The organism is Paenibacillus sp. ov031, assembly GCF_900143165.1.
Classification (GTDB): Bacteria; Bacillota; Bacilli; order Paenibacillales; family Paenibacillaceae; genus Paenibacillus; species Paenibacillus marchantiae.
This window is the reverse complement of record NZ_FRDO01000014.1, coordinates 1-51615: the sequence shown is the minus strand read 5'-3', so window position 1 is coordinate 51615 and position 51615 is coordinate 1. Positions and strand designations below refer to the sequence as shown.

The following is a 51615-nucleotide window of genomic DNA, read 5'->3' as shown; positions in this document are numbered from 1 at the left end:
GGACGTACCGCTGGTGTACCAGTTGTTCCGCCAGGAGCACCGCTGGGTAGCTATGTACGGAAGGGATAAGCGCTGAAAGCATCTAAGCGTGAAGCCCCCCTCAAGATGAGATTTCCCAGTATGTAAGACCCCTTGAAGACGACGAGGTAGATAGGCTGGGGGTGGAAGTGCAGCAATGCATGGAGCTGACCAGTACTAATCGGTCGAGGGCTTATCCAATATGCAAGTTATAAATCGCACATTTCGTTTCGGATCTAGTTTTCAGAGAATGATCTCTGAATGTAAGCTAAGCTATGCGTTTGGTGGCGATGGCGGAGGGGTTCCACACGTACCCATCCCGAACACGACCGTTAAGCCCTCTAGCGCCGATGGTACTTGGACCGCAGGGTCCTGGGAGAGTAGGACGCCGCCAAGCAAAGAACCACTGCCGATGTTATTCGGTGGTGGTTTTTATTTGTTTATAAGCAAAAATTAGCATTAACTATTAGTTTAAAAATGTACACTAAATGACTTAACATAGATAAACGCTACTCATAACGAGTGGCGTTTCATATATATAAAATGAACCTGTCCGTATGACAAATACAGTTGTATGCATCAGGCAATACACCTAATATAACCAGGGAGTTTCCCTTGACAGTCTAAATAACGCTTTGCTAAGATGGCAATAATAAATTTTTCAGAAAACGTATTTTCGGCATGAAATACAGCCTGAGATCTTCGGGTTTTGGACCGTAAAGCTGAGCAAACATAAGGAGGAACGCCCGCGTGTGGGAAGATAAATTTGGTAAGGAAGGTTTCACCTTCGACGATGTACTGCTGGTGCCCCGGAAATCCGAGACACTGCCTAAAGAAGTGGACGTATCTGTTCGTTTGAGTGACAGCGTTAAACTGAATATTCCTTTGATTAGTGCTGGTATGGATACTGTTACTGAAGCGACATTGGCTATTGCCATTGCCCGTGAAGGCGGTATTGGTATCATCCATAAAAATATGTCTGTTGAGCAGCAAGCGGAGGAAGTGGATCGGGTTAAGCGCTCGGAGAGTGGTGTTATTACCAACCCGTTCTCATTGACAGCGGAACATCTGGTTTCTGATGCAGAATCGGTTATGGCAAAATATCGCATTTCCGGTGTACCGATTGTTGAAGGAGATCAAAAGCTTGTTGGTATCCTGACAAACCGTGACTTGCGTTTCATCCACGACTTCTCCATTAAAATCAGCGAAGTCATGACTCGTGAGAATTTGGTTACTGCGCCTGTAGGTACTACACTGCAAGAAGCAGAAGGCATTCTCCAGAAGCATAAAATCGAGAAACTTCCATTAGTAGATGAGTCCAACACACTGAAAGGTCTCATTACTATTAAAGATATCGAAAAAGCAATTCAATTCCCTAACGCAGCTAAAGATGCACAAGGACGTTTGCTGGTTGGAGCAGCGATTGGGATTTCCAAAGACACCTTTGAACGTGCTGATGCATTGGTTCAAGCCGGTGTGGACCTGATTACGGTAGACTCGGCACATGGACATCACATAAACATCATTGATGCGGTTCGTCAGCTGCGCGAACGTTTCCCGAACCTGACCATTGTTGCAGGTAACGTTGCTACAGGCGATGCAACCCGTGAATTGATTGAAGCTGGGGCATCGGTTGTCAAAGTGGGAATTGGTCCAGGTTCCATCTGTACAACTCGTGTAATTGCTGGTATTGGTGTTCCTCAAGTTACAGCAGTATACGATTGTGCAAATGTAGCACGTGAATATGGCGTACCAATCATTGCTGACGGTGGTATCAAGTACTCTGGTGAGATTACTAAGGCTCTTGCTGCAGGTGCTCATGCAGTTATGCTGGGAAGCTTGTTTGCAGGTACGGCAGAAAGCCCGGGAGAAACGGAAATCTTCCAAGGACGTAGCTACAAAGTTTACCGCGGCATGGGTTCAATGGCTGCAATGAAACAAGGAAGTAAAGATCGTTACTTCCAAGATGATGACAAGAAACTGGTTCCGGAAGGAATTGAGGGACGTGTTGCTTACAAAGGTCCATTATCTGATACGATTCATCAGTTGATTGGTGGTCTACGCTCAGGTATGGGATACTGTGGTACAAGCAGTTTGGAACAGCTTCGTAACAACACTCAGTTTATTCGTATTACAGGTGCGGGGCTTCGTGAAAGCCATCCGCATGATGTACAGATTACGAAAGAAGCCCCTAACTACTCGTTGTAATCTGAATTGTGTTAATCATTTCCAGGACAGGCTTGGCGATTTTCGCCGGGCCTGTCTTTTTTTGCGGATACCCCTGTGATAGAATAGAACAAGCGGTAATGATCCTTTAATGGATTAGGGCATTGCGGCGGTTTTTTGACGTGAGTCTATGAAACTGCTTCTGACAATGAATTTTGAGTGATTGAAAAAGGTTGAAGGTAGCCCAGCGAAAAAAGAAGCGCGGACGTCCTTTTACATAAGCATTTCATTTAATGCTAACTAAGTGACAATCGATTCGAACTTTAGGAGCAATGACAATGCTCTTTCGATACAGCGCATATACGACACACCTCACACATCATCTCCACTTGTTAGGGAATAAGAAAATATTGCAGCTCAAGCTGTACTGAAGCACACAATAGAAAGCTTCGGACCGAAGGGAGTATTCATCATTGAAAACCAAACAAATGAATAAGAAAAAACGTCAAATGCTCAAAAAAAGCGTAGCCTCGGTTATGCTGATTAATATGCTCTGCATGTCTGCGGTAATGCCTGTTATGGCTGCTGCAAACGATTCAGGGCAGGTATTGACCGCGGCAGCTACAACAACGAAGACTGAAAAAGCCGTGGACATTCCTTCGGCAGACTCACTGGGACTCGATGTTAAATCAGCCATACTGATGGAGGCTTCAACGGGCCAGATTCTGCTCAATGTGAATGCGGATAAAGCTATGCCGCCAGCCAGCATGACCAAAATGATGACCGAGTACATTGTGGCTGAACAGGTTAAACAGGGAAAGTTTAGTTGGGATGATGTTGTTACAATCAAAAAGAACGCTGCAGAAAGTACTGGCTCACGCATTTTCCTCGCAGAAGGTGATCAGCATACTATTAAGGAACTATATATTGCCATGGCTGTGGGATCAGCCAACGATGCTACAGTGGCTTTGGCTGAACACATCGCTGGTTCCGAGCAAGCTTTTGTGAAAATGATGAATGATGAAGCGAAGCGTATGGGAATGAAAGATAGCTATTTCATCAACTCCACAGGACTGGATCGTGCAGATATGCCTGCGGACTTCCGCCCGACTGAGGATAAAGAAATCGTCATGTCGGCACGGGATGCGGCAATTCTGTGCAGATACATCATCATGGATCACCCGGACTACAAAGATTTTACAACCATTCAATCTTATAAATTCCGTCCTAATGACAAAGATCCAATTGTTAACTATAACTGGATGCTAGAAGCGAATAAAAATATAACCAACTTCAAAAGCTATGCCTATGAAGGTCTGGACGGGATGAAAACGGGCCATACCACAAACGCTGGGAATAACTTTACCGGTACAGCTGAACGTGATGGCATGCGTCTGATCAGTGTGGTTATGGGTACCGATTCGGAGCCAGCGCGTTTCAGAGAAACGAAGAAAGTATTGGACTTCGGATTCAACAATTTCGAAGTGAAACAGGCGGTTGCTGCCAAAACTAAAGTCACAGGCTGGGAAGCTGTACCTTTGAAGAAAGGGAAGGAAACAACAGTACCTGTTGTAACGGATAATGCAGTAAGCTTCGTTGTACCTAAAGGTACTCAAAACCTGGACGTGACATTTAAAGCGAATGTAACTGAAGCTGATAAGCTGGTTGCTCCAATTAAGGCTGGAACCAAGGTTGGGACGGTTACTTATACGTACAAAGCTGAAGGAATTGAGCCACAAGAGAAGACAGTTAACCTCATCACCGCAGAAGAAGCGGAAAAAGGCGGTTGGTTCCGTCTCTTCTTCCGTGCTGTGAAAGATTTCTTCGTTGATCTGTTTGATGGCATCAAAAACCTGTTCTAATAGATAAGGTGAAAGAAGAAGACGGGATAATATGACATTTTCAATATAGTGTCGTTAGACCATTGACAAAATACAAGTAATTCCGACCGGATGGATTGTATATTTACAATTTTTCCGGTAAAATATCAAGTTAGAATTCTACGTATAAATCAGTTTAAAAGTCTATTGTTCTTCTAACTGACAATGCATATTTCACATCCTGTTTATGGACAAGAACGACACATCCATTACGGTAGATTGGGGTATGGAAACGGGAATAGCACGCGTAAAAAGAGGTGCGAAAGCGCGGATCGGACATTATGTGGCGCCAAGGACTTGGGTGAAGCGTTGCGCCGGATTGGCGAAGGTGCTTCCATGATCGGTACCAATTCCAAACTTGCACCTTCCGAGCCCATGCAGGATCGCGGCTGGTAAGAGAAAGGTGGATTTTAAATGAAGATCGGCGTTTTAGCACTTCAAGGGGCAGTCACCGAGCACATTCGTAGTATTGAACGGGCCGGAGCAGAAGGATTGGCTATCAAACAGGTTCAACAACTTGATGAGCTGGATGGGTTGATTCTTCCTGGCGGTGAGAGTACCACGATTGGCAAACTGATGCGCAAATATGGTTTCATGGAGGCCATTCGGGCATTCGCTGCTGAGGGTAAACCGGTATTCGGCACCTGTGCTGGTTTGATTGTTATGGCCAAACATATTGAAGGACAAGAGGAAGCTCATCTGGAGCTAATGGATATGACCGTCTCCAGAAATGCATTTGGACGGCAGAGGGAAAGCTTCGAAACGGATCTTTCGGTAAAAGGCATTGAGGAGACGGTAAGGGCAGTGTTCATACGGGCACCCCTGATTGAGAGTGTAGGAGAAGAGGTAGAGGTTCTTTCCACTTACAAGGATGAGATTGTCACTGCTCGCCAGGGGCATCTGCTGGCTTGCTCCTATCACCCTGAGCTGACAGATGATTATCGACTGCATGCTTACTTTGTGGACATGGCTAGGTCGTATAAACAGCCTGTACAGAACCAATAGTGATTGATATACAACCTATGATCTGCCGGTGAACCCGATCAGTCCTTCAGAGGCTTTACACGGCTTGCTGGCAAGGAGCTGTCTGGTCAGATCCCTGATGTTGCCCGTATCTGCTTCCAAAGCGGGAATCGCAGCGTAGGGTAGCGCCGGATGTCATAGGTTGTTTTTTTACCATTGAGGAATGATGAAGCTATAAGGCTGCAAAGTTTTTACAGGAGTTAATAAGGAAGGTTTCTACTTTGTGGTGTTATTTAGGAGGGGTATTTAGTGCTTGATGTGAAAATATTGCGGAATGAGTACGCACGTGTTGAAGAAGCATTGACGAAACGTGGCAAATCGCTGGATCTAATCGCTGGGTTCACGGACATGGATGCCAAGCGTCGCGAGTTGCTGCAAGAGAGTGAAAACCTGAAAAGTCGCCGGAATACGGTATCTGGAGAAGTCGCCAAGCTTAAAAAGAGTGGCGAAAATGCGGACGAGTTGATCCTTGAGATGCGCGAAGTCTCCGATCGAATCAAAGCAATGGATGAAGAAGTGCGTGAGTTGGAAGTGAAGATCAACGATCTCACTATGGCGATTCCGAACATCCCTAACGAGAGTGTGCCTGTTGGTGCGTCCGAAGATGATAATGTGGAGATTCGTCGTTGGGAAGAGCCGAAGTCATTTTCATTTACACCAAAAGCACACTGGGAAATCGCACAGGACCTTGACATCCTTGATTTTGAAGCGGCTGCCAAAGTAACAGGCTCCCGTTTTACCTTTTATAAAGGGCTGGGTGCACGTCTGGAACGTGCTTTGATCAACTTTATGATGGATCTGCACAGCGATCAGCATGGCTATGAAGAGATTCTACCTCCATACATCGTTAACCGCGATAGCTTGTTTGGAACTGGCCAACTGCCGAAATTCGAGGAAGACCTGTTTAAGCTGAAAGATACCGAGTATTATTTGATCCCTACCGCTGAAGTTCCGGTAACGAACTATCATCGTGAAGAGATTTTGAATGCTGACCAGTTGCCTAAACACTTTGTAGCATACAGCTCATGTTTCCGATCCGAAGCAGGTTCTGCTGGACGGGATACACGTGGCTTGATTCGTCAGCATCAGTTCAATAAAGTTGAGTTGTTGAAACTGTCTTCTCCTGAGACCTCCTATGAGGAATTGGAGAACATGACTCAAAATGCGGAACGTGTGCTTCAATTATTGGGGCTGCCTTACCGTGTTCTGATGTTGTGTACAGCAGATATGGGCTTCACGTCTGCCAAAACATATGACATTGAGGTCTGGTTGCCGGAAAGCAATACGTATCGTGAAATCTCGTCTTGCTCCAACTGTGAAGACTTCCAAGCACGTCGAGCTAATATCCGTTTCCGTAGAGAACCAAAAGCGAAACCGGAATTTGTTCATACGTTAAATGGTTCAGGACTGGCAGTGGGGCGTACAGTAGCTGCTATTCTGGAGAACTACCAACAAGAAGATGGAACAGTGGTTATTCCTGAAGCACTGCGTCCTTACATGGGCGGAGTCAGCGTGATTGCCCGTCGTTCCTAAGATGTTCAACTAAATGAATGAAATAAAAAACCGTCTCCTGACAAATGGAAGTTTAGAACGATCCATTTTCACAAGGAGACGGTTTTTTGTAGTTTATTGTTTATAACGACTATAGATTAGCCATAATTATCACCTAAGCGAAAGCGTAATTTTAGTTCACATACTCAATGGAGCGCAGTGTACGCACCAAGATCATAAGTGCTTCGTCTGTGGTTACTGCTTTTTTCGGTTCGAAGGTGGTCCCGAATGTATCTTGAAGCAAATTGAGCGATGTCAGAGCCTGGACATGGGCTGTGGCCCAAGGAGAGATAGAGTCATGGTCCAGATAGGATATCACAGCTGAGCTATTAGCGACAGAAACTCCTCCTGCATACTGAATTGCCCGATAAACCATACTTGCTAGCTCTTCCCGCGTGACCTGGCGATCGGCACGGAATGTTCCATCAGCATAGCCTTTAACAAATCCAAGGTGTGCAGCGGTTGCCGCATACGATTGTTCCTCAGTCACATCCAGGAAAGAGGTATTCTTAGATGCGATTCCGTTTGCCCCTAAGGCAGAAACTAATAATTGGGCAACCTCTCCGCGTGTGATGGGTTCATCGGTCTTGAATTGGTTCAAAGCAAGCAATTGTTTATTCTGCATGTATTGGATGCTGTTTATCGACGAAGCATTGTCTGAAGTATCTATCTGTTCATTTGAAGCAATAACATAAGTGCTGTATTGCATGTCTCGTATTCTTACCTCCCATTGCCCTTTATTTTGGACGAAATAGGCTGGCACGTAGGAATATGTCCGCGTTTCTTCATTGAACCCGAGTACGGTTGCTGTTTGTGGGTCAAGATCTGTAGTACCAAGGTGGATCACCCGAGTCACATTTTTTAATTCTTCTTGATCCAGCTTGAGCGTTTGGTCGCCAGCCACCCATTGTACATTGAAACGTAAAGGCTGTACCAACATTTTTAGGCCAGCCGGTAGCGATTGTTTTAGGTCAGACAACTCATCGTTGGACAGGACATCAATGTTGATCTGGAGATCAAGCTGTTCGGTTGACACATGCAGTAGAGATGATGCGCGTTGAATATTTAATTTGTTCAAAGCTAACGTCATTTTAGACTGATTGCTGAACAGAGTGAATGAAGAAACTTTGTCCTTCGAGCGCAGGAAAGAAAGAACTCCTTTTTCATTCCCTCCGAAATCAACTCACTGATTCGCTCCTCAGGCAATGTGTTCAAAGGGTCATTTTTACGATACACACCTATAAACAAGCAACGACCCCATAATGAAAAAGTCTAAATTCGATTATACAGAGCAGGGCTGAACCGATTCTGAACAGGTAGCAATGTTTACCGGTAGTTAGTAGGTGGAATTTCCCTTTTTGATGTATCGAACAATAAATCTTATAAAAAGGTTGCTTTCTGTCATACAATTATGGTATGATCTATTTCGTGGCAAGTTTATAAAAGTTAATGTTCTGGAGAGGTACCGAAGCGGTCATAACGGGGCGGTCTTGAAAACCGTTAGGGGGCAACTCCACGTGGGTTCGAATCCCACCCTCTCCGCCATACTACAATTATGATAAGGGTTCGAGCGATAAGCTCGAGTCCTTTTTTGCATTTATTTGTACATTTAGCACAGCCGCATACCCGCTGTATTTACAGAGCATTTTTACGACAAGAAATCAGTTTGTTTCAATATCTGTGTGATGCATAAAAACATTCAAATCGCCGCACTTTATATAAGAGTGGAGGTGGTAAGATGAACCGCGAATTAAACATAGATCAGACGGAGCTCGTAGGTGCTTGGCAGGAAAGATTGCCTGAGGTCCTAAATGTCGGAGATCGGGCTCAAGTTATGGCTGACGAGGCTGATCAACAGGCTATTCGAATTCACATCGCAACAGCGGGACACCAGATGTACTCTTTTGATTTCAAGTGTGCCTATGTGGATTCTCGTGAAGTCAGTGTACAACTAATTGATGTGGAGCGCGATGGAAGTACGACGGATGAGCGTACAGAGCCTATTCAGGAATTGGCTCAGGATTACACGCGTCATATTCATGAATGTGCCCAGTCGTTGCAAACCAAAACCAGACATTAGGTAGACGTCAAAGGAGTGGTAATACGTGAGCAAAGCCAAAGCTGGAACAGATAAAAACCTGCAAAATGTAGTCGCAGATCTGGATCAGACACCTGTGAATATTCACCATGCCCAGCAAATTCAACAGGACTCGAATGACCGTCGGCATCAGGATTCCATAAATCATGATAAAACGGAAGATATGGACCCATCCCATTCCTAATCCAATGAAGAGGGGGGAACAACATGAGTAAACCCAAAACAACACCTGTGCCTGAAGCTCAGGCTAATGTGCAGCACCGAAAACCTGAAAAGCATTCTTCCATGCAGGAACCGTTGTCCGGCTCCAAAAAAGTGAAAAACCAGAATCATGTAGATCATCACAATCCTCAAGGCTAAGTTAAAGGAAGATTCATTCCTTTCTTTAGCACATATGAATGCATAACTATAACCTATAACTCCGGTTAACAAACCGGGGTTTTTGCGTGTTCATACATGATTTAGAGGAGCACACCATTGATATCTAAAGCTTACATAGGTCTTTGTAGCCAATTTAGAGAGTAAAGCTCACAAATTTCCCAAATCGTGTTTCCGTTTCAGAATAAATGGTATATCATTGATATTGAATTATTTTTTTTGGGGTTATCACGAGAGGAGAGAAACAAATGACTAAACGTATGGGGGCGCTTCTTCTTACGTTGCTGTTAACCGTATCCATGGCACTGACAGCATGTAGCAGCAAGCAAGAACCAAAAGAGGCATTGAAGACGGCGGCAGCCAATGCTTCCAAACTGACTTCGTATGAGATGAGTTCTAACTTCACTATTAATGAATTGAGCTATAAAGCTGCAGACGAGTCACAACAGGATCCAACGATGTCTCAGTTTATGAGCATGCTGAAGGATGCTCAGTTGAATGTAACTGGCGTATACCAAAGCGAGCCAATGCAGACCGAAATGACGGTAGGTATTGAGCTTAAAGGCGATATGGGTATGACATTTACCATTCCGATGGTTATGACCGCTGAGAAGTTATATGTTAAGGTACCAAGTATTCCGTTCTTCCCGATTCCGGAAACGGTTGTTGGTAAATTCCTGGAGCTGGATTTGAAAGAACTGGCTGAGCAAGAAGGAACGGAATGGAATCCGGATGCTATGGATGCAGCGAAAACACAAAAGCTGAGCAATGAAGTTATGGATGCGGTCCTGAGCGAGTACGATCAGGATAAATTCTTTAAAAACCTGGACGTGAAGGATGCGCAGCTTCCTGAAGGTTTGGATGCCAAGCAAGTTGTTCAATTTTCGGTCAACAATGACAATGTGAAAGAAGCTGTTACTGTCCTGGTAACCAAAGCATTGCCAAAAGTACTGGATATCATTTCTAAAGAAGAGTATCGTGACATGTTGCAAATGAGTCAGGAAGATATCGACAAAGCTAAAGAGGATCTGAAAATTACTGAAGCAGATCAAGCTGAAATGGCTAAAGATCTGGACCAGTTGAAAGATACACTGACCATTAACCAGTTCCACATTGATTTTGCTTTGGACAAAAAAGATTTCCCGGTATATCAAAAGTTGGTTGCTGATCTGTTGATTAAACAACCTGATACCAAGGATGAAGTTAAACTTGCTTTCACTGGTTCGAACACTTACACCAAAATTAACGAGAAGCCAGCATTCAAAATCAATATTCCAACTGGCGAAGACGTGATTACAATGGATCAGTTTGAAGAACTAATGAACGCATCTTACGGATACTAAGTTCTCAGTTTCATGTTAAAGCAAAGAGCCGCTCGACCTTAGGGTTGAGCGGCTCTTTGTATTTTGTTACATGGTATATTCAATTACTGTAAAGATTCACCCAAGTCCTCGGCCAGCACAGCGTAGATCTGATGATCCTGATACTCTCCGTTAATCTTGAGATATTTACGAGCAATGCCCTCAGCCTGAAAGCCGTTCTTCTCGAGAACACGTTTGGAACCTGTATTGGACAACAGAATGGCTGCCTGAACACGATTTAACTTCAGGGCACGGAAGGCGTAGGATACAGCTAGTTTCACGGCTGCGGTCATTCGTCCGCCGCCTTGGTAATCTGGATGGATGAAGTATCCCATGTCTGCATAATTGGCAACGCCCTGAACGACATTGTTCAAGCTAACCTGACCGATCAGAATACCATCGTCGATTGTAAAAATTCCGAATTGATAACCTGTTCCTTCTTCGGCCGCCTGTATTCTATCCTGAATGCGTCTGGTTTGCGCCTGCAGCGTATAGAATTCATCATCCCGGATAGGCTCTACAGCTTGGTAGGGATGACGTGTAATTTGAATAAGAGCAAGATACGCCTCTGTATCTTGTGGAGTAAGTAAACGGAGACTTATTCCTTTTGGTGTGTCGTATAGTGTAAGCGGCATGGAATGCACTTCCTTTCCAGATGGGTGTAAGATTCTATTTTTTGCGTAAACGCCGGAAAAATTGAGTCAGCATGGTGGAGCACTCTGGTTGCAGAATGTCAGCAACCACTTCGGTTCGATGATTAAAACGAGGTTCCTGCAGCAGATTCATCAGCGTTCCTGCGCATCCGGCCTTGGGGTCTGCGGTACCATATATGACTCGAGGCACTCTGGATTGCACAATGGCACCTGCACACATGGGGCATGGTTCCAGTGTGACGTACAGACTGCAATCCAGCAGTCGCCATGCACCGATGGCTTCACTGGCCTGCCGGATGGCTACCATCTCCGCATGTGCTGTGGAATCAAGTGTCGTCTCACGCAGGTTATATCCACGACCAATAATACGGTTATGTTGAACAATTACAGCCCCGATCGGCACTTCCCCGAGTGCTTCTGCTTTGTACGCTTCAGCAATGGCTTCACGCATCCAGTGCTCGTGCTGAGCCTCCTCGGAGAGATGCGTAAGATCAGGTTGGAGAACGTCATCCTTCATTAAAATGTAAAACTCCTTCCAAAGAGCATTTTGTGCGGCGAACAAACATTCGTTTGTTAACATGTTGTGTATAAGTCTGTGGATAACAGACGAGTTGCTCACATAGTTATGAACATACTATCCACATACCTGTGGATTTGTGTATAAGTTTTAGTGGTTATTCCCATTGTAGGCATGGAAAAGACAAATTACAATTGATTTCGCGTTTTTCAGCCAAGCGGTAACTTTTGGACAAGGGTCAATTATCCTTTTCAAATAGACATACAACAGTTATGATGGAGATAGGTTTTGCCATATATCGCCAGAGGGTACAAGCCGAGAGGTGAACGAAAAAGTTGTCTATTAAAACGAAATTATCCATGATTATGTCGTGCTCAGTGCTCGTCATTTTGGTTTTAAATATAGCACTGAGTTATTATACTACAGAAGAGAATTTAAGGCAGGACAGCGAAACCAAGATGGTGCTTACGGCCAAACAGATTGCAATCGCTGTCGAACAGAGTCAGTCCAGTTCAGAATATGTAAAACGACAAATTGGGAACAATCTATGGCTGGCCTCAGTAATGGCAGCGGGAGAACTGGACCCGAATATTAATAATATCACAAATGAAGACCTGGTTCGCATGAGCGAGAAAGTCGGTGTCTCCCACATTTCATTGATGGAGCAAACGGCTGATGATATTGTGGTTACCCGGTCTTCCGATCCAAAGGAGATTGGATTGTCTACCAAATCCATGACGTACTGGTATCAGGCATTTAAACAGCTATTCGAAAACCATCAGGTTACGATTTCACAGGGACAGAAATTAGACCATTTTTGGTCGGATGGATTCGAATATTCTACATCCAATCCGTCAGATGTTGATATCTGGGGTTACTATCATGATGGGAAGAGGAATTACATAATCAATCCCTTCTATAATAATGCCGCTGTTGACGACTATGTGAAGATCTCTGGTCCAGACGAGATTTTGAATAAGATTCGCGAAGTGAATTCATCGATTCTGGAGATTACAGGTATCAATCCATTGACCTTCGGTAGCTCGAACATGAGCAATGACGGAAGGGATACGAACCACAACAAGTTGAATAACAGGCCTATTCGTTTCGGTACATATCAATATGGTGCCGCAGAAGAGGATCACAAGGCGGTTGTACGGGCAATTCGTACTGGGCAGAATGTATCTTTTGTGAGTGAAACTCATGAACAGAAGGTGCTCAAAAGTTTCATTCCGATATTCACCCCCAATGAATCATCTTATGTAATTAGTATTGTCATGGACTATAAGCAAATATCCTCCATGGTATCGGAACAACTGGTTAGCCATGCCTCGATTTCGCTTGTGTTGCTGGAGATTGTGATCTTTGGTAGCTATTTGCTTGCGGGATACATTACGCGTCCAATTCAATCTATTCTGGGCAAAGTGAATGATGTGGCTGATGGCCATTTTGATTTCCGTCTAAAAGTGAGAAGGAAAGACGAACTGGGCCAATTAGCGAATCGCATTAATGCGATGATTCGTAATTTGGGCCATTATACGAATCGTCTGAAACAGATGTATGAAGAAAATCGTGCGGTAAAAGAGCATTTGGAATCGATCATTAACCAAACGGCAGATGCGATTCATATTACGGATCTGGATGGAAATGTACTGCGGGTAAACCGTGCCTTTGAGCAGTTGTATGGCTGGCGCAGTCGTGAAGTTGAAGGACGCAAATTGAAAATTATCCCTCCTGGTACTGAAGAGGAGATGGAAGAGCAGCATGCCCAGTTGATTGAGGGCATGTCAATTACGTCTAATGAAACGACATGGATGAAGAAGGATGGTAGCCGTGTTGAAGTCAGCGTGAGTACAGCACCAGTTCGGGATGAAGCAGGAGAGATTACAGCACTGATCAGCGTATCAAGAGATATTACCAGCCGTAATCGTATGGAGGAACTGCTCAGACGTTCCGAGAAACTGACGACGGTTGGTCAGCTGGCAGCCGGGGTTGCGCATGAGATTCGTAATCCGCTTACGACCTTGCGTGGGTTTCTTCAGCTCCAACAAGAGACGAACAAGCTCAATCATCGTCACCTGGATTTGATGCTGTCAGAGTTGGATCGAATTAATCTCATTGTGGGTGAGTTTCTGATACTGGCCAAACCACAAGCGGTTCATTTTCAAGAACGGGATATTCGCTTCATTCTGGGAGATGTTATATCATTGCTGGATAGTCAGGCGCATCTGCATGGTGTGGAATTTGTATTGAATGCTTCATCGGATTCAGCTATGGTACACTGTGAAGAGAACCAGTTGAAGCAGGTCTTCATTAACTTGCTGAAGAACGGCATGGAGGCCATGCCAGACGGAGGTAATATTCGAATTAAACTCAATCATGACGAAGAGAATGGTCGGGTTCGGATTGAAATTAAGGATGAAGGCACTGGAATTCCAGAAGAACTGATGCCTAAGCTGGGGGAACCATTCTTCACAAGCAAGGAATCGGGAACAGGGCTTGGCCTGATGGTCAGCCAGCGCATTATTCAATCACATAAGGGCATGATGGATATCAAAAGCGTCATGAACAAGGGAACGACCGTCATTATCGATCTGCCTGCCTCCCCACAGCAAACGGAGAGTATAGAGGAAGAGCATAAGACGGACAATGAACCTACAGACGAAGAGAACTAGATGAGGTGAGATTACCTTTTGCGTATTAATAAATTTATCAGTGAAACAGGTTTTTGTTCCCGTCGGGAAGCCGACAGATTGGTGGAAAGCGGGAAAGTAACGATTAATGGAGTGACGGCAGAGCTGGGCAGTCAAGCAGAAGATGGCGATGATGTAAGAATTAATGGTCAACCTATTAAGGAAAAACGGAAACACGTATATATTGCGCTTAATAAACCTATTGGAATAACGAGTACAACCGAACAGCACATTCAAGGGAATATCGTTGATTTTGTAGGACACAAAGAGCGCATCTTCCCAATTGGTCGCCTGGATAAGGATTCGGAAGGTTTGATTCTGATGACCAATGACGGTGATATTGTCAATCGAATTCTAAGGGCAGAAGGACGCCATGAGAAAGAATATATTGTCACCGTCGATCGTGCGGTAACACCGAGTTTCTTGAGAGGCATGAGCACAGGAGTCAAGATCCTTGGCGAAATGACGCTGCCTTGTACGGTGACTCGTATATCAGAGCGGGTGTTCCGCATTATTCTGACAGAGGGAAAAAACCGTCAAATTCGCCGGATGTGCAGTGCATTTGGCTATGAGGTTCGGAAGTTGAAGCGGATTCGTATTATGAACATTCATCTCGGTGAACAGGCCACAGGGACCTGGAGAGAACTGACACCCGCAGAGAAGTCGGAATTAAGCAGTTTGCTAGATTATAATATGGAATAAATGATGATTGTCCAAGGCGCTGCTTCCCCTCAAGGGAAGCAGCGCTTTTTCATATCAGTGGATAGAAAAAAGTCACTCCCCTGGTATAAAGGAGAGTGACATAAGCTTAGGCATTAGTTTGCTATAACGAACGATTCTTTAGTTACCTTGTCCGACTGCTTTCACGGCCGTGTTGTTACTCTGATATTTCCGGATAATCGAAACTTCTACCCGGCGGTTTTGAGCTCGTCCAGCATCCGTTTGGTTGCTAGCGACTGGGTGATACTCTCCATAACCGCTAGGTGTGAACTTCGAAGGGTCCAGCGCCTCATTCAATAACAGAATTTTGAGGAAATTCAGTGCTCGATCGGCACTCAAATCCCAGTTATCCTTATATTGGCTGTTCGAAATGGGAACATTATCAGTATGGCCAGACACAACGACTTCATATTCCGGGAACTCCTGCAGCATGCTCGAGATGGCTTTGGCCAGCGAGCGTGACTCGGGTTTAACATCAGCCCGGCCTGAGGAGAACAGGGCGTTATCACTGATCGTGATTTTGAGCTCAGACTGATTCAGCTTGGTATTCAGCTGATCGGAAAGCCCATTTTTCTGAATATATTGATCAAGCTGTTTCTTGAGTTTCTCCAGATCTTCCTGTTCTTTCTGAGCCATCTGCGCATCCGTAATCTGAGCCGCTGTCTTCTTGGTGATTTCTTCAGGCTGCTGTTTGTTCTTGCCCAAATCTGTAGTAGATTCTGTAGGGTTCATGGAGGTATGATCCAGTACACCCGAACCACCATTCAATGCGCTGCTCAGTGCGGAAGCCATCTGTTCAAACTTCGTTGCATCTATAGAGCTCATAGAGAATAATGTGATAAACAGAGCGAGCAGCAACGTCATTAAGTCGGAGTAGGGAAGCAACCAACTCTCGTCTATATGTTCTTCATGCGGTTCGTGTTTTTTAGCCTTTTTCACCTGATGAGCCCTCCTTCTCTTCCAACTGTCTACGTTCGGAAGGTGTCAGGAATACAGATAATTTTTGATTAATGGCAATGGTGGATACACCAGATTGTATGGATAACAAGCCTTCAACCATCATCAGCTTGATTTCCATCTCTTTTTTGGACATCCGCTTCAGTTTATTGGACATCGGATGCCACAACACGTAACCACTAAAGATACCGAGAAGTGTCGCGATAAACGCCGCTGCAATTGCATGCGAGAGCTTTTCCATATCACTGAGATCGGCAAGCGCTGCGATGAGGCCTACAACGGCCCCGAGTACCCCGAGTGTTGGTGCATACATCCCCGCTTGCGCGAAGATCAAGGCACCGCCACGATGGCGCTCTTCTGTAGCATGAATATCTTCCATGAGTACATCACTTACAAATTCCTGATCATTGCCGTCAATAATCATACGCATACCGCCGCGCAGGAACTGATCATCAATATCTTCGACTTTCGATTCAAGTGCAAGCAAACCTTCACGACGGGTGGTGGAAGCCCAGTCCATAAATGTGCCGATTAGAGAAACACGGTCAATCAGTTGTTGCTTTTTGAACAGTACCCCGAATAGCTTGGGGATTTTTTTAACTTCAGACATGGGAAATGCCATGAAAATAGTTGCTGCCGTACCAACAAAAATAATAACGTAGGCTGCTGGGTTGTTAACCAGGTTGATAAGGGGCGCACCCTTCAGGAACATACCCACTACAAGTGAAACCAGCCCTAAAACTAGTCCGATAATCGTTGAAATTTCCATCATACACCTCATCCATGAGATAAAATTGAATCCTTTCAAGCGGCTTTATTCGGGCTTCCGGACGAACGTTACACCGCAATCCGTTTAATGTTAGGCATCCTTTAGGGTTGCAGAAACAGTTAAAACGGTCATGTATAGTATTTATCGACCAGATGGCCTTTTTTTTTAAGGGTTATTTTCAGGTATAATAAGATCAAATCTGCTCCTTAGGGGCTAAATAGGAGTGAAAAGCCAATGGGCGTAAAGCATGGACGAGATTATGAAGGAATATTGACAGATTTGACAGAGGCTATAGGCCGAATACCGGACCGCTATGTTTTCTTTGAAATGGATGAGGAAGAATGGTCGCGCCTTGGTGTAACAGAGCAACTCGAAGTGGATGAGGCATTGGCGGAAGATCTGTTCTATGCACTGGGTGAGGAGTCGGTCATTCCGGTAGGAAGTGGAGTGGTCATTCATGACAAGGATCAGCACCGAATTCATATCTTAATTGGGGAAGAAGAACTGACTTTTGTACCGCTCATTTAGTATGCTCCTATAAGATATTTTGCATGGAAAACCGAGTTGGAGAATCTCCCTAAAGCCTTATGGTTAGTGGATCTAGCGCCATTTGTACTATTGGAATTTGAGGCTTGTCCGTGGTAAGATGATAGTCATGAAACGGGCGAACCGCAGGGCGGTGGACCTATGCGTTTGGGTTGCTATGGGTAGCACCAAAGGTTTCGGTGGCAGCATGGACAGTTGTCTGTGATAAGCCATCATATGGGGAGGAAGATAACGTATGGTTTTTTCGCAAGAGGAAGTCGAAGCTCATCTGGGAAGGCTGGAAGGCTGGGAACTGGAAGAGGGACGATGGATTGTCCGCAAGTTCGTATTTTCCAACTACATGAAAGGGATTGCATTTGTGGACGAGGTCGCAGCGATTTCGGAAGCGTTCAATCATCACCCTTTCATTACGATTGACTATACAACAGTCACACTGCGTCTCACATCATGGGATGAAGGTGGCATCACATCTGTAGATATTAAAGAAGCAGAGCAATATAATGAGGCTTTTGAGAAAATGAGGTCGGAATAACCTGGATCGGTTATATCGCACTACCGGAAATGAGTGAAGCATACATGTCAGACGATAATCAGAACAAACCTCTTATTGCTGTCGTAGGCAGCCTTAATATGGATCTGGTGGTGAAGACAGACATCATTCCTGAGGAAGGCGAGACGGTGAGTGGGGAGGAACTGCACTATTTGGCCGGGGGCAAAGGCGCCAATCAGGCGGTTGCTGCTGCACGACTGGGTGGACAGACTACGATGATTGGTGCCGTAGGTTCGGATGGTTTTGGTGAACGCCTGTTGCACAGTCTAACGGAAAGCGGGGCGGATGCCTCGCAAGTTCGCATTCTGGATGATACCGTTACAGGTACGGCCTCCATCTGGCTCTCCAAAGGAGATAACCGGATTATTGTTATTCCTGGAGCGAATGGGCAGGTTATGCCTGCGATGCTGGAAGAGGCGGATACGGTAAAAAGCCTGACTGCAGCCGCAGCGGTGCTGCTGCAGCTGGAGATCCCGCTGCCTGCGGTCACCCGCGCCGCCCAACTGGCGGCTGAAGGCAGCGCATTGGTGGTGCTCAACCCGGCGCCTGCGGTGCCGGGTCTGCCCCAGGAGCTCCTGCGGTGCGTCGACGTCGTCACGCCGAACCGCAGCGAGCTCGCCGTGCTCACCGGCCGGGATGATCTCCGGCCGGAAGACGTGGATGCGGCGGTCGCAGAGCTCGCCGCATCCCTCGGGGCCGCTGTCGTCACGACGCTCGGCCCCGAGGGGGCTGTGTACGCGGCAGCGCCTAGCGGCCGCGTTCAGGCAGAGCGTGCCGGCGCGTGCCGTGCGCCCGGCTACGCCGTAAGCGCCGTCGACACGACCGGCGCTGGCGATTGCTTCAACGGCGCGCTGGCAGTAGCCCTCGCGCGCGGAGAGACGCTGGACGCGGCGGTAAGCTTCGCCATGGGCGCAGCCGCGTTGTCGGTGACGAAGCTCGGCGCCCAGTCCGGGATGCCGTCCGCACGTGAAGTGCAGGCTTTCCTTGCCGAGCAGAAGGCAAAGACCCAGTAATATATGCATACTTTAGGTGAATCAGAGGCAGGCTGGAAGGATACGCTAATGCATCTATTTAGCCATAGCATGGTGGATGTTTTCATCGGAGCATCCCTGAAATGACCAAGAGGCTCTTACTTCCCAGTACGGGAGAGTAAGAGCCTCTTGTCTGTATGACCATTGATAAAACGAGTAACCCTGTATTACCAATAAGGGTTGACTACGTTGCGCGTCTAGCGCCAGCGTGGTTTAGAGCATGAGTAAAGAGCAGAGGATGATTGAAGCCATCACACTCTCTATACATGCCCCCTGCCACAAACTGATCGCCTTGAACATCTTGGATTACTTCTTCTCCGCCAGCCACATCGCAATATTCGCGATTTCTTCATCCTTCAGCTTGTCTTTGAACGAAGGCATACCGCCGCTTTTACCTTTGACGATGGTCGTATAAATCTTCTCCACATCGTCCTGGCTGCCAATCTTCTGCAGACTAGGGCCCATGCCCCCTTGAAGCTGATCACCGTGGCAGGTAATACAGTTTGCTTTGACCAGTGCCTCAGCCTGTCCTGCATCCATTGTAACTTGCGGCATCGTCGGTTTCGCTTCTTCTGCAACTTCCTCTTTCCCTGGAAGCGTAAACATTAGTACAATAGCTAAAGCGCACGCTGCAAAAAATACCCCGCTCATGATCCATTTGTGCATCCCTTATGTCCCCTCCAGAATGAAAGATCATCTAACTTGAAACTATCCATATCATTATAACGGAACCTGTAGTGACATCATAGCATTTTGTGGTAATTTTTTGAACTAATCACATAACCGGGGACTTTTTGGGGTGATTTCAAGCCCTAGTTATTAGCGTGGACCTTCATAGACCATACAGTAAAAAGGTTTCAAACCACCCGGTGTCTGTCGTTCGTATGTATCCTGCGTAACAAATCCGGCTTTGAGATAGACACGAATAGCCCGGTCATTCCAGGTCAGAACTTCCAGATCAATTTCGTTTGCAGGGTTCCGGCGAATGGCTTCCTGCACAATGGCCGAGACAAAAGCCGTTCCTTGACCATGACCACATCGATCGGGGTGCATGCCAAGTCCGATGCGGGTTACACCTTCAAGCGGGAAGTATTGAGCAAAACCGCAAATCTGCTGATCCTCTCCCAGCACCACCGCATATTGTTCTTTCCGTAGCTGGGGATCGCCGAATTCCACTTCAAGTGCTTTCATCTGCTCCCAGGGCAGCCAGCTATAAATATTATAAGGCGGGTCATACTGCCAATCGCAGATTAGTTCCGCGTGTTCTTCTTGCATGGGCACAACGTGAAACGTCACAGGGGCTTCATCCATACAACTGCACGCTCCTCTCATTGTGAACAAGCTATAATGATTTTGATTTGTCCATATACATATGTCATTCCATATCTAAGCTTGTTTCCACTCTACAAAAGAGGCGTTCATTTGGCAAGTCCTCGTTTTTCAAAAAAAGTGAAACAAAAGTTCCGGTAATTTCGTTTATATTATAGTGGGATGGGTAAAAACATTATAAGAGCACGGACGAAGCAATGAAAAATAACTTTAAAAAAAGTTAAAGTTAGGTTTGGTAGCTATCCCGAACGCATTAAAGGAAACGAAGCACAAAAAAACCGCCGGATACATTCCTGCGGAGAATGTACCAGACGGTTCTATTATGCTTCGTTACAGTAGTGTTATTGTTACAGCATGACGTTGCTCAGCTTGTCCCTAGTCGATGGCCAATGTCTCATATGCGTCCGTGCTCATAATGCGTTTAGCGCCAACATAGCGGTTAGCCCAGTAGCTTTCGCTTAATGCGCTGATTGTAACTCCTTTAGAAGAAGAGGAGTGTGCAAACTTTCCATCCCCTACAAAGATCCCTACGTGCGAGACCCCTTTGCCCGTTGTATTGAAGAATACCAGATCACCTGGTCTCATTTCCATCCGGGATACCGAATCACCCATGTCGAATTGTGAACTCGATTGGCGAGCCAGATCAATGCCCAGCTTGTCGAATACATAACTTGTGAATCCAGAGCAGTCAAAGCCGTTAAGCGTTGTTCCTCCGCTTTTGTATGTAGTCCCCATTGCTGAATCAATAACTTGGTCCATTTTCGAATCTGCGAATGCGCTGCCTGCTCCAAGCGATAATGCGAATGTGAGGCTGAGTACAGCTGCGGTTAATTTCTTCTTAAACAAGAGATATACCCCTTCCAATGCCTGCGAGGTTAGCTTAAGGATTCGGTTGAAGGTCCCCTATGATCCCTCTGTTGCAAGATCAATTCACCCATAACTGGTTCCCCCGCTTCCCAGGTGCTAGGAATTTGGCTATGCTAGTTATGCACCTGCGAAATCAAGAAATGACGATTAAATTTTAAGTAGTTACAAATATGAAGGTAAAGATTACAAAGTTGTTACTAAAAACTCACTGCGATTATTGTAACAGAGGTATATCACTTTGGCAACGTTTAACAACAAAATTAACAAAAAAAACCTCGACCTTTGACGGGGAAAGGTCGAGGTTTGCTTGTTTAACGGCATTTGAAGAATACAACTTTACATAGAGATGGTAACCGTTTTTAACCGTTTAATTTAATCTTTGACCGAGTTGGACTGCCATAGGCGGAAATGGGCACATATTTTCCACAGGCTCAGCAAGCACCGGGCAAGTGGATACGTTTGTTGTAGTATAAGACCAGTTAAGCCGGTTAGTAACCATGAAGCTGAAGTAAAGGCACCAAAGACCAACAGATGAAGGCCGCCCAGCAGGACAGCAATGCCGATTAGAGTGATGACTTGGCGTAGTGCAATCCATATAGCTTGAAACGTACCACGTGCTCCGCCTTCCCCATCGGGAGCTGAGATACCAAACTGCATGTACAGTAGGACATGATGGATAACCCACCCGTATACAATCCAACCAGCAACATAGGGAATACCAGGCAAGAGCAGATGGAGGGAATGAAAACCTTCCATAAAGATGGAATAGAGCCTTGGTGCGAGCCAATAAGCGGGTAGCAGCAGTAATATAGTCCGAATGGTGTGGAGCAACAGCATCGGTTTCCATAAATTTTTGATACCGCGAATGAATGGAATGCGCTCTTCCGAATGGTTATAATGCTGGAGCGAGTAGAGCAGCCCTGCCTGAATGAGTGGGCTAATCATCATCCGTATCAGCAGCATAGCCCCTAAAATCCATAAATAGCGGTGAACCTCCGGATTCGTTGTCAGACCGAGTTGGCTCTCCATTTTAAATAAAATCGTACTGAGTTCCCCTGTATCAGGGTCAGGATAACGCAGGAGCAGCGGAACCACAGCTGACTGCACCATTCGATAAAGAAAGTATCCCCATACTAATTGATAGAGAAATAAGAGTGCCGCAATGAACATATGCTGACGGACGAGAAACCAGCCTTCACGTATTTTCGCTTTCACTGTATCCACCTCACCATGACAGACTTCCGAATATGGCTTCTATAATTTTGGTTGCGCTCATGCTCCAGCGGGATTTAGTTGGCTCATCCAGTCCGGCATTCAGAAAATTGTTCATATGATGGTTCTCCAGCACAATCGTGTACAGCGGATCAGTCATAGCCCAGGAAACAGGGGAAGTATAGGTCAGTTTGTAGGTAATGCGCTCCTCGCTACCATCCCATTCTTTCGTCATGGTTTTCCCATCTTCGAACATAATTCGAACAGGCACCTTCTTATATTCACTGCCTTTTTTCTGCACTGTAATGGACGACTCGTACAACGTTTGACCGCCTTTCAGGATAGGATTGATTGCGATCTTCTCCACTGCAAAGTCAGCCATGCCGTCTCCGTATACATACTGATTAAAATAATCGGTCCAGGATGTACGCGTCACTTGCTCCACGACCTTTTGAAAATCAGACGAAGTAGGGTGTTTGAAGCGGTATTTATTCACATAGGTCGAGAGAATACGCTCCATCGTTTTAGCACCAACCTGTTGTTCTATTCCAAGTAATACAAGCTTGCCTCGTGTGTATACGTTTGCTGCATATTGATTCTGGGAATCAAACTTCCAGGAGTCCTGTGTCAGTGAAGCTGGAGAAGTAATGAGACCAGCTTGTACGGGCAGATTCGGGATAAGTCCGTATTCCTGTTCCATTACTTTGTCTTCTGCATAGGAGGTGAATCCTTCGTCCAGCCAAGCCTCTTCAAATTCATTACTCGCGACCATGCCGTAAAAATACTGATGCCCAATCTCGTGCACAACCGTGCGTTCCAGATCGTAACCAGGAGCAGAATCATCTGCACCGAAGGCGGTGACCAAGGTAGGGTATTCCATTCCCCCTGCGCCATTCCCTGATTTGGGCGGGACAACGATGGACAGTGTGGAATACGGATAAGGGCCAAACCACTTGCTATAATTGGATAGCGCTGCTTTGGCGGCGTAGAAATAACGTTCCTTCAGATCCTCATGAGCAGGGTCGAGATACAGCTTGATTCGAACGCCTGGCACATTGGGAGCAGAGAAGGGTTCTTCTGCATAAACAAAATCAGGAGAGGCTGACCAGGCAAAATCATGCACATCATCGGCATAGAACTGATATACTTTTTCGCCGTTCTTCACAACCGCTTGCTGGGTTGGGAATCCAGTAGCAGCTACTTTGTATGTTTCCGGTACCCGAATACGCACACTATAGATACCGAAATCGGCGTAAAACTCTGAATTACCGTGATACTGATGCAGATTCCAGCCTTCGGTCGTTTGACCTCGTGTGCCTACTGGCTCATATACGCTAAGTTTAGGGAACCACTGACCTGCCATAACGAAATTATCTGCTGTTCCCATGCGGGCAAAAATTTTGGGTAGCTTGACCTCAAATCGGGTGTGAAGCGTGATGCTTTCACCGCCTTTAACGGGTTTGGGCAGCCGTACCTTAATGAGGGTAGTATCTTTCATGTTTCCGTCATCCGGTTGCACATACTGCATCCGATGTAAGAGAGAAAGCCCGTCCTCTGTTTTCATTTCTGTAATATGCATGGAACCGTAACCGTTCGTGGGCATGACATCACCTCGAAGTTTCCCTCCGGATTCTTTCATAAAAGTGGTGTCAGCAGAAGAGAAGGCATTGGGATACATGTGAAAATAAAGCTCGCTGACGGTTTTCTTGCCTGGATGTGTCCAGGTGATCGTCTGAGTCCCTTGCAGTACATTCCCGTCTACCAGCTTCACATCCATGTGATATTCCACTACGCGGTTGCTGAACACTTCAGCAGTAGGTGTCTGTATACTTTCCGGAGATGTTTGGGTTTTGACGGGTGCCGTAGGCTTGCCCGATTCCGGGGCGAGCGCAGGCAAGTCAGATTGAATGGAGCGTGTGGAGCCCAGACCAAGCCATATCCCCCCGGCAACTACACACAGGGCTATAATTGCGGTGAGCCAGCTCTTGGCGCGTCGTGGAATCATCGTTAAATACCTCCCGTTGACAAGCATCTACAGCATGTATATGTTTGCATTGGGGCGATTATTAGTTAAAATATTTGTATCAACCCTTGGAGGCTATAAAACATGGACCAAAACGAGCAGAACGGCAAAAAACAGATTGCCTTGAATATCGTTAGTGCAAAGAGCAAACACAAAGGTTTCGGTGCAGGCTCCATTGATCTGAATAACCTTTCCCCCGTTATTATTGATAACGGTGAAGCAAAGATTGATGTGGGCGCGATGCATGCGAAGAGCAAAGTGGAGCGCAATATCAAGTTCTCGACTAATCGTGAGGATGTGCCCAATGGACGCCAAGTATGGCTAGTATGGGTAGCTGTGGACCGTAACGAACAGGGGCAGTTCTATGGTGGAGCAACTGCGTGTGAGATGTGGATTGATACAGAAGCGCGTCGTGGATGGAAACTGCTTGCCGATCATGTGAATCGCATGGATTATGCCATGAAGCGCCGGTTCATGCTGGATGATCTTGGACCTGAGGATCGCGCGGCACTCAAGACGTTGCTGACTACGCATAACGAAGAATGGTGGAACGCTTCTCCCGATGAATTGAAAGAAGCGCTTGCCTAATTAATGAATGTTTCAAGCTGTTCAAAAAGAAGAAGCAAAAGCCCCGTGACCGAGATGATCGGTTCGGGGCTTTTGCTTTTATGCTAAATTGAATTTTACGGGTGATGACGCAATTACGTCATTACGTATTTACGTCACTTTGGTCATTCCACCCACCAGCGTTTGAAATCCTTCCACCATGAATGCTTCTCTTCCTGTATTCCCTGCTGGTTTTGCACTTCTCGAGTGTCTTTATCATTCTCTGAACCCGAATCGTCTGAAGCGCTGCGGCAGACCTCGGTCGGTTCCGTGCCATCAATAAAAACTTCCAGCCGTTTCTCGGCGCAGCCATTGCCAGCCAGTTTGCCGGATTCGGGATCAATATATACACTGACGACGTTATCCGGTACAGTAAAAATCTTCGGTGGAATACTGGCGAGGGCCTGTTCCGTAAACTGGGCGAACATGGGTGCCGCACGACGCCCGTCGGATGTGGAAATGGCTTTGCCTTGATCGTAACCGACCCAGACAGCCGTTGAGAGCTCTGGGGTGAAGCCGACTAGCCAAGCATCCGTATTGGTCGTCCCCGTTTTGCCGGCGACAGGCCGTTTAATCGTTGCAGATACCCGATTACCCGTACCTCCATTTTCGAACACACTTTCCATCAAGCGTGTTAATACATAAGCGGCAGCGGGTTCAACGACCTTCTCGGCCTTGGTCTGAGGTGCTTCATAGATTACTCGTCCTGCGGCATCCGTCACTTGCAGAATGGCTACAGGAGGTGTCCGCTGTCCACTTGCGGCAATAGCGGAAAATGCTGAAGCCATCTCCAGTGGACTAACAGGCGAGGTGCCGAGTGCAAGGGAGGGTACCGGGCTCATGTTGCTCGTAATCCCTAGATTCTTGGCCATCTTCACCACTTGTTCAGGTCCAATCTGCATAATCGTATTTACCGCGTAGATGTTGTCCGAAGCGGCGATCGCCTGTCTTAAATCAATCTCACCTAAATACTTATCCCCGAAGTTGCCGGGTTTATAGGTTTTGCGATCATTGTCATAATGAAACAAAGTCGGCTCGCTTTTAAACATGGACGCACTGGTGAGCTGTTTCGATTCCAGGGCAGCCAGATACATAATCGGTTTAAAAGCAGATCCCGGCTGGCGTGTAGTCGCCAGTACATGGTTAATCTGATTGGTGCGGTAATTTTTGCCACCCACCATCGCTTTGATGTATCCGGTACGCGGATCGATCGATACCAGAGCCGTTTCGAGCTCGCTTTTGGCGTCCATGCCTTTGGCTACAGCGTCTTCCGCCGCTTTTTGTACACGCAGATCCAGCGTGGTGTATATATTCAATCCCCCATGATCCAGCATCGCTTCGCTGATTCCCAGCTCCTTGATGGCTAGATTCCGGATATAATCGCGGAAATAGGGTGCACTTTCTACGGTTTTGCGTTCACTTTCCGGCTTGAACGAAAGCATTTCCTCATAAGCCTTGTCTGCTTCCGCTTGCGTAATTTTGCCGATGTCAGCCATGGCATTCAATACAACCTTCTGCCGGTCCTTGGCGTTCTTCATATGATTATATGGAGAATAGTAGGTCGGACCCTTTGGAATCCCTGCAAGCATGGCACTTTCGGCAAGCGTCAACTGTTTGGCGGATTTGCCAAAATACATCCGTGAGGCTGCTTCGATCCCGTAGGCGCCGTGACCGTAATAAATTTCATTCAGGTACATCTGCAGGATTTCATCCTTGCTATATTTCATCTCCAATTGTGCCGTGTACATCGCTTCCTTGGCTTTGCGGGTCCATGTCTTTTCATGAGACAAATACAAGTTGCGCGCGAGCTGTTGCGTCAGTGTACTTGCGCCCTGAGACATCTGCATATGTTCCAGGTTGACGAGTACAGCCCGTCCCATTCCCCGGATGTCGAAGCCGACATGATCATAGAACTTGCGGTCCTCTACAGCAAGTGTAGCGTTAACCAAATCAGGTGAGATATCTCCCAACTGCACAGGTACCGAGTCTTTGCCGCCTGCCGAGAAAGTGGCAATGACTGCGCCCTGACTGTCCAGCAGCCTGGAATTGCGATCGGAGTCGGCTAGTGGCAGGCTGGTGGCGTATAGATAGACCAATGCTGCTGCTGTGGCGATTAGGCCTAGAATAGCGAGCAGAGTCAGGCTTTTGATGACTTTCCATATTCGGAACCCGCGTTTGCGGGTCTTTTGGCTTGATTGGGTCATGGAACGGGCTCCTTTCTTTTCTTTCCAGTATGGGAATTCAATGACACGGATATTCAATCCGGCCGTTTAACGGTTTAAAATATAGCTTTTTTGCAGAAAAAAACCGTTTTGCAGTATAAACGTCAATCGCGTATAATGCAAAAGGGTAATGAAAAGTAACAGTTCGACACAACATACAATAGGCAAGGAAGGTCGAACAGTTCCAATTGTCAGTGATTTGATTCTTTGATTAGTCAGACGCTATGTACGCTCTGGTCAATTTAATCTATATAAACTTTACGGAAAGAAGGTAGAGATTATGGAATTGTGGTTTACGGAGAAACAGACCCCCGCATTCGGAATCACCGCGAAGATTAAACAGACCTATGTAAGCGAAAAGACGGATTTTCAAGATCTGGCTATGGTAGAGACCGAAGAATTCGGCAATATGTTGTTGCTTGACGGCATGGTGATGACAACGGTGAAAGACGAGTTCGTTTATCACGAAATGGCGGCTCACCCTGCGCTGAACACACACCCGAACCCGAAAAAGGTGCTGGTTGTCGGTGGCGGTGACGGCGGAGTTATCCGTGAAGTCATTAAGCATGCTGCTGTAGAAAAAGCAGTTCTCGTCGAAATCGACGGGAAAGTGATTGAATATTCCAAAAAGTATCTGCCTGAAATCGCCGGTAAATTGGACGAGCCTAACGTTGAAGTGCTGGTGAACGACGGCTACATGCATATTATAGAGCATAAAAATGAATACGATGTAATCATCGTTGACTCCACAGAGCCTGTAGGTCCGGCTGCTCCGCTGTTTGAGCGCGGTTTCTACCAAGGTATCTATGAAGCGCTGAGAGAAGACGGGATCTTCGTTGCTCAAACGGACAACCCGTGGTTCAAAGCGGATCTGATCCAAAAGGTAAACAAAGACGTTAAAGAAATCTTCCCGATCGTACATGTGTACGGCTGTAATATCCCTACGTACCCAAGTGGTCTGTGGACTTTTACAATGGGTAGCAAAAAACATAATCCGCTTGAGGTGGACGAGACGCAGATTCCAGAGATGGATACGAAATATTACTCTCCACGTCTGCACAAAGCGGCGTTCGTTCTTCCTAAATTCGTGGAAGACCTTACGAAATAAGGAGGAATAATTAGATGAAATTGGATCAAGCTTATTCAGGTAACGTATTTATTTGCAGTTCAGAGGATTACGAGAACTCCAAAGCAGTCATTTATGGTATGCCGATGGATTACACCGTCAGCTTCCGTCCGGGGTCCCGTTTTGGTCCTTCCCATATCCGTCAGGCGTCGGTTGGACTTGAAGAGTACAGCCCTTACCTTGATAAAAGCATTGTGGATATGACTTACTTTGACGCTGGGGATCTGCTTTTGCCTTTCGGTAACGCAGGACGCAGTCTCGAAGTCATCGGAGAATATATCGGTGGCCTACTGGCTGACGACAAATTCCCGATTGGTCTCGGCGGGGAACACCTCGTTACTTGGCCTGTCATTCAGCAAATGTACAAAAAATATCCGGACCTTATCCTGATCCATATTGATGCACATGCCGACCTTCGTGAAAACTATGAAGGCGAGCCATTGTCTCACTCAACGCCAGTGCGTAAAGCAGCTGAACTGATGGGTGGCAAAAATATTTATCAGTTCGGAATTCGTTCCGGTTCCCGGGAAGAGTTCCAATTCGGACGGGAGAACATCAACTTCTATCCGTTTGAAGTGGCAGCTCCGATGAAGGAAGCTCTTCCGAAAATGGGTAACCGTCCGGTGTATGTTACAATCGATATCGATGTGCTTGATCCATCTGCAGCTCCGGGTACAGGAACAGCAGAAGCGGGCGGTATTACGTCCAAGGAATTGCTTGAAGCCATTCACATGATTGCAGGATCAGATGTAAATGTGGTCGGTTGTGACCTGGTTGAAGTGGCTCCTATTTACGATCATACAGAACAGACACAAATTGTGGCTGCGAAGATGATCCGTGAAATGCTGCTTGGATTCGTAAAGTAATCGCAAAATAACAGCGTCCTCTGTCTGCGTCAGGTTGAAGCCTGCGTAGGAGAGGGCGTTTTTTTATGATCTTCTCCTGAACTTATTGAACCTCATTTCTGTATTGTGTTATACTGACAACAACAGTAATCAGTAGTATATTAATTGATATATTGATTGATATATTACATTCGTGAAGTATATGGTGGTTGGTTCGACCATATACTAAAAAAAGAGCCTTCACCGCGCCAACGGTAAAGACTCTTAGGACCCGAAAGGCTGTGGACTGCCACGGCGCGCATGAACTAAATATTGCTATTCAAGCGAAACCCACCGTCAGGCGATCAACCTTATGAGGTGGGTTTTCGCTTGCTACGAAACTTTTTGCGCAACCAACGGTAAAGCTTTCGGATACTCAGCACTAAACTGAGGATCGCAGCAATCCATCGGATTACATCAAGCAACGCCACAAGTTTGATCATCGACGTCACCCCCTTTCCGGAAGCTGCGCCGTGATCAAGAAAACATCCACCTTTATTCAAAGTCCATAACATTGATTATAGCACGTACGTTCCCGTACCTCTACCATTTGTTGTATATATGATTCCGCCCGCACGTTAAGCGAAAACACGTATTTGGGATGACTCTATCTTAATATTTATGTATAATATGGAAATAGAGGAAAGGAGTTTTTGTTATGCATGCAATCCGGGCTCAATTGAGTATGTATCCCAAATGGTTCATAGCGGTACTTATGATATTTACCATCAATCTTATAATAACAATGACTTTGTTCATCAATTTAACGCTAATACTGGCTAATCTCGCCATGCTATATATTGCCTTTAGCATCAGAACACTCAAATACAATAAATTGCATTTTGCCCTTTGCCTTGTTTTAAGTATCACTTTTGTGATCATTGCTTTTAAGACATATCCCATTTAAATCAGCTCTTAGTAGAGATTAATGATCAACCACTCATGCCCATGAGATAAAAATTGTGGGCATGAGTGGTTTTTAATTGCAATAATGTTACGCGTGATAAACAAATTGTTACGTTAAATCCTGCAAAATAGGGTAAAAACATAGAAGGAGGTGTCACAATGACAACAAAGAGCAGAATGACATGGAAACGGATTGGCGCACTCGCATTATCAGTAACACTGGCTTGGGGACTGGGACCGGTACATACTCTACCCGGCGCTAACGCTGCATCCTCCCCAACGTGTGGAAGTGGAGATCACGGATTAACGGCTACGTTGAAAAAAGGCAGTGGTGTGGAAGACCAACGACTGCAATTTACGGATATCGATTTTCTGAACAATACAACCGGACGGGCTGGTGGTGAAGGCTTCCTTATTGGCACATCGAATTCTGGCTGCACTTGGCAGTCCATCTATACAGGCCAATGGCAGTTCACACAACTTGATTTCCCGAATAATGTGAATGGATTTGCTTTGGCACAGGTAAAGGATTCTCCAACGACATATCTCATCCGCTCAACGGATGGCGGTGCGCACTGGACACGGATGGATACTAAAGGTATACAGTTTAAACGAATTGATTTCCTCAATAAAAACGAAGGCTTTGGATATACCTATAATGGAGCTTATTTGACGAAGGATGGCGGTGCAACATGGAGCCCGATCTCCACACCAGCCAATACACGCGGAGCTGTGTTCACGACACAGAAGCAAGGTTATGCCATTGTAGTGGCTCATGGTTCGGGATACCGTATCATGCAGACAAGTAACGGCGGCAAGAACTGGATGCAATCGCTGAAGGTAGCCTCAGCAACTTGGAGCGGTGGAGATTTATACGCAAGTGGTAACCAGGTATGGGCCCTTCTGTATGGCGACGCAGGAATGTCTCAGCAGTCGTATTCTCTCTACGCGAGTGGAAATGAGGGCAAGAATTGGAGACAGGTCTTTGCTCAATCCACAGCAGGTGGTGGCCCGGCTCCAGGTGCAAACAGCACAGGGAATGGAAAAGGCCCCGCAGACCCAGGGGGTCACCCAGGGAACATGGCGTTGATCGGTAATCAGACGGCCTATCTCTCCGCAGGATCACCTGCGGCGGGCAAAGTGGGGATTGGACGTTCATATGATGCAGGGTCCACGTGGAAAAATATCGACCTGAAAGATCCAGGTTATAGCTCCCGCATTTCGTTTCCTTCTGCCAAAACAGGTTGGCTCGTCGTAACAAGCGACAATTCTCCTGCGATTTATGAGACGACAGATGGTGGAACAACATGGAAGCAAAAAATGTTATTGCCCGCTGTAAACGAGTAAATGACGTTATGCCATGGAATAATTTTAAGGCGATTTCAATCTAAAATGGTATAAATCTCAACTAATTTGGCCTGATGAGGCCAGCCCAAACAAACAAGTCTTTTCCGGACAAATGAAACCGGAAAGGGCTTGTTTTTGCTTGAATAAAAACGGTTGAATCCTGTTCGGAAACACGTTATTGTAAGCGGTAACAATACTTTTTAGGAGGTTGAAATAATGGTTGATGTTATTCTAAAGGCGGATTCAGAACAAGGATTAATAAATCGCAATATATACGGTCATTTCTCAGAGCATCTGGGACGCTGTATCTATGAAGGCATTTGGGTGGGAGAGGACTCTCCTATCCCCAATACGGAAGGCATCCGAAATGATGTGCTTACTGCACTGCAAAAACTCCATATTCCCGTACTTCGCTGGCCTGGAGGTTGTTTTGCCGACGAATATCACTGGAAAGATGGCATAGGTCCAAAAAGTGAGCGCGCCCGGATGATCAATACGCACTGGGGCGGGGTAGAAGAGAACAATCATTTCGGCACGCATGAATTCCTGAGACTATGTGAGTTACTTGATACGCAGCCATATATCAGCGGCAATATGGGCAGCGGTACGGTGCAGGAGATGCAGGAATGGGTGGAGTACATCACGTTTGATGGGGAATCACCGATGGCGAACTGGCGGAAGAGCAATGGCCGTGAAGAGCCATGGAAGCTGAAATACTTTGGTGTGGGGAACGAGAACTGGGGTTGTGGCGGTAATATGCGTCCGGAATACTACGCAGATGAGTACCGTCGTTATGCTACATATGTACGCAATTATTCCGGGAATGAAATTTATAAAATTGCCTGCGGTCCCAATGACAACAACTATCACTGGATGGAGGTGTTAATGCGGGAGGCCGGTCGTTTTATGGATGGAATCAGCCTGCATTATTACACCATTCCAACAGGTGAGTGGGCAGATAAAGGTCAGGCTACAGGTTTCGGAGAAGCTGAGTGGTTCACTACATTGAAAAAGACGCTATATATGGAAGAGTTACTTTTGAAGCACTCCGAGATTATGGATAAATATGATCCTGAGGGCAGAGTCGGTATTATCGTGGATGAGTGGGGAACGTGGTATAACGTTGAGCCGGGTACTAATCCTGGGTTCCTGTATCAACAAAATACGATGCGTGATGCTGTACTTGCAGGGATCAATCTGAATATTTTCAACCAACATAATAAAAGAGTGCATATGGCCAATCTGGCCCAGATCGTTAATGTTCTCCAGGCGTTGGTCTTGACAGAAGGAGAGAAGATGCTGCTTACGCCTACATATCATGTGTTTGATATGTATCAGGTGCACATGGACGCGCAGCGGTTGGAACTGAATTACGAGAGCCCTGGATATACTTTCGGGGAAGAGACCATCCCTCAACTTAGTTTGTCAGCTTCTCGTAGCAATGATGGCGTTATTCATGTGACGGCGTGTAACCTTAGTCATACGGATGAGCTTGAAGTGGTTTGTCGGATTGAATCAACGAACGCTTCTGCTGTATCGGGACGAATTCTGCATCACACAGATTATAGTGCGTTCAACACATTTGAACAGCCGAATCAGGTTCAACCTGCGGACTGGAAGGGTATTACACTCGAAAATAACAAACTACGTTTTGTACTGCCTCCGGCCTCGGTTGGTATGGTCGCTATAAAGGCTTGATCAGATGGATTCATCCGTGCAGAGTAGAAGTGTTGGGAAACGGGAACCATGCAAGGGATGTAACGATCAATATGATGTGAAAATTAGTGAAGCCAAGATGGCCCGGCTCGTGGAGCTGGCCTCACGCTCACGTCCGGTCGTCGAGGATGCTGAATATGAGCGGCGTTTATCCATCTGCTCTGATTGTCCAGGATTACAATACGGTACGACCTGCCGCTATTGTGGCTGTCTCGTACAGGTGCGCGCCAAGCTGGTAGAGTCGACCTGTCCATTTCCATATGAGCCGCGATGGACCTGATCCAGAATGTATTTCTTTATTAATGAAGCAAGGCAGAGCTGCACTTTACAGGTGTGGCTCTGCTTTTTTTGGCGTTGATGGGCAAAAACTCTGAATTTGGATTTGAATTGAGCGGGTGAACTGGATATAGTTATACAGTAGAGTGTAGGATAGCGAGCTATCCGGGAATATGAGCGCGTATAGCGGCACAACAATACAGGAAGGGCTGTTCTCACCGGCCGTGCCTGATTTTGCGTCGCCTCGAATATAATGGAGGTTAACATTCATGTCGAACATGCGACCGGTTCAGATCCGGCTGCACAGCCGTTATGAAGGTGAAGATGTACTGCAGGAAATGCAGGGTGAAGCCGTATTGAAGGGATCTGTGCTCTATGTTCGTTATGAAGAGCCACAGGCTGGCCCCGAGGGCGGTATTACCCGAACAACATTGAAGCTGGGCGGACAATCCATCAAGATTATACGTCACGGTGAGGTGGAATCGGAGCAAACATTTGAGTTAAACCGCAAGCTCCCTGGTTTTTACCGCTCGCCGTATATGTCGTTTGCCTTGTCCACGCATACACAGGAGCTGGAACTTTCCATTCAGGGATTGAGCGCACGCGCAGCGTGGAGCTACGACTTTTACCGCTTTGACGAAGAATCCGGACATTTCGCGATTAGTTTGCATATACAGGAGGAACCAATTTCATGACACGTAATCCATTAGATACGATTAACGAACGGGTAAGTACAGCCATCGGCAATGCCATTGTTGCTGCTGGCATTGTTACGCAGGAGGATCTGCCGACCATCACCCTTGAAGTACCACGCGAGAAAACACACGGCGATTTGGCAACCAATGCCGCTATGCAACTGACCAAGATTGCCAAGCGTAATCCACGCCAGATCGCAGAAGAGATTATTGCCAATCTCAACCTGGCTGAAGCTGGAATTGAGAAGGCTGAGATTGCCGGACCGGGATTCATTAACTTTAAGTTGGACAAGAGTTATCTCTACCCTGTGCTGGGGCTTGTACATGAGCAGGGTGAGAATTATGGAAGAATCAATGTTGGTGAAGGGCGCAAGGTCGAGATGGAGTTTGTCAGTGCCAACCCGACAGGCAGTCTGCATCTGGGCCATGCGCGTGGAGCGGCTGTGGGTGATGCGCTTTGCAACATCCTCGACTATGCCGGATATGATGTAACACGTGAATACTACATTAATGACGCGGGTAATCAGGTATTTAATCTGTCTCGTTCCATTGAAGCTCGCTATTTGCAGGAACTTGGCCAAGACGCAGAGATGCCGGAAGATGGTTATCATGGTGAGGATATCAAAGGATTCGCCAAGGAGCTAGTGGCTGAGAAAGGCGATTCTTTGCTGTCCATGCATCCAGGTGACCGTGCAGCTTATTTCCGCGACTTCGGTTTGGAAAAAGAATTGGACAAGATCAAACGTGACTTGAATCGCTTCCGTGTCAATTTCGACATCTGGTTCAGCGAAACTTCGCTGTATGATAACGGAGAAGTGTTGCGTGTACTTGACGAATTGCGTGATCGTAATGAAATCTATGAGCAAGACGGAGCAACTTGGTTGAAAACCATGCAGTATGGTGACGATAAAGAGCGTGTTTTGATTAAAAATGACGGCACGTACACGTACCTTACGCCGGACATTGCTTATCACCGTGATAAATATGCGCGTGGATACGACACGATGATTAACATCTGGGGAGCGGACCACCACGGTTATATTCCACGGATGAAAGCGGCCATGCAAGCACTGGGCAACGATCCTGAGAAATTGGTCGTGCTGATTGCACAGATGGTGAGCTTGTTCCAGAATGGCGAGAAAGTGAAGATGTCCAAGCGTACAGGCAAGGCGGTAACGATGGAAGATCTGATGGACGAAGTAGGCATTGATGCCATTCGTTACTTCTTTACCATGCGCAGCATGGACTCTCATCTGGACTTCGACATGGACCTTGCGATTTCGACGTCCAATGAAAACCCTGTATTCTATGTTCAATACGCTCACGCTCGGGTATGCAGCGTATACCGTCAGGCAGAAGAACAAGGCATTGAGCTGTTGCCATTGGCACAGATCGACCTTTCGAAGCTGACAACGGAACATGAATATGACCTTCTTCGCAAAATGGGTGAACTGCCTGAAGAAATCGCGACTGCTGCTACGGGATATGCGCCGCATCGTATTGTTCGTTATGTATATGAACTGGCATCCCTGTTCCACAGTTATTATCGTGCAGAGCGCGTCATTACTGAAGACGCGGGACAAACTCAGGCGCGTCTGGCCCTGATCGGTGCTGTACGCACCGTCATCGCAACAGCGCTTCGTCTGGTGGGCGTATCCGCACCGGACAAAATGTAATTCAAGCCCTGGCGGTGCACAACCGCCCTGTGGCTTTGACAAAAAGTCTCCATGCACCACGCTTGCAATGCAGCGTGGACATGGAGACTTTTTGCTGTGCCCGCGGCCGAGTTCATACGGCCCCGAGGCACCCAGAGCCAGCGCTGTTTACCCTCCGCCCTCCTGCATCAGCTTGAGGGCGTCAATCTCGCCACCGCGTATTTTGCTCTTCGCGGTGGTTGTCTTGCGTGCGCGCAGCGGAACGGTCGCGCGCTTCACGAGCGTTTTGATCTCGGCTGGCGACAGGCCTGGATGCTTCGCAAGCAAGAGCGCTATGGCGCCACTGACGTGCGATGTCGCCATGGAGGTACCGCTCATCTCATGGTGCTTGCCTTGCACCCAGGATGAAACAATTTTGTCCCCTGGCGCATATACATCAACGTATGCACCTCGGTTACTAAACGAGGCGATCCGCCGGTTTTTGTCGGTTGCCCCAACCGATATCGTTTGCGGATAACGTGCCGGATAATCAATGCTGCGGCGTTTACCGTCATTTCCTGATGAAGCAACAATGACAATCCCGGCTTGATGGGCACGGTTCACGACATCAAGCAATGCTTTGCTACGCGTTTTCATGCCAAAGCTCATATTGATAATATCGACCCGATTGCGTACACACCAATCGATGCCAAGCACAATGTCTGACACGAAGGCCGAACCATTATGGTCGAATGCCTTCACCGGATAGATCAGGGAGCGAGGGGCTACGCCAATCATACCTGCCGTACTGTTAGCTGCGGCAATGGTTCCGGCAATATGGGTGCCATGACCGTTATCATCATGAGGAAGCAAACTGCGGTTTAACAGATTGATTCCGCGTGCCAGCGAATAGCGAAGATCCGGGTGTTGATAATCGGCACCTGTGTCGATCACGCCGATTTTGATTCGATGTCCCGTGGATACGGACCATACTTTGGGAGCGTGAATCTGTTTGACGCCCCAAGGTATGCCCTGAGCACTGCTCGGTTTACTGTGAAGCGCGGTGGCATGCAGTGAGATGGATACATCTTCTTCTACCGTAATCTCATTGCTGTAGCGAGATAATTCTTCTGGGTCATGCACCGGGGCGATAATGGAGCGGGCCAGCCGGGAGGAGCGTACCATACCAAGATCCGTAAATTCATTCCTCATCCGCGACAGTTCCACGAGGCAGGCTTCATATTGCTTCGGTTTGGCGAACCGGATCAGGTACCGCCGCCCCTGTTCTGGTTCGGGACGTTGCATTCCTTCAACCAATTGATGTAGAAAACCAGTATAGTCCATAATGGGCAGCCCCCTTCGGGATGAACATGCTGAGGTATTCTATGAATGCATTGATCCCGCCGCATGGGGAACCTGCCCTTTTTTTACAAAAACACATTCTCTTCGTGTCAAAACGGGCGCAGGGACATATGATGGATGGAGGGCTAGAGGGCTCTCGCGGGGACCCTGGTGAGGAGCGATCCTTCAAGGGTATACAGTCAGAAGGCGGAGGGGACTCCGTCTTTTTTATATGATCATGCTTTTTTTGCAAAAAGGACGATATGCCCGCGAGTTAGCGGTCTCTTACGGGTCTATACATTGCTCGTTTGAAGTCGCTTCTTGGAATTATGAGACATCCATACATAAAAACTTGCTTTTTGAGGCTAAATAGGTTTTACTTAGGTTTGTTAATGGATATGTTATATGTAACATTCCAGTTCGTAGGGATATAAAGTGAATTTTGTGTGAGAGGAAGTGTCTGTCAGTGAGTACCTCGCTCAATTTGAAAATTGATAAAGAAAAGGTCAGAGAGATTCCTTTGGTGGACCTCGCCTTTATGGTGCTGAAAGCGGCCAATACGCCGTATTACTACCGTGATTTGATGAATGAGGTAGCTAAACAGCGCGGAATGACTGATGAAGAAATCAACGAGTTTATCGCCCAGTTATATACCGAGATTAATATCGATGGCCGTTTTGCTTGCGTCGGTACAAGTCTGTGGGGCTTGAAGCGCTGGTATCCGGTAGCTGGATCGGAAGATACCATGACGGGTGCGAAGCGTCCGCGCATCATCAACGATGAAGACGATGATCTGGAAGATGAGGACTTCGGGGAAGAGGAAGACAGCTACAACAGCGACGAAGACTTCGACAATTCTGATGATGATCAGGACGAAGATGATGATGACGATGATGATGACGAAGACGACATCTTTGACGAAGAAGATGGCGAAGAAGAAGTTCTAGTTGAAGATGACGATTTGGAAGAGGAAGACCTCGAAGAAGACGATGAAGAAGAGTCCGAAGACGAGGGTGAATTTGACGACGATTCCGATAAGTAGCAGTCATTTTTGACATCGATAGTTTACCCGTTTTCCCCGCATAGTCAGCCTTGACAGCAGACGGGGTAACGGGTAAACTATTGCATGGGCTTATGAATGAGCGACAAAATATTTATGTTTTTTATAAAAAGTGCCCCGTCCTGCGGGAGTACTTTTTTTGTATTTTTAGAGGCAGAATTTTGCAAAATGATTTGAATTCCGCATGCTCCCGGCCAACAATCCGTGGTCTATTTTTGTATATCCAAAACACCAAATGGATCGATGCAATGATATCTATTTAGGGACAGGCTCGGTAGTTGGCTCCCGGAAGGTTTGCACCATTCTACGCTGTAGAACAACGTTGTTTACACACGGTCTTCGCATGAAAGAGCAGTTCGCAGATGCAGGGAATTTCTGCCATTGCTCTTTTTAACGATGATTACCTGGGAAACGGGTTACGATAATACCATATATCGCCTGAATTTCTGTACTTATATTAGGAGGGTAATAACAGTGACAAAGTATATTTTCGTGACGGGCGGAGTTGTGTCCTCCCTGGGCAAAGGGATAACGGCTGCCTCGCTGGGCAGATTGCTGAAAAACAGAGGGTTGAAGGTAACTATTCAAAAATTTGATCCATACATCAATATCGACCCGGGAACAATGAGTCCTTATCAGCATGGTGAGGTTTTTGTAACGGATGATGGCGCGGAAACGGATCTTGACCTTGGCCACTATGAACGTTTTATTGACATCAACCTCTCCAAAAACAGCAACGTCACGACTGGTAAAGTATACTCCTCCGTCATCAGCAAAGAGCGGCGCGGGGAATATCTGGGCGGAACGGTACAAGTCATTCCACACATTACGAACGAGATCAAAGAGCGAGTATTCCGCGCAGGACGTGAAGCGGGTTCGGATGTTGTCATTACGGAGATCGGCGGTACGGTAGGTGACATCGAGAGCTTGCCGTTCCTGGAAGCTATTCGTCAAATCAAGAGTGATGTAGGTCGTGACAACGTGATGTACATCCATGTAACACTTATTCCTTACATCAAGGCTGCCGGAGAAGTGAAAACCAAACCAACGCAGCACAGCGTGAAGGAATTGCGCAGCATCGGTATTCAGCCGAATGTCATTGTATGCCGTACAGAGTATGAGCTGTCCAAAGACATGAAAGCCAAAATCGCTCTCTTCTGTGACATTGATGAAAATGCCGTGGTGGAATGCCGTGATGCAGACACATTGTACCAAGTGCCTTTGAACCTGCGTGAAGAAGGTTTGGATGAGATCGTGGTAAACCACCTGAAGCTGACTACTCCTGCACCGGATATGAGCGAGTGGGAAGGGCTGGTTGACCGTATCAATAAGCTGAAGCATACAGTGGAGATTGCCATTGTAGGTAAATATGTGGCATTGCATGATGCTTATTTGAGTGTTGTTGAATCCTTGTCTCATGCAGGATTTGCATCCAATGCAGATGTCAAGATCCGCTGGATTCACTCCGAAGATATCACCGATGAGAATGTGGGCGATCTGCTGCACGGCGTAGGCGGAATCCTCGTTCCAGGCGGATTTGGTGATCGGGGTATTGAAGGTAAAGTATCTGCGATTCGTTATGCCCGTGAGAAACAAATTCCGTTCTTCGGTATTTGCCTGGGTATGCAGGTTTCTGTTATTGAATATGCACGTTCCATCGTTGGTTTGAATGGAGCAAATAGCTCCGAGATCAATCCAGCTACAGAGTTCCCGGTGATCGACCTGTTGCCTGAACAAAAAGACATCGAAAACCTGGGTGGTACAATGCGTCTGGGTCTGTATCCTTGTAAGCTTCAGGAAGGTTCCCTGGCAATGTCTTGTTATGATGATGAATTGGTCTATGAGAGACACCGTCACCGGTACGAGTTCAACAATGAATACCGTGAAGCGATCGAAAAAGCCGGTCTGGTTATCTCGGGTACATCCCCGGATGGACGTCTTGTTGAGATCGTGGAGCTTCCAGGACACCCGTGGTTCCTGGCAGTACAATTCCACCCGGAATTCACTTCCCGTCCGAACCGTCCGCAGCCATTGTTCCGTGAGTTTGTAAAAGCTTCTCTGGAGAGCGCTGGAAAATAAGTGTTGATCATAAAGCTATAAATAAATGGATGTTCTTGGCAGCCGATAAGGGTGCTGGGGACATCCTTTTTTAGTGCATCGAGATGAGCGAAAATGGTTTTTGGCATTTTGGGATGTAAGCAGGATTTCAATGGGTAAGGTAGAATACTTATCATGACGACTATGGGATTGTTATCCAGATTCAGACGTACATGCTTTCCTAATTCTAGGAGGTTACTTAGTGGAAAATAAAAAAGTGTTGATTGTTGATGACCAAAACGGTATTCGAATCCTGTTAATGGAAGTGTTCAGCAGCGAAGGATATAATACGTTCCAAGCGCCTAATGGGAAGATCGCCCTGGAGATAGTAAATAATGACAAACCTGATCTTGTGCTGCTTGATATGAAGATTCCTGGCATGGATGGCCTAGAAATTCTGAAACATATTAAGGAAATTGATCCGGATATCAAAGTCATCATGATGACGGCCTATGGTGAACTGGACATGATCAAAGAAGCTACCGATCTTGGAGCGCTCATGCACTTTACGAAACCGTTTGATATCGATGAGATGCGAGTAGCAGTCAATATGCAGCTTCGAAATGATACTGCAAATAAGTGCAGCTGAATCCTGTAGATACAGGATTTTTTTGCGTGTGAAGCTGTGAGAGTTTACAGGTGGGCTTACAGGGTATTTCAGTCAGGCATCCGGGGAATATTGGAAATGGGGACGTCATCATGCTGTGTCTATGAAAACTGTGCTGCAAAGCACAGCATTTTTGCAAATGCTTGTTTAGTATTTGACATGGGATGTGGTATAATAAGCCCGTATGTGATTTCGGCTAAAAACCATAGACACAACCCAACACCCCTAGGAGGATTGAAACCATGCCATTAGTATCTATGACAGACATGTTGAACAAAGCACTCGAAGGAAAATATGCAGTTGGTCAATACAACATCAATAACCTTGAGTGGACTCAAGCGATTCTTGCTGCAGCAGAAGAAGAGAAATCCCCAGTAATCTTGGGCGTATCCGAAGGCGCAGCACGTCACATGAGCGGTTTCTACACAGTAGTTAAAATAGTAGAAGGACTCATTCACGACATGAAAATCACCGTTCCAGTTGCTATTCACTTGGATCACGGTTCCAGCTTTGATAAGTGTAAAGAAGCGATCGATGCTGGATTTACATCCGTAATGATCGACGGTTCCCACCACTCCATCGATGAAAACATCGAAATGACTAAAAAAGTTGTTGAATATGCACACGCTAAAGGCGTTTCTGTAGAAGCCGAAGTAGGTACTGTTGGTGGACAAGAAGACGACGTTATCGGTGGTATCATGTACGCTGACCTGAACGAGTGTGTACGTATCGTTAAAGAAACAGGTATCGACACATTGGCTCCAGCTCTTGGTTCCGTACACGGTCCTTACCATGGCGAGCCTAACTTGGGCTTCAAAGAAATGGAAGAAGTTCGCGATGCAGTTAACGTTCCACTGGTACTGCATGGTGGTACAGGTATCCCTAAACATGATATCGACAAAGCCATTTCCCTGGGAACTTCCAAAATCAACGTGAACACTGAGAACCAAATTTCGTTCTCCAAAGTGGTTCGCGAAGTGCTTGCAGCTAAACCAGATGCTTACGATCCACGTACATTCATCGTACCAGGCCGTGATGCAATCAAAGAAACCGTTAAAGGTAAAATTCGCGAGTTTGGTTCCAACAACAAAGCGTAATTTGTCTTTACCAGTTCCATACTGTGTAAGTGGAAAGAACACCGCCTAGCCGGTGTCTTTCCATTTTCACGCCTTATTTCTACATCGAAAGCCAACAGCACGTATTGCCGTTAACCGGCTGCAAAACACGTAGGGGGACATTAAGCTTTATGGAAAAATTGATGATTAGTGGCGGACGTCCGTTACAGGGAACTGTAACTATAAGCGGCGCCAAGAACAGCGCCATCGCGCTTATTCCTGCAGCATTGCTTGCCGAGTCAGAAGTCGTGCTGGACAACCTGCCGCTTTTGAGTGACGTGGCGGTTTATGCAGAAATTTTGGAGGAACTCGGGGCTCGTGTACATTGGGAAGGCAGTCAGATGAAGATCGATCCTTCCGACATTAAATCCATTCCTATGCCGAATGGTCCCGTGAAGAAGCTCCGTGCTTCGTATTATATGATGGGAGCATTGCTTGGGCGTTTTAAAGAAGCAACCATTGGTTTACCCGGGGGCTGCAACTTTGAGCCTCGTCCGATTGATCAACATATCAAAGGGTTTGAAGCGCTTGGCGCAACGGTAACAAACGAACACGGCTCCATTCATTTGCATGCCAAAGAGCTACGCGGAGCAAAGATTTATCTTGATGTAAGCAGTGTAGGTGCAACCATTAACATCATGCTGGCGGCTACTCGTGCCAAAGGCTCTACAATTATCGAAAACGCGGCTAAAGAGCCTGAGATTATAGATGTAGCAACACTTTTGAATTCAATGGGTGCCAGCATCAAGGGTGCCGGTACCGAAACGATCCGTATTGAAGGTGTGTCGGAGCTTAAGGGTTGCCGTCATTCCATCATTCCGGACCGTATACAAGCAGGCACGTATATGATCGCTGCGGCTGCAACGCGTGGCGACGTTCTGATTGACAATGTCATTCCCAAACATCTGGAGGCTTTGACGGCAAAGTTACTGGAGATGGGCGTTGGTATTGAGGAGCTGGATGAAAGTATTCGTGTCATTGGCAAACCGAGCTACAATCATGTAGACGTTAAGGCGCTCGTATATCCCGGTTTTCCGACGGATTTGCAGTCCCCGATGACCAGTGTTTTGACACAGGCAACGGGTGTGAGTGTCCTGAGCGACTTTGTATATAGCAATCGATTCAAGCACGTTCCTGAGTTGGTACGCATGGGCGCCAAAATCCGTGTGGAAGGGCGTTCAGCTATTATTGAAGGCAGTGCATTGAATGCGGCCAAGGTAAAAGCATCCGATCTTCGCGCTGGTGCAGCGCTGGTGATCGCAGGTCTCACCGTCAGTGAAGGTGTGACCGAAGTGACAGGCGTGGAGTTTATCGATCGCGGGTACGATCATCTAGTAACCAATCTACGTCTGCTAGGTGCAGATGTGTGGCGAGAAACCGATTAATTCTGTATTGTATGACGAGTTTTACGGTATTAAAGTGATTATTTTTACAGAACTGCATATCCTTTCAGTAATTGGGTAAACCTGTTTTAATAGAGTTCTCAGTCTCTCCGGGATAAGACGAAATGTTCCTGTTTCCTTTACCGGAGGGTCTTTTTTTGAGTCAGACTTCATATGGCTTTAAGAACATCATTTCCTTTTCCCCAAACCCCGGTTTTGTTTGAACTGCGCTCCATAGCCGGTCTGCCCGGATCGAACGCCTCATGTATTCGTGTTCACTCACTAGCGGATCTTGCCGAAAGCTGGCCATCCCGCCCGGAAACTTACACTCAAAGACAAGTATTTGCATTATAACGGTTACATTCCGTACAATGGACAGAAGAGAAATGCAGAACGATGCTGCTCTTATAGCCGGAACATCAAGCGAAACTATCCATTTCACGGACTTATTAATTGAATAGGTGGTTATTATATGGATCTACAAATTTCCGATTTGGAAGAAATGAAACTAACGGACCTCTACAAACTGGCCAAAAAATATCAAATTCCATACTACGGCACTTTAAAAAAGAAAGAATTGATCTTCGCTATATTACGTGCACAAGCTGAACAGAGTGGATTGATGTTCATGCAGGGTGTGCTCGAAATTCTACCTGAAGGCTACGGATTCCTTCGTCCGATCAATTACCTGCCAAGTACGGAAGACATCTACATCTCAGCCTCACAGATTCGCAAGTTTGACCTAAGAACAGGTGACCTCGTATCAGGTAAGTGTAGAACACCTAAAGAAAACGAGCGATACTTCGGTTTGCTGCAAGTCAACGCTGTAAATGGTGAGAATCCATCAGCGGCTGCGGAAAGACTTCACTTCCCGGCATTAACCCCATTGTACCCGCAGAAGAAACTGGTTCTCGAAACATCCCCCAGCCATTTGTCCACACGCATTATGGATGTACTCGCCCCGGTAGGACTGGGACAGCGCGGATTGATCGTAGCACCTCCCAAAGCGGGTAAAACACTTCTCCTCAAAGAAATCGCCAACAGCATCTCAACCAACAACCCAGAAATTGAACTATTTGTCCTGTTGATTGATGAACGTCCGGAAGAAGTTACGGATATGTCGCGTTCGGTTAAAGGGGAAGTTGTAGCTTCTACGTTCGATGAGCTGCCAGAAAACCATATCAAAGTTGCGGAATTGGTGCTGGAACGTGCGCTCCGTCTGGTTGAAGCAAAAAAAGATGTCGTTATTTTGCTAGATAGCATTACGCGTCTTGCTCGTGCATACAACCTGGTCATCCCACCGTCCGGACGGACACTTAGTGGCGGTATTGACCCGGCAGCATTCCATCGTCCGAAACGTTTCTTCGGTTCTGCTCGGAATGTAGAAGAGGGTGGAAGTCTGACGATCCTGGCTACAGCTTTGATTGATACGGGCTCACGTATGGATGATATCATTTATGAAGAATTTAAAGGTACGGGCAATATGGAGCTTCATCTGGATCGCAAGCTGGCAGAGCGTCGTATCTTCCCGGCTATCGACATTCGTCGTTCCGGTACACGTCGCGAAGAAGTGTTGCTGAGCAAGGAAGAACTTGATACAATCTGGGCGATTCGTAAAAACATGAACGATTCCCACGACTTTGTCGAAGGTTTCTTGAAGAAACTGCGTAATAGCAAAACGAATGCTGAGTTCCTAGCGGCATTTGATACAGCTGGCAGCAGTCAGACCAGCAACTCCGGAACGACTACGACTCGACGTTCGCCAAGACAGACTGCGGCGTCCGGTACAACTACCTAGCATTACGTCGTTGATTTAACTCAATTTTTGCAGCGCTGCTGTTGATTAACAATATACTCGTCGTTTGGCTTTAACCCATTAGATGTGAGGAGAACATCATGTATTTAGTATACGCAGATGAAAAAGGTAATGTATTTGATCACCCTTCCCTGTACGGGCTGGCCCGCAGTGGAGATATGATCGTCGAAATTATGGAGGATGAGCTGATTCCTTTGCCGGAAGGTGCAACGCTGGTTGGACTGCCGAGTACACGTCCGATTGGTATGGACCCGGATACTGGCGAAATGCTGCCAATGCCTAGTGATACACAGGCGGTTGGAGCTTTGCTTCCGCAAGGATTCACTCGGTTGTGTCTGCCGGGGTATGTAAAAACGGATAAGGAGTACAAACTGCCTTTGTTCGGTTACTCGGCTGTTGTTTGGAAAGATGGTCAGTTTTACGTCACTGCCCGGATGTCAGATCATCCGGATAAATGGAACCCACTGAACTGTGATCGGGATGACGTACGTGCGGGTGTTAAACGTTTAACGAAGCAATATCCCGAAAATCGTCTCTATACCCATTTGTCCAATTGTGCGCTCGGGTATGAATGTCTGACTTCTTCCAATACCTTCCTGAATCGTTGGGAAGGCGGAGTTCCAGTATCCTATTCCTGCAATGCAGGCTGTTTCGGATGTATTTCCGAGCAACCGGATGACAGTGGCTTCGTTTCCCCGCAGACCCGGATGAATTTCCGTCCGCGTGTAGACGAAATCGTTGAAGTAATGCTGGAGCACTTGAAAACGCCGGAATCGATTATCAGCTTTGGTCAAGGTTGTGAAGGGGAGCCTTCCACACAGGCCAAATTGATTATTGAAGCCATCCGCGAAGTGCGTTCCATTACTGATATGGGATATATTAACATTAACACCAATGCCGGTTTGAATGATCACATGAGAGGTATTGTTGATGCTGGGCTTGATCTAATGCGTGTAAGTACAATCAGCGCACTGGATGACCACTATAATGCATACTACAAACCTCGTGGATATACACTGGCCAATGTAGAAAAATCGATGAAATACGCTGCTTCCCAGGGTGTATATACGTCGATCAACTATTTGATCTTCCCGGGAGTAACGGATCGTGAGGAAGAGATTGAAGCGATGATTGAGTTTGCTCGCAGAACCGATTTGCGTCTTATTCAAATGCGTAATCTTAATATAGACCCTGAGAGCTATCTGGAATTGATTCCTCCGGCTCAAGGTGATATTTTGGGCATGAAGCAAATGATGGAGATCTTTGAGGAAGAGCTGCCTGATGTCGTTATCGGCTCATACACGCACGTTCCCCCAGCTGGAATGGCGCGTCCGAAACGTCTGATCACCTCATGACAATAATGGATTGCAACCGGCATTAGGCCGTGTTATAATCTTCGATGTTGTGCCATTTACTCTGGGTCCGCTTGAGGCTCAGGGCGGAAAGAGGTGAAAGGTAATGAAAGCAGCAATTCATCCTAAATACACGATTGGTCAAGTATCTTGCGCTTGCGGGAATACTTTTGAGACTGGTTCGGTTAAAGACGGACTTCGTGTAGAGATTTGCTCTGCGTGCCACCCGTTCTTCACAGGTAAACAGAAGTTTATCGATGCTGGCGGCCGTGTTGATCGTTTCAAGAAAAAATACGGAATCTAATTCAGCAATTCCCTGGGAATTGTCTGACTATTACATCCAAATCACCTCTGCCGTTCCGGCAGGGGTTTTTATATGTTTTTATGTGATTGTATTGCTGCTCTTTTCGCTCTGGTTGCAATTTAGACAACCTTAAGTTATACTATTTCTTACCGTGCTAGATGGGGAGGTAGCGGTGCCCTGTAACTCGCAATCCGCTACAGCGAGGTTGAATTCCTGCTAGAGGTTTTGTCGATGTGAGGTTTGGTCCCTTAACGTGGTGTTGACGGTTGGGTCCTCCGCAATGAGTACTCATGAACCTGGTCAGGTCCGGAAGGAAGCAGCCATAAGTGAGATCACTCTTGTGCCGGAGGATCGCCTAGCCCGAGCTGTTGTTAAGGGGTGCCGCTTGGATCGCAAATATCGATAGCAGGTGCACGGCTTACCATTTAAATGTAGAGACCTTTGCAGTTGTACGTATGCAGAGGTCTTTTTGATATGTCTAAAAAAACCATGCATGATGAGTCAGATAAAGTTTGGATTCACCCCGGAATATAGTATAATGGGGGAACGACAAAGGACTCGAATGCGAAGTGGAAGGAAGGTAACGCATCATGGAGCATATCGCGTTATACCGGGCTTGGCGTCCCCAGTCGTTTCAAGATATGGTGGGACAACAGCATATTATTCAGACCTTGCAGAACGCGATTCGTGAACAGCGGACTTCCCATGCCTACTTGTTTAGCGGGCCCAGAGGAACAGGGAAGACGAGTGCTGCCAAGATTTTGGCCAAAGCTGTAAACTGCGAGCGCGGGCCTGCGCCTGAGCCTTGTAACGAATGTGAAGCTTGCCGCAGGATTACGACTGGCGCTGTGATGGATGTGCAGGAAATTGATGCCGCATCCAACCGTGGCGTTGAAGAAATCCGCGATCTTCGGGAAAAGGTGAAATACGCCCCGACTGAAGTCCGGCAGAAAGTGTATATTATTGACGAAGTGCACATGCTGACGACAGAGGCATTCAATGCGCTACTCAAAACATTGGAAGAGCCTCCGCCACATGTGATGTTTATTTTGGCAACAACAGAACCCCATCGTCTTCCGGCAACGATTATTTCTCGCTGTCAGCGATTTGATTTTCGCCGGGTGTCCCTGGAAGAACAGACAGCACGACTTACGCTGATCTGTGAACAGGAAGGTATGGAAGCTGATCAGGACGCACTCCAGTATATTGCTCGTCTGTCTGACGGAGGGATGAGGGACGCACTCAGTGTCCTGGATCAGATCTCCTCCTATACAGATGGAAGGGTAACCTATCAGCAAGTTATGGATATGACCGGAGGCATTCCTTCCGAACAGTTTGCAAAGTTGGCTGCTTCTCTGCTCAAAGGCGATGTAGGTCATATTTTGCAAATGATCGAAGGGTTCATGCATGAAGGTAAGAGTGCGGACAAGTGCATGGAAAATTTGCTTTATTATTTCCGTGATTTGCTTATGATTAAGATGGTGCCGGATGCAGATAAACTGACGGATCGGGTGCTTAATCCCGAGTCGTTCCGTGATATGGCGGAATCATTCACCAAGGAACAGCTGTTCCAGATGATTGATACTCTTAACCGGTACCAGAGTGAGATGAAATATGCAGTTCAGCCGCAGACGCTGTTTGAAGTAGCTCTCCTTAAACTGTGCAGTATTCCTACTCAAGGGGCGTCATCGGGTCAGATGGCGGGTTCGGCCGGCGCTGCTCCTGCTGTATCCGCGCCAGCGGATGGCGGGGAGATCAACCGACTGAAGCAACAGCTTGCTGAACTGGAGAAAAAGCTGGATCGCGCGCTTAAGGGCGGTTTGTCTGGTGGGGAGGCTGCATCAAGTGCTCCTTCACGCCCGGCAACACGAGCTCCAGTGTCGAGAGGCAATTCGCCAGCGAAGCTGCCTGCACAGCTTGATCAGTACGTTGCACGTAAGGGATCTCCTGAGTTTGCGGAGGTTAGCAAGAAGTGGGGGCAGATCCTGCAGCGCGTCAAAGAAGAGAAAGTAACCGTTCACGCCTGGTTTATGGATGGTGAACCGGTATCGCTGCTGGAAGACAATGTTCTGGTGGCGTTTAAGAACAACATCCACCGTGAAACTACGGAGAAGCAGGCTAATCGTGAAGTGATTGAACGGGTATTGTCTGAACAGCTTGGACGTTCAGCGCGTCTTGTGACGATGATGCTCAAAGATTGGACTGGAGCGATGGAAGGGGCTACTGAAACGCCAAAGGAGGACTTTAAGCTCGAACCTGAGCATGAAGACGGCGGTTCAGGCAACAAGCAGCCTTGGATTGATGAAGCCATCCAGCTCTTTGGTGAGGACCTTGTAGTGATCAAAGAATAGATATACATGCGCCTGGCGCGATAACTATAACAAAGGAGATGGATAATCATGAACAACATGAACCAAATGATGAAACAAGTGAAGAAAATGCAGGAGCAAATGCTGAAGGCGCAGGAGGAACTGGCGGACAAAACAGTCCAAGGTACTTCTGGTGGCGGTGTTGTAACTGCTGAAGTTAACGGACATAAGAAATTGCTGGCTATCACTATCAAGCCAGAAGCGGTTGATCCAGAGGATGTAGAAATGCTGCAGGATCTGGTTATGACAGCAGTCAATGACGCAATGACCAAAGCTGATGAAATTGCGAACCAGGATATGGGTAAATTCACAGGCGGTATGAAAATTCCGGGATTATTTTAATTTAAATTGATCCTATCAAAGGAGACGCAATCGATTGTATTATCCCGAACCGATAGCGAAGCTGATTGACGCCTTCACCCGTTTGCCGGGTGTTGGCCCCAAGACTGCGGCGCGACTAGCTTTTCATGTGCTTAAAATGAAGGAAGATGACGTTATTGACTTTGCCAAAGCACTCGTCAGTGTGAAGCGGAATCTTCATTACTGTTCGGTGTGTTGTAATATTACGGATACTGACCCGTGTCGGATCTGTCAGGACAAATCCAGGGATGTCTCGGTAATCTGTGTAGTTCAGGATTCCAAGGATTTGGTGGCTATGGAGCGTACCAAGGAATTTGACGGATACTATCATGTGCTGCAAGGCGCAATCTCTCCTATGGAGGGAATAGGTCCGGATGATATCCGTCTGAAGGAACTTTTGACCCGTTTAAGCGATGAGCGAGTTAAAGAACTGATTCTGGCTACAAATCCGAATATCGAAGGTGAGGCCACGGCGATGTATATTTCCCGTCTGGTCCGTCCGTTTGAGATCTCGGTGACTCGGATTGCCCATGGATTGCCTGTTGGGGGCGACCTGGAGTATGCGGATGAAGTGACTCTTTCCAAGGCGCTGGAAGGGCGCAGGGAGATGAAATAGCAGTGCGTGTTTCTTAATGAGAGCATGCGCTTATAATGATTGATTTCCTAAAAGAAAAGAATAGATGAGTTTGGATTACTTAGAGAGCCTACTAGGCTCTCTTTTTTTTGTTTTAATACTCTTTTTAACGTTGCCTAAATGTGAAGTCTCTCATTTCTACTGATGTATGGTTATTAATCCATAGAATGTCGTTGAGATTAAAAAACGATTCATTAATTTATTTAGCTCAGTTCTAAGTTTGTCCTTTCCCTGATATGTATGAGAATATGCTGTGCTGATCAGGAAGGGGATGGCTTATGTTTACATGGCGAAATGTAGGGAGATCGGTGGAGAAGCGCGAAAGAATGCTAAAGGAGATGGAAGAGGACCAGATTTATTCAGATATACAGAAAGCTAAGGCAGAGTGGGAACGGGCTGTTAGACAGTTTGAAGAGGCACAGGGGCAGGATGAAATCGATTATGCGATCTATGTGCTGGAGGCCGCGGAGCGTAAATATCAGATTCATTTGAAGCGCGCTAAACGTGTAGGGATTAATAAGGCAGTTATAGGTGATCGAGGAGTGAGCATGTAGGCGGAGGTGTGACATTCAATTATGGAGGTGTTGAGAGTATGAAGAGTCTTATATTAGGCAGTGTGCTTGTTGTGTCGTTACTAGGGTTGATAATCATCTTGTTTAGAAAACGGATTGGGTTATCATTTTTTACATCATTCGGTATTCATCTGGTGCTGGCTGCGGTAGGGATATATGTAGTTAACTATTCAGGGTGGATCACCGGAACTTACATTCCACTGAACCCTGCTACAATAGGTACTGTGAGCATTTTAGGGTTGCCGGGTGTTGGTTTATTATTGGGTTTGAAAATTTCTTTGTTTGGGTAGTTGACTCCTTCGATATTTATATGGTACATTATATCTCGTTGCTTTGCTTGCTTGGTTAAATGCTTTTGACGAAATGACTGAGTTCGATAAGAACTCGAAAAAAAGAATTTCAAAAAAAGCTTGACTGAAACAAACGAAGTATGATATATTATAAAAGTCGCCGCTGAGAGAAAATGGTGACGAAAAAGCAAGAAAATTATCAAGTTTGATCTTTGAAAACTGAACAACGAGTGAGTAAACATTCTGCTTGCAGAATGAACGCGAAAGTTCGAGACAAGCCTTGGCTTGAATCGACTGGAGCATAAATGAGATTTTTAATCTCGTCAGTTTCAAAATGAGCTTATCGCTCTTTTCAATACTTTATTGGAGAGTTTGATCCTGGCTCAGGACGAACGCTGGCGGCATGCCTAATACATGCAAGTCGAGCGGACTTGAAGAGAAGCTTGCTTCTCTGATAGTTAGCGGCGGACGGGTGAGTAACACGTAGGCAACCTGCCCTCAAGTTTGGGACAACTACCGGAAACGGTAGCTAATACCGAATAGTTGTTTTCTTCTCCTGAAG

46 protein-coding genes, 1 tRNA gene, 3 rRNA genes, 1 other RNA gene, 1 pseudogene and 1 riboswitch are annotated in these 51615 nt (G+C 46.6%); of the genes and pseudogenes, 40 read left to right on the top strand and 12 right to left on the bottom strand.

Annotated features, from left to right (window positions below; translation table 11 throughout):
* The 7 genes and pseudogenes from BUA17_RS30220 to serS all read left to right on the top strand — a co-directional run.
* Positions 1 to 219 (top strand): 23S ribosomal RNA (locus BUA17_RS30220); the annotation flags it as partial.
* A gap of 79 nt (positions 220 to 298) precedes the next feature.
* Positions 299 to 415: ribosomal RNA gene (gene rrf, locus BUA17_RS30215) — 5S ribosomal RNA — on the top strand.
* 353 nt (positions 416 to 768) lie between these two features.
* Complete coding sequence (gene guaB / locus BUA17_RS30210; RefSeq protein ID WP_024628817.1) at positions 769 to 2226, top strand: IMP dehydrogenase; 1458 nt, start codon at positions 769 to 771, stop codon at positions 2224 to 2226.
* A 446-nt stretch (positions 2227 to 2672) separates the two neighbouring features.
* Positions 2673 to 4046, top strand: coding sequence for a D-alanyl-D-alanine carboxypeptidase family protein (locus tag BUA17_RS30205; RefSeq protein ID WP_072735863.1), 1374 nt, complete (start codon positions 2673 to 2675; stop codon positions 4044 to 4046).
* 297 nt (positions 4047 to 4343) lie between these two features.
* A pseudogene (locus tag BUA17_RS31030) lies at positions 4344 to 4412 on the top strand (hypothetical protein); the annotation flags it as partial.
* Positions 4413 to 4478: 66 nt separating this feature from the next.
* Entirely contained in the window at positions 4479 to 5069 is a 591-nt protein-coding gene (gene pdxT / locus BUA17_RS30195; RefSeq protein ID WP_072735862.1) for a pyridoxal 5'-phosphate synthase glutaminase subunit PdxT, read from the top strand.
* A 267-nt stretch (positions 5070 to 5336) separates the two neighbouring features.
* A complete protein-coding gene (gene serS, locus BUA17_RS30190; protein ID WP_072735861.1) occupies positions 5337 to 6620 on the top strand; it encodes a serine--tRNA ligase in 1284 nt (427 codons plus the stop codon).
* Positions 6621 to 6771: 151 nt separating this feature from the next.
* Here serS and BUA17_RS30185 read toward each other — a convergent pair whose 3' ends face one another.
* Complete coding sequence (locus BUA17_RS30185) at positions 6772 to 7716, bottom strand: S-layer homology domain-containing protein (protein WP_170867970.1); 945 nt, start codon at positions 7714 to 7716, stop codon at positions 6772 to 6774.
* A gap of 378 nt (positions 7717 to 8094) precedes the next feature.
* Here BUA17_RS30185 and BUA17_RS30180 point away from each other — a divergent pair.
* The 5 genes from BUA17_RS30180 to BUA17_RS30165 all read left to right on the top strand — a co-directional run bounded on the left by BUA17_RS30180 (position 8095) and on the right by BUA17_RS30165 (position 10457).
* Positions 8095 to 8183: transfer RNA gene (locus BUA17_RS30180), tRNA-Ser, on the top strand.
* 193 nt (positions 8184 to 8376) lie between these two features.
* On the top strand, positions 8377 to 8718 hold the full coding sequence (locus BUA17_RS30175; RefSeq protein ID WP_063567622.1) for a hypothetical protein: 342 nt from the start codon (positions 8377 to 8379) through the stop codon (positions 8716 to 8718).
* Between the two features lie 25 nt (positions 8719 to 8743).
* Entirely contained in the window at positions 8744 to 8920 is a 177-nt protein-coding gene (locus BUA17_RS31410) for a hypothetical protein (protein ID WP_170867969.1), read from the top strand.
* A 23-nt stretch (positions 8921 to 8943) separates the two neighbouring features.
* Positions 8944 to 9096: a small acid-soluble spore protein P gene (locus BUA17_RS30170; RefSeq protein ID WP_063567623.1), complete on the top strand. Its 153-nt coding sequence runs from the start codon at positions 8944 to 8946 to the stop codon at positions 9094 to 9096.
* Between the two features lie 266 nt (positions 9097 to 9362).
* Positions 9363 to 10457, top strand: a complete 1095-nt coding sequence (locus BUA17_RS30165) for a hypothetical protein (protein WP_063567624.1) — start codon at positions 9363 to 9365, stop codon at positions 10455 to 10457.
* Between the two features lie 83 nt (positions 10458 to 10540).
* Here the strand turns inward: BUA17_RS30165 and BUA17_RS30160 are convergent, their stop codons facing one another.
* Both BUA17_RS30160 and tadA read right to left on the bottom strand, forming a co-directional pair.
* Positions 10541 to 11110, bottom strand: coding sequence for a GNAT family N-acetyltransferase (locus BUA17_RS30160; protein WP_063567625.1), 570 nt, complete (start codon positions 11108 to 11110; stop codon positions 10541 to 10543).
* Positions 11111 to 11144: 34 nt separating this feature from the next.
* On the bottom strand, positions 11145 to 11645 hold the full coding sequence (gene tadA / locus BUA17_RS30155) for a tRNA adenosine(34) deaminase TadA (RefSeq protein WP_064641365.1): 501 nt from the start codon (positions 11643 to 11645) through the stop codon (positions 11145 to 11147).
* A 335-nt stretch (positions 11646 to 11980) separates the two neighbouring features.
* On the opposite strand from tadA, the gene BUA17_RS30150 reads away from it, so the two are divergent.
* Positions 11981 to 14320, top strand: a complete 2340-nt coding sequence (locus BUA17_RS30150) for a PAS domain S-box protein (protein ID WP_072735859.1) — start codon at positions 11981 to 11983, stop codon at positions 14318 to 14320.
* Between the two features lie 18 nt (positions 14321 to 14338).
* Positions 14339 to 15040: a 23S rRNA pseudouridine(2604) synthase RluF gene (gene rluF / locus BUA17_RS30145; RefSeq protein ID WP_063567628.1), complete on the top strand. Its 702-nt coding sequence runs from the start codon at positions 14339 to 14341 to the stop codon at positions 15038 to 15040.
* A 138-nt stretch (positions 15041 to 15178) separates the two neighbouring features.
* Here the strand turns inward: rluF and motB are convergent, their stop codons facing one another.
* Complete coding sequence (motB, locus tag BUA17_RS30140) at positions 15179 to 15997, bottom strand: flagellar motor protein MotB (RefSeq protein WP_063567629.1); 819 nt, start codon at positions 15995 to 15997, stop codon at positions 15179 to 15181.
* Positions 15984 to 16784, bottom strand: coding sequence for a flagellar motor stator protein MotA (gene motA / locus BUA17_RS30135; protein WP_024628803.1), 801 nt, complete (start codon positions 16782 to 16784; stop codon positions 15984 to 15986). Before motA ends, motB begins: the two co-directional genes overlap by 14 nt.
* A gap of 234 nt (positions 16785 to 17018) precedes the next feature.
* On the opposite strand from motA, the gene BUA17_RS30130 reads away from it, so the two are divergent.
* The 3 genes from BUA17_RS30130 to rbsK all read left to right on the top strand — a co-directional run bounded on the left by BUA17_RS30130 (position 17019) and on the right by rbsK (position 18893).
* On the top strand, positions 17019 to 17312 hold the full coding sequence (locus BUA17_RS30130; RefSeq protein ID WP_063567630.1) for a hypothetical protein: 294 nt from the start codon (positions 17019 to 17021) through the stop codon (positions 17310 to 17312).
* Positions 17313 to 17565: 253 nt separating this feature from the next.
* Positions 17566 to 17862, top strand: a complete 297-nt coding sequence (locus tag BUA17_RS30125; protein ID WP_063567631.1) for a 4a-hydroxytetrahydrobiopterin dehydratase — start codon at positions 17566 to 17568, stop codon at positions 17860 to 17862.
* Positions 17863 to 17906: 44 nt separating this feature from the next.
* The gene (gene rbsK, locus BUA17_RS30120) at positions 17907 to 18893 is read left to right on the top strand and encodes a ribokinase (RefSeq protein ID WP_072735858.1); all 987 of its coding nucleotides are present in this window, start codon (positions 17907 to 17909) and stop codon (positions 18891 to 18893) included.
* A gap of 324 nt (positions 18894 to 19217) precedes the next feature.
* Here rbsK and BUA17_RS30115 read toward each other — a convergent pair whose 3' ends face one another.
* From BUA17_RS30115 to BUA17_RS30095, 5 genes are all read right to left on the bottom strand, one after another.
* Positions 19218 to 19577, bottom strand: a complete 360-nt coding sequence (locus BUA17_RS30115) for a c-type cytochrome (protein ID WP_063567633.1) — start codon at positions 19575 to 19577, stop codon at positions 19218 to 19220.
* Positions 19578 to 19730: 153 nt separating this feature from the next.
* The gene (locus tag BUA17_RS30110) at positions 19731 to 20222 is read right to left on the bottom strand and encodes a GNAT family N-acetyltransferase (RefSeq protein ID WP_072735857.1); all 492 of its coding nucleotides are present in this window, start codon (positions 20220 to 20222) and stop codon (positions 19731 to 19733) included.
* 393 nt (positions 20223 to 20615) lie between these two features.
* Entirely contained in the window at positions 20616 to 21086 is a 471-nt protein-coding gene (locus tag BUA17_RS30105) for a C40 family peptidase (RefSeq protein WP_024628797.1), read from the bottom strand.
* A gap of 3 nt (positions 21087 to 21089) precedes the next feature.
* A riboswitch (cyclic di-AMP (ydaO/yuaA leader) is annotated at positions 21090 to 21227 on the bottom strand.
* A 252-nt stretch (positions 21228 to 21479) separates the two neighbouring features.
* Positions 21480 to 22322: a hypothetical protein gene (locus BUA17_RS30100; RefSeq protein WP_072735856.1), complete on the bottom strand. Its 843-nt coding sequence runs from the start codon at positions 22320 to 22322 to the stop codon at positions 21480 to 21482.
* Positions 22323 to 22332: 10 nt separating this feature from the next.
* Positions 22333 to 24324: a M1 family metallopeptidase gene (locus tag BUA17_RS30095; RefSeq protein ID WP_072735855.1), complete on the bottom strand. Its 1992-nt coding sequence runs from the start codon at positions 24322 to 24324 to the stop codon at positions 22333 to 22335.
* Positions 24325 to 24426: 102 nt separating this feature from the next.
* Between BUA17_RS30095 and BUA17_RS30090 the strand changes: the two genes are divergently transcribed.
* Positions 24427 to 24930: a YwhD family protein gene (locus BUA17_RS30090; RefSeq protein WP_063567638.1), complete on the top strand. Its 504-nt coding sequence runs from the start codon at positions 24427 to 24429 to the stop codon at positions 24928 to 24930.
* Between the two features lie 143 nt (positions 24931 to 25073).
* Here the strand turns inward: BUA17_RS30090 and BUA17_RS30085 are convergent, their stop codons facing one another.
* Positions 25074 to 27152 carry a transglycosylase domain-containing protein gene (locus tag BUA17_RS30085; protein WP_072735854.1) on the bottom strand — a complete coding sequence of 693 codons (2079 nt, stop codon included), beginning with the start codon at positions 27150 to 27152 and terminating at the stop codon, positions 25074 to 25076.
* A gap of 298 nt (positions 27153 to 27450) precedes the next feature.
* Here BUA17_RS30085 and speE point away from each other — a divergent pair, with 298 nt between their 5' ends.
* The 7 genes from speE to argS all read left to right on the top strand — a co-directional run bounded on the left by speE (position 27451) and on the right by argS (position 35796).
* A complete protein-coding gene (gene speE / locus BUA17_RS30080; protein WP_064641349.1) occupies positions 27451 to 28278 on the top strand; it encodes a polyamine aminopropyltransferase in 828 nt (275 codons plus the stop codon).
* Positions 28279 to 28292: 14 nt separating this feature from the next.
* The gene (gene speB / locus BUA17_RS30075) at positions 28293 to 29162 is read left to right on the top strand and encodes an agmatinase (RefSeq protein WP_063567641.1); all 870 of its coding nucleotides are present in this window, start codon (positions 28293 to 28295) and stop codon (positions 29160 to 29162) included.
* Positions 29163 to 30245: 1083 nt separating this feature from the next.
* Positions 30246 to 31433: a WD40/YVTN/BNR-like repeat-containing protein gene (locus tag BUA17_RS30065; RefSeq protein ID WP_072735852.1), complete on the top strand. Its 1188-nt coding sequence runs from the start codon at positions 30246 to 30248 to the stop codon at positions 31431 to 31433.
* 216 nt (positions 31434 to 31649) lie between these two features.
* The gene (locus BUA17_RS30060) at positions 31650 to 33131 is read left to right on the top strand and encodes an alpha-N-arabinofuranosidase (protein ID WP_072735851.1); all 1482 of its coding nucleotides are present in this window, start codon (positions 31650 to 31652) and stop codon (positions 33129 to 33131) included.
* 16 nt (positions 33132 to 33147) lie between these two features.
* Positions 33148 to 33429 (top strand): DUF6171 family protein, encoded by a 282-nt coding sequence (locus BUA17_RS30055; protein ID WP_244552249.1) that lies wholly within the window; start codon positions 33148 to 33150, stop codon positions 33427 to 33429.
* A gap of 265 nt (positions 33430 to 33694) precedes the next feature.
* Entirely contained in the window at positions 33695 to 34120 is a 426-nt protein-coding gene (locus tag BUA17_RS30050) for a YwiB family protein (protein ID WP_063567645.1), read from the top strand.
* Complete coding sequence (gene argS / locus BUA17_RS30045) at positions 34117 to 35796, top strand: arginine--tRNA ligase (RefSeq protein ID WP_063567646.1); 1680 nt, start codon at positions 34117 to 34119, stop codon at positions 35794 to 35796. The genes BUA17_RS30050 and argS overlap by 4 nt, the downstream gene beginning before the upstream one ends.
* Before the next feature lie 147 nt (positions 35797 to 35943).
* Here the strand turns inward: argS and BUA17_RS30040 are convergent, their stop codons facing one another.
* A complete protein-coding gene (locus tag BUA17_RS30040) occupies positions 35944 to 37098 on the bottom strand; it encodes a S8 family peptidase (RefSeq protein ID WP_063567648.1) in 1155 nt (384 codons plus the stop codon).
* A gap of 463 nt (positions 37099 to 37561) precedes the next feature.
* Here BUA17_RS30040 and rpoE point away from each other — a divergent pair, with 463 nt between their 5' ends.
* The 15 genes from rpoE to BUA17_RS29960 form a co-directional block, all read left to right on the top strand.
* The gene (gene rpoE, locus BUA17_RS30030; protein WP_063567650.1) at positions 37562 to 38137 is read left to right on the top strand and encodes a DNA-directed RNA polymerase subunit delta; all 576 of its coding nucleotides are present in this window, start codon (positions 37562 to 37564) and stop codon (positions 38135 to 38137) included.
* A 492-nt stretch (positions 38138 to 38629) separates the two neighbouring features.
* Positions 38630 to 40234 carry a CTP synthase gene (locus BUA17_RS30025; protein ID WP_063567651.1) on the top strand — a complete coding sequence of 535 codons (1605 nt, stop codon included), beginning with the start codon at positions 38630 to 38632 and terminating at the stop codon, positions 40232 to 40234.
* 220 nt (positions 40235 to 40454) lie between these two features.
* Entirely contained in the window at positions 40455 to 40841 is a 387-nt protein-coding gene (locus BUA17_RS30020) for a response regulator (protein WP_024628781.1), read from the top strand.
* 260 nt (positions 40842 to 41101) lie between these two features.
* Positions 41102 to 41956 carry a class II fructose-1,6-bisphosphate aldolase gene (fba, locus tag BUA17_RS30015; RefSeq protein ID WP_063567652.1) on the top strand — a complete coding sequence of 285 codons (855 nt, stop codon included), beginning with the start codon at positions 41102 to 41104 and terminating at the stop codon, positions 41954 to 41956.
* Between the two features lie 149 nt (positions 41957 to 42105).
* Positions 42106 to 43359 (top strand): UDP-N-acetylglucosamine 1-carboxyvinyltransferase, encoded by a 1254-nt coding sequence (locus tag BUA17_RS30010; protein ID WP_063567653.1) that lies wholly within the window; start codon positions 42106 to 42108, stop codon positions 43357 to 43359.
* Positions 43360 to 43828: 469 nt separating this feature from the next.
* On the top strand, positions 43829 to 45154 hold the full coding sequence (gene rho, locus BUA17_RS30005) for a transcription termination factor Rho (protein ID WP_063567654.1): 1326 nt from the start codon (positions 43829 to 43831) through the stop codon (positions 45152 to 45154).
* A 98-nt stretch (positions 45155 to 45252) separates the two neighbouring features.
* Positions 45253 to 46527, top strand: coding sequence for a radical SAM family protein (locus BUA17_RS30000; RefSeq protein WP_063567655.1), 1275 nt, complete (start codon positions 45253 to 45255; stop codon positions 46525 to 46527).
* A gap of 103 nt (positions 46528 to 46630) precedes the next feature.
* Positions 46631 to 46828 (top strand): 50S ribosomal protein L31, encoded by a 198-nt coding sequence (gene rpmE, locus BUA17_RS29995; protein WP_024628775.1) that lies wholly within the window; start codon positions 46631 to 46633, stop codon positions 46826 to 46828.
* A 149-nt stretch (positions 46829 to 46977) separates the two neighbouring features.
* Positions 46978 to 47245: signal recognition particle sRNA large type (ffs, locus tag BUA17_RS29990), an RNA gene on the top strand.
* A gap of 173 nt (positions 47246 to 47418) precedes the next feature.
* Positions 47419 to 49179, top strand: a complete 1761-nt coding sequence (gene dnaX, locus BUA17_RS29985) for a DNA polymerase III subunit gamma/tau (protein ID WP_063567656.1) — start codon at positions 47419 to 47421, stop codon at positions 49177 to 49179.
* Positions 49180 to 49227: 48 nt separating this feature from the next.
* A complete protein-coding gene (locus BUA17_RS29980; RefSeq protein ID WP_024628773.1) occupies positions 49228 to 49539 on the top strand; it encodes a YbaB/EbfC family nucleoid-associated protein in 312 nt (103 codons plus the stop codon).
* 34 nt (positions 49540 to 49573) lie between these two features.
* Positions 49574 to 50173 (top strand): recombination mediator RecR, encoded by a 600-nt coding sequence (recR, locus tag BUA17_RS29975; protein ID WP_063567657.1) that lies wholly within the window; start codon positions 49574 to 49576, stop codon positions 50171 to 50173.
* Between the two features lie 296 nt (positions 50174 to 50469).
* A complete protein-coding gene (locus BUA17_RS29970) occupies positions 50470 to 50745 on the top strand; it encodes a DUF2508 family protein (protein WP_063567658.1) in 276 nt (91 codons plus the stop codon).
* A 38-nt stretch (positions 50746 to 50783) separates the two neighbouring features.
* Positions 50784 to 51053 (top strand): pro-sigmaK processing inhibitor BofA family protein, encoded by a 270-nt coding sequence (locus BUA17_RS29965; protein ID WP_063567659.1) that lies wholly within the window; start codon positions 50784 to 50786, stop codon positions 51051 to 51053.
* Between the two features lie 360 nt (positions 51054 to 51413).
* A 16S ribosomal RNA gene (locus tag BUA17_RS29960) occupies positions 51414 to 51615 on the top strand; the annotation flags it as partial.

What these genes read in the sequence shown, in the direction of transcription:
- BUA17_RS30000 (WP_063567655.1), top strand. Translation starts at nt 45,253, where the DNA reads ATGTATTTAGTATACGCAGATGAAAAAGGTAATGTATTTGATCACCCT.
- motA (WP_024628803.1), bottom strand. Translation starts at nt 16,784, where the DNA reads ATGGAAATTTCAACGATTATCGGACTAGTTTTAGGGCTGGTTTCACTT.
- BUA17_RS30115 (WP_063567633.1), bottom strand. Translation starts at nt 19,577, where the DNA reads ATGCACAAATGGATCATGAGCGGGGTATTTTTTGCAGCGTGCGCTTTA.
- BUA17_RS29970 (WP_063567658.1), top strand. Translation starts at nt 50,470, where the DNA reads ATGTTTACATGGCGAAATGTAGGGAGATCGGTGGAGAAGCGCGAAAGA.
- BUA17_RS30205 (WP_072735863.1), top strand. Translation starts at nt 2,673, where the DNA reads ATGAATAAGAAAAAACGTCAAATGCTCAAAAAAAGCGTAGCCTCGGTT.
- pdxT (WP_072735862.1), top strand. Translation starts at nt 4,479, where the DNA reads ATGAAGATCGGCGTTTTAGCACTTCAAGGGGCAGTCACCGAGCACATT.
- BUA17_RS30060 (WP_072735851.1), top strand. Translation starts at nt 31,650, where the DNA reads ATGGTTGATGTTATTCTAAAGGCGGATTCAGAACAAGGATTAATAAAT.
- BUA17_RS30170 (WP_063567623.1), top strand. Translation starts at nt 8,944, where the DNA reads ATGAGTAAACCCAAAACAACACCTGTGCCTGAAGCTCAGGCTAATGTG.
- BUA17_RS30090 (WP_063567638.1), top strand. Translation starts at nt 24,427, where the DNA reads ATGGACCAAAACGAGCAGAACGGCAAAAAACAGATTGCCTTGAATATC.
- argS (WP_063567646.1), top strand. Translation starts at nt 34,117, where the DNA reads ATGACACGTAATCCATTAGATACGATTAACGAACGGGTAAGTACAGCC.
- rpmE (WP_024628775.1), top strand. Translation starts at nt 46,631, where the DNA reads ATGAAAGCAGCAATTCATCCTAAATACACGATTGGTCAAGTATCTTGC.
- BUA17_RS30065 (WP_072735852.1), top strand. Translation starts at nt 30,246, where the DNA reads ATGACAACAAAGAGCAGAATGACATGGAAACGGATTGGCGCACTCGCA.
- BUA17_RS30095 (WP_072735855.1), bottom strand. Translation starts at nt 24,324, where the DNA reads ATGATTCCACGACGCGCCAAGAGCTGGCTCACCGCAATTATAGCCCTG.
- BUA17_RS30125 (WP_063567631.1), top strand. Translation starts at nt 17,566, where the DNA reads ATGGTTTTTTCGCAAGAGGAAGTCGAAGCTCATCTGGGAAGGCTGGAA.
- BUA17_RS30110 (WP_072735857.1), bottom strand. Translation starts at nt 20,222, where the DNA reads ATGGATGAAGCCCCTGTGACGTTTCACGTTGTGCCCATGCAAGAAGAA.
- BUA17_RS30130 (WP_063567630.1), top strand. Translation starts at nt 17,019, where the DNA reads ATGGGCGTAAAGCATGGACGAGATTATGAAGGAATATTGACAGATTTG.
- BUA17_RS30160 (WP_063567625.1), bottom strand. Translation starts at nt 11,110, where the DNA reads ATGCCGCTTACACTATACGACACACCAAAAGGAATAAGTCTCCGTTTA.
- tadA (WP_064641365.1), bottom strand. Translation starts at nt 11,645, where the DNA reads ATGAAGGATGACGTTCTCCAACCTGATCTTACGCATCTCTCCGAGGAG.
- BUA17_RS30050 (WP_063567645.1), top strand. Translation starts at nt 33,695, where the DNA reads ATGTCGAACATGCGACCGGTTCAGATCCGGCTGCACAGCCGTTATGAA.
- BUA17_RS30175 (WP_063567622.1), top strand. Translation starts at nt 8,377, where the DNA reads ATGAACCGCGAATTAAACATAGATCAGACGGAGCTCGTAGGTGCTTGG.
- fba (WP_063567652.1), top strand. Translation starts at nt 41,102, where the DNA reads ATGCCATTAGTATCTATGACAGACATGTTGAACAAAGCACTCGAAGGA.
- BUA17_RS30010 (WP_063567653.1), top strand. Translation starts at nt 42,106, where the DNA reads ATGGAAAAATTGATGATTAGTGGCGGACGTCCGTTACAGGGAACTGTA.
- BUA17_RS30040 (WP_063567648.1), bottom strand. Translation starts at nt 37,098, where the DNA reads ATGGACTATACTGGTTTTCTACATCAATTGGTTGAAGGAATGCAACGT.
- speB (WP_063567641.1), top strand. Translation starts at nt 28,293, where the DNA reads ATGAAATTGGATCAAGCTTATTCAGGTAACGTATTTATTTGCAGTTCA.
- BUA17_RS30165 (WP_063567624.1), top strand. Translation starts at nt 9,363, where the DNA reads ATGACTAAACGTATGGGGGCGCTTCTTCTTACGTTGCTGTTAACCGTA.
- speE (WP_064641349.1), top strand. Translation starts at nt 27,451, where the DNA reads ATGGAATTGTGGTTTACGGAGAAACAGACCCCCGCATTCGGAATCACC.
- BUA17_RS30085 (WP_072735854.1), bottom strand. Translation starts at nt 27,152, where the DNA reads ATGACCCAATCAAGCCAAAAGACCCGCAAACGCGGGTTCCGAATATGG.
- dnaX (WP_063567656.1), top strand. Translation starts at nt 47,419, where the DNA reads ATGGAGCATATCGCGTTATACCGGGCTTGGCGTCCCCAGTCGTTTCAA.
- BUA17_RS29965 (WP_063567659.1), top strand. Translation starts at nt 50,784, where the DNA reads ATGAAGAGTCTTATATTAGGCAGTGTGCTTGTTGTGTCGTTACTAGGG.
- BUA17_RS29980 (WP_024628773.1), top strand. Translation starts at nt 49,228, where the DNA reads ATGAACAACATGAACCAAATGATGAAACAAGTGAAGAAAATGCAGGAG.
- rbsK (WP_072735858.1), top strand. Translation starts at nt 17,907, where the DNA reads ATGTCAGACGATAATCAGAACAAACCTCTTATTGCTGTCGTAGGCAGC.
- rho (WP_063567654.1), top strand. Translation starts at nt 43,829, where the DNA reads ATGGATCTACAAATTTCCGATTTGGAAGAAATGAAACTAACGGACCTC.